This window comes from Clostridium sp. OM02-18AC (genome assembly GCF_003481825.1).
GTDB lineage: Bacteria > Bacillota > Clostridia > Lachnospirales > Lachnospiraceae > Brotaphodocola.
Genome location: NZ_QULW01000024.1, coordinates 1 through 57,671, shown reverse-complemented (window position 1 = coordinate 57,671; position 57,671 = coordinate 1). Strand labels below are relative to the sequence as shown.

At 47.8% G+C, this 57,671-nt stretch carries 56 protein-coding genes, 1 tRNA gene, 1 pseudogene and 1 other annotated feature (1 of these 59 running past the window's edge); of the genes and pseudogenes, 48 read left to right on the top strand and 10 right to left on the bottom strand.

The features are described from left to right. The 4 genes in view from DXB18_RS16895 to DXB18_RS14665 are tightly spaced (at most 16 nt apart) and all read left to right on the top strand, a layout consistent with a single transcriptional unit that may run on beyond the window. Positions 1-57, top strand: partial view of an AAA family ATPase gene (locus DXB18_RS16895; protein WP_347560903.1) — the 3' portion only. The gene continues 261 nt to the left of window position 1, outside the view; only the last 57 of its 318 coding nucleotides appear in the window; the start codon falls outside the window, past its left edge; its stop codon occupies positions 55-57. Then, the gene (locus DXB18_RS16890) at positions 54-563 is read left to right on the top strand and encodes a hypothetical protein (protein WP_347560902.1); all 510 of its coding nucleotides are present in this window, start codon (positions 54-56) and stop codon (positions 561-563) included. The genes DXB18_RS16895 and DXB18_RS16890 overlap by 4 nt, the downstream gene beginning before the upstream one ends. Before the next feature lie 8 nt (positions 564-571). After that, a complete protein-coding gene (locus tag DXB18_RS14670; protein ID WP_118708653.1) occupies positions 572-1,507 on the top strand; it encodes a DUF1848 domain-containing protein in 936 nt (311 codons plus the stop codon). 16 nt (positions 1,508-1,523) lie between these two features. After that, positions 1,524-2,108 (top strand): NUDIX hydrolase, encoded by a 585-nt coding sequence (locus tag DXB18_RS14665; RefSeq protein WP_118708651.1) that lies wholly within the window; start codon positions 1,524-1,526, stop codon positions 2,106-2,108. A gap of 135 nt (positions 2,109-2,243) precedes the next feature. On the opposite strand, the gene DXB18_RS14660 is transcribed toward DXB18_RS14665, so the two are convergent. Then, entirely contained in the window at positions 2,244-2,927 is a 684-nt protein-coding gene (locus DXB18_RS14660) for a FadR/GntR family transcriptional regulator (protein ID WP_118540892.1), read from the bottom strand. A gap of 262 nt (positions 2,928-3,189) precedes the next feature. Here DXB18_RS14660 and ilvD point away from each other — a divergent pair, with 262 nt between their 5' ends. Then, complete coding sequence (gene ilvD / locus DXB18_RS14655; protein ID WP_118708649.1) at positions 3,190-4,935, top strand: dihydroxy-acid dehydratase; 1,746 nt, start codon at positions 3,190-3,192, stop codon at positions 4,933-4,935. 55 nt (positions 4,936-4,990) lie between these two features. On the opposite strand, the gene DXB18_RS14650 is transcribed toward ilvD, so the two are convergent. Then, positions 4,991-5,476 (bottom strand): HD domain-containing protein, encoded by a 486-nt coding sequence (locus tag DXB18_RS14650; protein WP_118708647.1) that lies wholly within the window; start codon positions 5,474-5,476, stop codon positions 4,991-4,993. A gap of 188 nt (positions 5,477-5,664) precedes the next feature. Between DXB18_RS14650 and DXB18_RS14645 the strand changes: the two genes are divergently transcribed. Then, positions 5,665-7,236 carry an AAA family ATPase gene (locus DXB18_RS14645; protein WP_118540886.1) on the top strand — a complete coding sequence of 524 codons (1,572 nt, stop codon included), beginning with the start codon at positions 5,665-5,667 and terminating at the stop codon, positions 7,234-7,236. 73 nt (positions 7,237-7,309) lie between these two features. Here DXB18_RS14645 and DXB18_RS14640 read toward each other — a convergent pair whose 3' ends face one another. Further along, positions 7,310-9,055 (bottom strand): NFACT RNA binding domain-containing protein, encoded by a 1,746-nt coding sequence (locus DXB18_RS14640; protein ID WP_118708645.1) that lies wholly within the window; start codon positions 9,053-9,055, stop codon positions 7,310-7,312. 319 nt (positions 9,056-9,374) lie between these two features. Here DXB18_RS14640 and DXB18_RS14635 point away from each other — a divergent pair, with 319 nt between their 5' ends. From DXB18_RS14635 to DXB18_RS14580, 12 genes are all read left to right on the top strand, one after another. After that, positions 9,375-10,187 (top strand): AraC family transcriptional regulator, encoded by an 813-nt coding sequence (locus tag DXB18_RS14635; RefSeq protein WP_118708643.1) that lies wholly within the window; start codon positions 9,375-9,377, stop codon positions 10,185-10,187. Next, positions 10,139-11,032 (top strand): cation:dicarboxylase symporter family transporter, encoded by an 894-nt coding sequence (locus tag DXB18_RS14630; RefSeq protein WP_118708641.1) that lies wholly within the window; start codon positions 10,139-10,141, stop codon positions 11,030-11,032. Before DXB18_RS14635 ends, DXB18_RS14630 begins: the two co-directional genes overlap by 49 nt. Positions 11,033-11,104: 72 nt before the next feature. Next, entirely contained in the window at positions 11,105-11,410 is a 306-nt protein-coding gene (locus DXB18_RS14625) for a DUF4491 family protein (RefSeq protein WP_118540877.1), read from the top strand. 241 nt (positions 11,411-11,651) lie between these two features. Beyond that, a complete protein-coding gene (locus DXB18_RS14620) occupies positions 11,652-12,530 on the top strand; it encodes a YicC/YloC family endoribonuclease (protein ID WP_118708639.1) in 879 nt (292 codons plus the stop codon). 89 nt (positions 12,531-12,619) lie between these two features. Next, positions 12,620-13,243 carry a guanylate kinase gene (gmk, locus tag DXB18_RS14615; protein ID WP_118540873.1) on the top strand — a complete coding sequence of 208 codons (624 nt, stop codon included), beginning with the start codon at positions 12,620-12,622 and terminating at the stop codon, positions 13,241-13,243. A gap of 94 nt (positions 13,244-13,337) precedes the next feature. Further along, positions 13,338-13,649, top strand: coding sequence for a DNA-directed RNA polymerase subunit omega (gene rpoZ / locus DXB18_RS14610; protein WP_118540871.1), 312 nt, complete (start codon positions 13,338-13,340; stop codon positions 13,647-13,649). Positions 13,650-13,802: 153 nt separating this feature from the next. Continuing rightward, complete coding sequence (rimO, locus tag DXB18_RS14605) at positions 13,803-15,143, top strand: 30S ribosomal protein S12 methylthiotransferase RimO (RefSeq protein WP_118708637.1); 1,341 nt, start codon at positions 13,803-13,805, stop codon at positions 15,141-15,143. Further along, the gene (gene pgsA, locus DXB18_RS14600; protein ID WP_118708635.1) at positions 15,127-15,669 is read left to right on the top strand and encodes a CDP-diacylglycerol--glycerol-3-phosphate 3-phosphatidyltransferase; all 543 of its coding nucleotides are present in this window, start codon (positions 15,127-15,129) and stop codon (positions 15,667-15,669) included. The genes rimO and pgsA overlap by 17 nt, the downstream gene beginning before the upstream one ends. Next, the gene (locus tag DXB18_RS14595; RefSeq protein ID WP_118708633.1) at positions 15,670-16,917 is read left to right on the top strand and encodes a competence/damage-inducible protein A; all 1,248 of its coding nucleotides are present in this window, start codon (positions 15,670-15,672) and stop codon (positions 16,915-16,917) included. A gap of 101 nt (positions 16,918-17,018) precedes the next feature. Next, positions 17,019-17,342 (top strand): hypothetical protein, encoded by a 324-nt coding sequence (locus DXB18_RS14590; protein WP_182430603.1) that lies wholly within the window; start codon positions 17,019-17,021, stop codon positions 17,340-17,342. Further along, positions 17,339-18,352 (top strand): DUF2953 domain-containing protein, encoded by a 1,014-nt coding sequence (locus tag DXB18_RS14585; protein WP_118708631.1) that lies wholly within the window; start codon positions 17,339-17,341, stop codon positions 18,350-18,352. Before DXB18_RS14590 ends, DXB18_RS14585 begins: the two co-directional genes overlap by 4 nt. 36 nt (positions 18,353-18,388) lie before the next feature. Next, positions 18,389-18,835, top strand: a complete 447-nt coding sequence (locus DXB18_RS14580; RefSeq protein WP_118708629.1) for a GerW family sporulation protein — start codon at positions 18,389-18,391, stop codon at positions 18,833-18,835. A gap of 490 nt (positions 18,836-19,325) precedes the next feature. On the opposite strand, the gene rpmB is transcribed toward DXB18_RS14580, so the two are convergent. Next, positions 19,326-19,511: a 50S ribosomal protein L28 gene (gene rpmB / locus DXB18_RS14575; RefSeq protein WP_118533668.1), complete on the bottom strand. Its 186-nt coding sequence runs from the start codon at positions 19,509-19,511 to the stop codon at positions 19,326-19,328. Between the two features lie 292 nt (positions 19,512-19,803). Between rpmB and DXB18_RS14570 the strand changes: the two genes are divergently transcribed. The 16 genes and pseudogenes from DXB18_RS14570 to DXB18_RS14495 all read left to right on the top strand — a co-directional run bounded on the left by DXB18_RS14570 (position 19,804) and on the right by DXB18_RS14495 (position 38,671). Next, positions 19,804-20,160 carry an Asp23/Gls24 family envelope stress response protein gene (locus DXB18_RS14570; RefSeq protein ID WP_118540859.1) on the top strand — a complete coding sequence of 119 codons (357 nt, stop codon included), beginning with the start codon at positions 19,804-19,806 and terminating at the stop codon, positions 20,158-20,160. A 13-nt stretch (positions 20,161-20,173) separates the two neighbouring features. Then, positions 20,174-21,871 (top strand): DAK2 domain-containing protein, encoded by a 1,698-nt coding sequence (locus tag DXB18_RS14565; RefSeq protein ID WP_118540857.1) that lies wholly within the window; start codon positions 20,174-20,176, stop codon positions 21,869-21,871. Positions 21,872-22,002: 131 nt separating this feature from the next. Next, the gene (recG, locus tag DXB18_RS14560) at positions 22,003-24,075 is read left to right on the top strand and encodes an ATP-dependent DNA helicase RecG (protein WP_118708627.1); all 2,073 of its coding nucleotides are present in this window, start codon (positions 22,003-22,005) and stop codon (positions 24,073-24,075) included. Between the two features lie 108 nt (positions 24,076-24,183). Then, positions 24,184-24,446, top strand: a binding site (T-box leader). Positions 24,447-24,614: 168 nt separating this feature from the next. Next, positions 24,615-25,706 carry an ABC transporter substrate-binding protein gene (locus DXB18_RS14555; protein WP_118540853.1) on the top strand — a complete coding sequence of 364 codons (1,092 nt, stop codon included), beginning with the start codon at positions 24,615-24,617 and terminating at the stop codon, positions 25,704-25,706. 84 nt (positions 25,707-25,790) lie between these two features. Next, the gene (locus DXB18_RS14550; RefSeq protein ID WP_118708625.1) at positions 25,791-26,675 is read left to right on the top strand and encodes an ABC transporter permease; all 885 of its coding nucleotides are present in this window, start codon (positions 25,791-25,793) and stop codon (positions 26,673-26,675) included. After that, on the top strand, positions 26,668-27,441 hold the full coding sequence (locus DXB18_RS14545) for an ATP-binding cassette domain-containing protein (protein ID WP_118540849.1): 774 nt from the start codon (positions 26,668-26,670) through the stop codon (positions 27,439-27,441). The genes DXB18_RS14550 and DXB18_RS14545 overlap by 8 nt, the downstream gene beginning before the upstream one ends. A 238-nt stretch (positions 27,442-27,679) precedes the next feature. After that, a pseudogene (locus tag DXB18_RS14540) lies at positions 27,680-28,702 on the top strand (HAMP domain-containing sensor histidine kinase); the annotation flags it as partial. Next, positions 28,677-29,369, top strand: coding sequence for a response regulator transcription factor (locus DXB18_RS14535; RefSeq protein WP_118540845.1), 693 nt, complete (start codon positions 28,677-28,679; stop codon positions 29,367-29,369). The pseudogene DXB18_RS14540 and the gene DXB18_RS14535, both read left to right, overlap by 26 nt. A gap of 30 nt (positions 29,370-29,399) precedes the next feature. Continuing rightward, positions 29,400-30,332, top strand: coding sequence for a L,D-transpeptidase family protein (locus DXB18_RS14530; protein ID WP_118708623.1), 933 nt, complete (start codon positions 29,400-29,402; stop codon positions 30,330-30,332). A gap of 237 nt (positions 30,333-30,569) precedes the next feature. Continuing rightward, on the top strand, positions 30,570-32,261 hold the full coding sequence (locus DXB18_RS14525; RefSeq protein ID WP_118708621.1) for a DEAD/DEAH box helicase: 1,692 nt from the start codon (positions 30,570-30,572) through the stop codon (positions 32,259-32,261). A 179-nt stretch (positions 32,262-32,440) separates the two neighbouring features. After that, complete coding sequence (proC, locus tag DXB18_RS14520) at positions 32,441-33,238, top strand: pyrroline-5-carboxylate reductase (RefSeq protein WP_118708619.1); 798 nt, start codon at positions 32,441-32,443, stop codon at positions 33,236-33,238. 164 nt (positions 33,239-33,402) lie between these two features. Continuing rightward, positions 33,403-33,996, top strand: coding sequence for an NUDIX hydrolase (locus tag DXB18_RS14515; protein ID WP_243103523.1), 594 nt, complete (start codon positions 33,403-33,405; stop codon positions 33,994-33,996). A gap of 289 nt (positions 33,997-34,285) precedes the next feature. Then, positions 34,286-34,657 carry a hypothetical protein gene (locus DXB18_RS14510; protein WP_147355252.1) on the top strand — a complete coding sequence of 124 codons (372 nt, stop codon included), beginning with the start codon at positions 34,286-34,288 and terminating at the stop codon, positions 34,655-34,657. Between the two features lie 215 nt (positions 34,658-34,872). Further along, a complete protein-coding gene (xerA, locus tag DXB18_RS14505; protein ID WP_118708613.1) occupies positions 34,873-35,724 on the top strand; it encodes a site-specific tyrosine recombinase/integron integrase in 852 nt (283 codons plus the stop codon). Between the two features lie 113 nt (positions 35,725-35,837). After that, entirely contained in the window at positions 35,838-37,889 is a 2,052-nt protein-coding gene (locus tag DXB18_RS14500) for a DNA topoisomerase (protein WP_118708611.1), read from the top strand. 110 nt (positions 37,890-37,999) lie between these two features. Continuing rightward, positions 38,000-38,671, top strand: a complete 672-nt coding sequence (locus DXB18_RS14495; protein ID WP_118708609.1) for a UDP-N-acetylglucosamine pyrophosphorylase — start codon at positions 38,000-38,002, stop codon at positions 38,669-38,671. A gap of 81 nt (positions 38,672-38,752) precedes the next feature. Here DXB18_RS14495 and upp read toward each other — a convergent pair whose 3' ends face one another. From upp to DXB18_RS14470, 4 genes are all read right to left on the bottom strand, one after another. Then, positions 38,753-39,382 carry a uracil phosphoribosyltransferase gene (gene upp, locus DXB18_RS14490; RefSeq protein WP_118540825.1) on the bottom strand — a complete coding sequence of 210 codons (630 nt, stop codon included), beginning with the start codon at positions 39,380-39,382 and terminating at the stop codon, positions 38,753-38,755. A 23-nt stretch (positions 39,383-39,405) separates the two neighbouring features. Continuing rightward, positions 39,406-40,275 carry a hypothetical protein gene (locus DXB18_RS14485; RefSeq protein ID WP_118708607.1) on the bottom strand — a complete coding sequence of 290 codons (870 nt, stop codon included), beginning with the start codon at positions 40,273-40,275 and terminating at the stop codon, positions 39,406-39,408. 275 nt (positions 40,276-40,550) lie between these two features. After that, positions 40,551-40,633 (bottom strand) — tRNA-Leu (locus DXB18_RS14475). Positions 40,634-40,750: 117 nt separating this feature from the next. Then, the gene (locus DXB18_RS14470; protein WP_118540819.1) at positions 40,751-41,947 is read right to left on the bottom strand and encodes an LL-diaminopimelate aminotransferase; all 1,197 of its coding nucleotides are present in this window, start codon (positions 41,945-41,947) and stop codon (positions 40,751-40,753) included. A gap of 319 nt (positions 41,948-42,266) precedes the next feature. Between DXB18_RS14470 and DXB18_RS14465 the strand changes: the two genes are divergently transcribed. Together DXB18_RS14465 and polA are read left to right on the top strand one after the other, a co-directional pair. Continuing rightward, complete coding sequence (locus DXB18_RS14465; protein ID WP_118708603.1) at positions 42,267-42,608, top strand: zf-HC2 domain-containing protein; 342 nt, start codon at positions 42,267-42,269, stop codon at positions 42,606-42,608. 31 nt (positions 42,609-42,639) lie between these two features. Next, complete coding sequence (polA, locus tag DXB18_RS14460) at positions 42,640-45,288, top strand: DNA polymerase I (RefSeq protein WP_118708601.1); 2,649 nt, start codon at positions 42,640-42,642, stop codon at positions 45,286-45,288. Here the strand turns inward: polA and DXB18_RS14455 are convergent. Then, positions 45,255-46,145, bottom strand: coding sequence for a LysR family transcriptional regulator (locus tag DXB18_RS14455; protein WP_182430602.1), 891 nt, complete (start codon positions 46,143-46,145; stop codon positions 45,255-45,257). The genes polA and DXB18_RS14455 overlap by 34 nt on opposite strands. Before the next feature lie 175 nt (positions 46,146-46,320). Between DXB18_RS14455 and DXB18_RS14450 the strand changes: the two genes are divergently transcribed. The 8 genes from DXB18_RS14450 to DXB18_RS14415 all read left to right on the top strand — a co-directional run bounded on the left by DXB18_RS14450 (position 46,321) and on the right by DXB18_RS14415 (position 52,781). After that, positions 46,321-46,902, top strand: a complete 582-nt coding sequence (locus tag DXB18_RS14450; RefSeq protein ID WP_118708597.1) for a chromate transporter — start codon at positions 46,321-46,323, stop codon at positions 46,900-46,902. Positions 46,903-46,914: 12 nt separating this feature from the next. Further along, complete coding sequence (locus DXB18_RS14445; protein ID WP_118540809.1) at positions 46,915-47,487, top strand: chromate transporter; 573 nt, start codon at positions 46,915-46,917, stop codon at positions 47,485-47,487. 225 nt (positions 47,488-47,712) lie between these two features. Further along, complete coding sequence (locus DXB18_RS14440) at positions 47,713-48,177, top strand: SseB family protein (RefSeq protein WP_118540807.1); 465 nt, start codon at positions 47,713-47,715, stop codon at positions 48,175-48,177. Between the two features lies 1 nt (position 48,178). Beyond that, complete coding sequence (gene coaE / locus DXB18_RS14435; RefSeq protein ID WP_118708595.1) at positions 48,179-48,802, top strand: dephospho-CoA kinase; 624 nt, start codon at positions 48,179-48,181, stop codon at positions 48,800-48,802. Positions 48,803-48,814: 12 nt separating this feature from the next. Beyond that, on the top strand, positions 48,815-49,612 hold the full coding sequence (locus DXB18_RS14430; RefSeq protein ID WP_118708593.1) for an MBL fold metallo-hydrolase: 798 nt from the start codon (positions 48,815-48,817) through the stop codon (positions 49,610-49,612). A 36-nt stretch (positions 49,613-49,648) separates the two neighbouring features. After that, positions 49,649-49,921 (top strand): ACT domain-containing protein, encoded by a 273-nt coding sequence (locus tag DXB18_RS14425; RefSeq protein ID WP_118708591.1) that lies wholly within the window; start codon positions 49,649-49,651, stop codon positions 49,919-49,921. A gap of 77 nt (positions 49,922-49,998) precedes the next feature. Then, a complete protein-coding gene (locus DXB18_RS14420; RefSeq protein ID WP_118540799.1) occupies positions 49,999-51,363 on the top strand; it encodes a PFL family protein in 1,365 nt (454 codons plus the stop codon). Between the two features lie 83 nt (positions 51,364-51,446). Continuing rightward, entirely contained in the window at positions 51,447-52,781 is a 1,335-nt protein-coding gene (locus tag DXB18_RS14415; RefSeq protein ID WP_118708589.1) for an SAM-dependent methyltransferase, read from the top strand. 65 nt (positions 52,782-52,846) lie between these two features. On the opposite strand, the gene DXB18_RS14410 is transcribed toward DXB18_RS14415, so the two are convergent. Beyond that, a complete protein-coding gene (locus DXB18_RS14410) occupies positions 52,847-54,211 on the bottom strand; it encodes a nucleotidyltransferase family protein (RefSeq protein ID WP_118708587.1) in 1,365 nt (454 codons plus the stop codon). Between the two features lie 239 nt (positions 54,212-54,450). Between DXB18_RS14410 and pta the strand changes: the two genes are divergently transcribed. The 4 genes from pta (at position 54,451) to rpmF (ending at position 57,478) form a co-directional block, all read left to right on the top strand. After that, the gene (pta, locus tag DXB18_RS14405; protein ID WP_118540793.1) at positions 54,451-55,446 is read left to right on the top strand and encodes a phosphate acetyltransferase; all 996 of its coding nucleotides are present in this window, start codon (positions 54,451-54,453) and stop codon (positions 55,444-55,446) included. A gap of 33 nt (positions 55,447-55,479) precedes the next feature. Further along, positions 55,480-56,679 (top strand): acetate kinase, encoded by a 1,200-nt coding sequence (locus DXB18_RS14400; RefSeq protein WP_118708585.1) that lies wholly within the window; start codon positions 55,480-55,482, stop codon positions 56,677-56,679. Between the two features lie 85 nt (positions 56,680-56,764). Next, complete coding sequence (locus DXB18_RS14395) at positions 56,765-57,292, top strand: DUF177 domain-containing protein (RefSeq protein ID WP_118708583.1); 528 nt, start codon at positions 56,765-56,767, stop codon at positions 57,290-57,292. Positions 57,293-57,295: 3 nt separating this feature from the next. Next, positions 57,296-57,478, top strand: a complete 183-nt coding sequence (gene rpmF / locus DXB18_RS14390; RefSeq protein WP_118540788.1) for a 50S ribosomal protein L32 — start codon at positions 57,296-57,298, stop codon at positions 57,476-57,478. The last annotated feature ends 193 nt before the right edge of the window (positions 57,479-57,671 follow it).

Sequence of the window (57,671 nt, the reverse complement as noted above, 5' to 3'; positions counted from 1 at the left end):
AAGCTTTGGTACGATGGATATTTGCTCGGAAATGAGCAGGTTTATAGATCGAAATGATTGCAGGAAGTTCTGTGGAGGTTCAGACTGGAACGTTCCAGAATGATGCGGTGAACTTTGCCAATAAAGATGATGTGCTGACTTATCTGATTCATCTGGGATATCTGGCTTATGATACGAATACGGAGAGAGCTTTTGTACCAAATGAAGAAATACGCCAGGAACTGATTCGGGCAACGAAGCGGAAAACGTGGAATGAATTTTTAGATTTTCAAAGAGAATCGAGTATGCTGTTGGATGCAACATTGGACATGGATGCAGAAACTGTGGCAGCACAGATCGAAAAAATCCACATGGAATATGCTTCAGTGATCCAGTATCACAATGAAAATTCGCTGAGTAGTGTACTTACGATTGCATATCTGAGTGCGATGCAGCAGATTCGGGACAAACGTTATCCGGATTCTATTAAGGCTTATACGGGTGAAATCCTTTTTGTGGCGGTCAACTATGACAGGAAAACAAAAACGCATCAGTGCCTGATTGAAAAATATGAGAAATTGTGAGGCATCTTATGATTATACAAACTGGAATGAGAACAGACATTCCGGCATTTTACAGCGAATGGTTTCTCAACCGGTTAAACGCTGGATATGTTCTGGTACGAAACCCATACAACGAGAACCAGGTGACAAGATACAGCCTGTCGCCGGATGTGGTCGATCTGATCGCGTTCTGCACAAAGAATCCGGCGCCGATGCTGCCGCACATGGATGCATTAAAACCATATGGGCAATACTGGTTTGTAACGATCACGGCTTATGGAACTGACATCGAACCGCATGTACCGTGCAAAGAGGCCGTGATGGAAGATTTCAAACGACTGTCAGAATGCGTGAGCGTGGACAGCATCGGCTGGCGGTACGATCCTGTTTTTCTCGATGAGGAACACACGGTGGCATGGCATATCTCTGAATTCGAAAAGATGGCAAGGACACTGGCTGGTTACACAAAAACCTGTGTAATCAGCTTCCTTGATCTTTACCGGAAAGTAGAGCGGAATTTCCCGGAAGCCAGGAATGTCCCCCAAAAAGACCGGATCGCGATCGGAAAAGAACTGATCCGGATTGCGGCGCAGTACGGAATGACGGTCAGACCCTGTGCTGAGGGAACGGAACTGACAACGTATGGGGCTGACTGTTCGGGCTGTATGACGATCCAGACCTTTGAGACGGCGTTGCATGCCAGTCTGGATGTGCCGAAGAAATATCAGAACCTGAAAAACCGGAACTGCGGATGCATGCTCACCGCGGATATTGGAGCTTATGATACCTGTGCACATCTGTGCCGTTACTGTTATGCCAATTCCAATCTGGCACTGGTACGGGAAAACAGGAAAAAACATGATCCGAACTCCCCGTTTCTGATCGGACATGCGATGCCGGGAGATGTGATTCATGAGGCAGAACAAAGAAGCTGGATTGACCGGCAGTTGAAACTGGAATGGTAGAGGAGGGGTTTGAAGAATGGATCGAAAGGAATTGATTAGCAAAATAAAGAAATATCAACCCTTCAATGAGCAGGAAGAGATGGATAAGGCGCTCATATTGAATTGGATTGAAACACAGGAAAATGCATTCTCAAGGGAAAACACGGTGGCGCACATGACGGCTTCGGCTTGGGTGGTGAACAAAGAACGGAGTAAGGTCCTGATGATATACCACAATATTTACAACTCCTGGTCCTGGTTGGGCGGGCATGCAGATGGCGAGACAGATCTGCTTGCCGTTGCAGTCCGGGAAGTGAAGGAAGAAGCCGGAATCACGAATGTCCGCCCTGTGTCCGATGAAATCTTTTCCCTGGAGTCCCTTACGGTAGACGGACACGTAAAAAAGGGACGTTATGTATCCAGCCATCTGCACCTGAATGTAACCTATCTGCTGGAAGCAGATTCTGAAGAAGCTGTTTCGGTAAAGGCGGATGAGAACAGTGGTGTGGCATGGTTTACACCAGGAGAAGCTCTGAAAAAATCCACAGAGCCCTGGTTTGTAGAGCATGTATATGGGAAGCTTGTGAAAAAACTGAAGAACGAAGAAAAATATCAGAAATAAAGTCAGCCCAATCCTTTTTATGAACAAAAGGGTTGGGCTGTCTGCTATGCTTCCGGCTTCAACGAATCCGTTTGCGTAAAGCCAGGCACGGAGACTTTTCCGCATCAAACGATTTATCTGCAGGGCAGAAGATTTTTATGAAGAAAGATTCTGGATTGCCTTCCGGTTATAGACCAGATGCAGATACATGGCATCCTGTGCACGGAGCGGATCGTGGGCAGAAATCGCATCGGCGATTTCCCGGTGGGTTTCTATGGTTTCCGTATAGAGAGAATTTTCGGTTGTTTTTACAAAAAGAGGGATGGAACTGTTGATTACGGGAATGAGTCTTGGCACAACTAAATTTTTGCTGCTGAGTGCGATGGCAGTGTGAAACTCGATATCCTTTTGCGTGTGGTCCTTCTGTGCTGTCAACAGGTCCTCCACCTCATCGCACAGCCGGTTGATCTTTGTAATGTCAGTGTCATCTGCATGCGCGGCTGCCATGGCTGCAATGGAAGGTTCTAAGAGAAAGCGGACTTCCAACAGGTCGTGGATCAGCTTCTTTTTGTCTCCGATAAAGAGAAAACCAAGCGGATCCTCTACCATTCCGGGAGAAGTTGCAATGTAGGTACCGGATCCCTGGCGAATCGTAACAATATTTCGGGAGGCAAGCAGTTTCATGGCTTCACGGATGGAACTTCGCCCTGCATTCAGACGGTTAGAAAGAACCGTCTCATTAGGAAGTTTATCTCCAGGCTGTAGGTTTTCCTCCAGAATCAGTGAAATGATATCTTCAGATATTTTTTGCGGAAGATTTTTTTCTTCGAGATTCGTCATATGATTACTCCATTTCTGATCTTTTCGTTGCTGCGATTTCTAATCTTATTTATGATATCTTTTTTTTAATTCCATGTCAAAATGTTATTGTGCACGAAAACAAGAACGAAACTTTGGATATAATTACGGATTGCATAATTGAAGTTCAGCGTATATGATAAAAACATCAGATGATTTTGAAAGAGATAAGAACAAAATGAGTATTATGGAATCAATATAAATAAATAGGTCTGATGTATTTTGAATAAACGGGAGGAACAATATGAAACTAATCAGTCAGGAAATGAGAAAGCTTGCACCGGAATTGGACCCGCTTCGGATTGGGACAGGATGGAAAAAAGAAGATCTCGGCAAAGTTCAGATCATGGTTGAAAGCACCTACGGAGACAGTCACCCGGGCAGCGGACATTTAAACCAGCTTGTGGAGGAGGTGCGAAAAGGGATTGCAGAGGAAGGTGGATTTGGAGCCCGCTATTATTGTACGGATATCTGCGATGGAGAAAGCCAGGGTACGGATGGCATCAATTACAGTCTTGCCAGCCGTGAAATGATCGCAAATATGATTGAGATTCATGCCAATGCCACGCCGTTTGACGGGGCGGTATATCTTTCCAGCTGTGACAAGGGTGTACCTGGAAATCTGATCGGACTTGCCAGAGTGAATATTCCGTCCGTATTTGTGCCGGGCGGAACCATGAGTGCTGGTCCGGATATGCTGACCCTGGAGCAGCTTGGCATGTACAGCGCAAAATACGAACGTGGTGAAATCGATGAAGCAACGCTCGACTGGGCAAAATGCAATGCCTGTCCGAGCTGCGGAGCCTGCTCCTTTATCGGGACCGCTTCTTCCATGCAGATCATGGCAGAGGCATTGGGGCTAGCGCTTCCGGGCACTGCACTTATGCCTTCCACCAGTCCGGATCTGCTTTCTTTCGCAAGAGAAGCAGGACGCCAGGCTGTAAGACTTGCGAAGATGGAGCATATGCGCCCGTCGGATCTTGTGACCATGGACAGTTTTGAAAATGCGATCCTTGTGCATGCCGCGATTTCCGGAAGTACCAACTGCCTACTCCATATTCCTGCCATTGCGCACGAACTTGGTTTTGAAATTACGGGAGAAACCTTTGACCGGCTGCACCGAAATGCGAGATATCTTCTGGATATCCGTCCGGCAGGACACTGGCCGGCAGAATGCTTTTACTATGCAGGCGGAGTTCCGGCTATTATGGAAGAAATCAAAGAACATCTGCATCTGGATGCAAGGACCGTTACTGGAAAGACACTGGGAGAGAATCTGGAAGAACTGAAACACAATGGTTTTTACGAGACGTGTGCGAAGTGGCTTCAGAAATTTAACGAGCGCTATCATACAGAACTGAAAAAAGAAGATATCATCCGTCCGTATGAGCATGCGATCGGAACCGACGGAAGCATTGCCGTACTTCGCGGCAATCTTGCACCGGAAGGCGCAGTCATCAAGCATACGGCATGTCCGAAAGAAATGTTTCGTTCGGTACTTCGTGCAAGACCGTTTGACAGTGAAGAAGAATGCCTGGATGCGGTATTGAAGCACAAAGTGCAAAAAGGAGATGCGGTGTTTATTCGTTATGAGGGACCAAAAGGAAGCGGAATGCCGGAGATGTTTTATACATCGGAGGCAATCAGCAGTGATCCGGAGCTTGGCAGGAGCATTGCCCTGATCACGGACGGTCGTTTTTCCGGCGCATCGACCGGACCGGTGATCGGACATTGCAGTCCGGAGGCTGTAGATGGAGGTCCTATCGCGTTGGTAGAAGAGGGAGATCTGATCGAAATTGATGTGATGGAACGGAAGCTGAACATCATCGGTGTTGCAGGAGAACGAAAATCGATGGAAGAAATCGATGCAATCCTTGCAAAACGCCGGGCAAACTGGAAACCGAGAGAACGGAAATACAAAAAGGGTGTTTTGCGTCTGTTCAGCGAGCATGCGGCAAGCCCGATGAAAGGTGCTTATCTGGAATATTGACGTACGAAAGCCCCATCTTTTGAGAAATGAAAAAGATGGGGCTTTGACTTTGCGATCAGCGAAGCAGTTTGTGGAAAGCCGGGCGCAGGGTTTCTTTCATAGCGCACCATTTGTCTGCCAGGCAGACCAGCCAGGCTTCCCTGCATCCTGGGGGAATGGGAGTAAGCGGAAACATGTGGCGTGCAATCATGTTTTCCTCCCGCTTATTGAGCTTGTAGTCACGAAGCGCATTTCGCAGCGCTGTGTTCGGATGATGAAAGCCGTGGAGACGGTGCGATGCATCGTTTTCGTGCCAGTCGTACAAAAAATAATCATGCAGCAGAGCGCCCTTTACGAGGGAAACTTCATCCAGCGGAATGTGCCATTTTTCCATGAGGAAGAGGCTGACATACGCAACGTGAATGCTGTGCTGGTAGATGGTCGTGCAGCCATGCTGCATGGCTTCTTTTTCTTCATAAAATCTTCCCTCGTGCGCAAGCTCCCGGATGGTGTCAGCCAGCAGCTTTTGCCGTCTTGGGGACAAAGAATTTCCTGTTTTCATGTGGTGCGGATCACCTCGTAAATTGATTTTGGCAACTGTTTCTGGTATATCCGTAAACAGTTACATGTTTCTTCGTTTTGTATTATACTGATTTTTATAAAAAATGCAATGAGGGGCAGATTGGCATTTCGGAAAAATAGAAAATGAAGTATAATGGAGATAATGAAGCAGAAATCAGGAGGACGCAGATGGGAAATTATTTGAATCCAGACAGCAGCAAATTTGAAGAAGCTGTGAATTCGGATATTTACGTTGATAAGACAGGGTTACTGGCTTACACCAATTCTGTTTTGCATACGATGCAGAAATATATTTGCATCAGCCGTCCGCGACGTTTTGGAAAATCCACTGCGGCAAATATGCTGACGGCATACTATAGCCGTGGATGCGACGCGGAGAAACTGTTTTCACAATTTGAGATTGCAAAAGATCCTGGATTCAAAAAACATCTGAATCAGTACAATACGATTTCGGTTAACATGCAGGAAATTTTAAGCAGAAGCCACAGCATTCATGAACTGACCGAGCGCTTCAGTAAGCTGGTTATCCGTGATCTGAAGCAGGAATACCCGGATGTGGACTATTTTGACGATACAGACATGATCGAATGCATGCAGGATGTGTATTCCCAGAAAAAACAGGCTTTTATCGTGATTCTGGATGAATGGGACTGTATTTTCCGGGAGTACAAGGAAGATAAAAAAGCACAGGAAAAGTATCTCGATTTCTTAAGAGATTTCTTAAAAGATAAAGCTTATATTCATCTTGCGTATATGACAGGAATCCTTCCGATCAAGAAGTACGGAACGCATTCGGCGTTAAATATGTTTGATGAATTTTCCATGATCAATCCGGGACCGTTGGCAAAGTATGTTGGCTTTACAGAAGATGAAGTGAAAAAGCTTTGCAAACAGTTTCAGATGGACATGGCAGAAATAAAATGCTGGTATGATGGCTATTCTTTTGAAAAAAACATTTCGATTTACAGTCCACGCTCTGTTGTAAGTGCTATGCGCTTTCGAAAAATAGGAAATTACTGGAATCAGACGGAAACGTTCGAAGCACTGAGAATCTATATTGACATGAACTTCGAAGGATTGAAGGATGATGTGTTAAGCATGATCGCTGGAAATGCGGTTCCCGTCAATATAGGAAATTTCTCGAATGATATGTCAACTTTTCATTCGGAGGACGATGTCCTGACACTTTTGATTCATTTGGGATATGTTTCTTATGATTATGACAGCAGGACAGTCAAAATTCCAAATGAAGAGGTGCGGGCAGAGTATGTGAACAGTGTATCCGCGTCGGCATGGGGTGAAGTATCCAAGTCGTTAAAAAATTCGGCAGATACGCTGGAAGCCATCTGGCAAAAGAGACCAAAGCAGGTGGCAGAGGCAATCAGTCAGGCTCATTTTGAGACATCACATATTCAGTACAATGATGAAAATGCACTGAGTTACACGATTTCACTTGCCCTGTATGCGGCGAGAAATTTTTATGTCACTTACAGAGAGTTTGCAGGTGGAAAAGGGTTTGCAGATCTTGTGTTTGTGCCAAGAAAAAAATTTCCGGAAAAACCGGCAATGGTGGTGGAATTGAAGTGGGATAAAGATGCGGCTGGTGCGATCGCCCAGATCAAAAAGAAAGAATATTGCAGGAGTTTAGAAGAATACAGAGGAAATGTACTGCTGGTTGGTATCAATTACAGCAGAAAAACAAAAGTTCATGAATGTATCATTGAGGAATGCGAAATGTAATCAAGAAAAGCCGTCCGAGGGTTCGAAACCTGGACGGCTTTTTGCGTAGCAATCATCTTTTATGCAACTGTTTTTATCCGGTCACTTCTGGCAGCACCAGCTTCGGCTCTGCCATCAGGGAGTAATTGGTATGATAAATGACAAATCCAGGAGCGCCTCCGGCGGCTTTTTTCACGTGTTTTCGTTGGATATAGTCGATCTCGACCTTATCGTTGTCCCGGCCTTTGGAGTACCAGGCAGCCAGTGCAGCAGCTTCTTCAAAGGTGCGGTCCGGCAGCTCTTTTCCTTCGGTGCGGACCACAACATGGGATCCCGGAATGCCTTTGGCGTGAAACCACCAGTCGTTGCCGTTTGCAATCTTGAAGGTAACTTCCTCATTCTGGTAGTTGTTTTTTCCAACATAAATATCGAAGCCGTCGGTGGAGCGGTAGTGGTACGGGCGGCTGGTGATCTTCGGCTTTTTCGCTCCGTACGGGCGCTTTTTCACAAAGCCAAATTCCATCAGCTCTTCCTTGATCTGCACCAGATCGTCTTCTTTCAATGCGATATCCAGAGCCGTGCTGATGGATTCCAGGTGATCGATTTCCTGTTTTGTTTCCAAAGTCAGGTCGCTTAACGCTTCGTAAGTACGTTTTAATTTATTGTACTTGGCGAAGAATTTCTGGGAGTTCTCCTGGGCGGAAAGCTGCGGGTCCAACGGAATTTTGACTTCCTCATTGGTGTAATAATTCAGGCATTTCAGTTCTTTTTCCCCGCCTTTTAACTCGTATCCGTAGGTGTTTAACAGTTCGCCGTATACCTTATATTTGTCACGCTTTTCCGTATCCTTTAACTGCTTTTCCTGCAGGTCATATTTCTTGTAGTTCCGCTCTAAGGCAGTCTGGACGATCTTACGGAGATCGACCGATTTCTGGCGGATGCGGGTAACGGCGTTTTTCTCGGAATAGTAGCAGTCTAACAGATGGCTGATCGAGTCAAACTTCTTTTCCTGGTAATCGCCGGATTCATAGCAGGTCAGCGGGACAGAGGCAAATTCGACCGGTTCCTCGCCGCGGTAGATGATGTTCGGTGTGAAAGTTCCGGTTTTGACATCGTCCATCAGCAGTGTGAACATGTGGTACAAATGGGTCAGTTCTGCCGGAGTCAGTTCGTTAGCAGAGCGGTCACCGTCCACAGAAGCCATGTGGCAGATCTCCGTGCCGATGATCGGGCTGATGCCGGTGAGCTTCTGGTACAAGGCTTTCTGCACCGGAGCCGGGGTGGAACCGATCACACGGACAAAGTTCTCCTCCGAAATGGTAAGCGGGTCTTCCTTGTCTGTGGTGTGCGGGATGAAATACATCCGGCCTGGCAGTACCTCGCGCACAGAGCTGACCTGTGCAGAAACGTGTTTGATACTGTCTAAGATCGTGCCGTCTTCCTTGCAGAAGATGATATTGCTGTGCTTGCCCATCAGTTCCACGATGAGGCGTTTTCGCTGAAGGTCGCCAAGCTCATCTAAGTGCTCAATCTTCAATTCGATGATACGCTCCAGTCCCGGCTGGGAGACCTCAACGATGCGGCCGGTTCCGATGTGCTTGCGCAGCAGCATGCAGAAGTTCGGTGCGGTCAGGGGACTTGGTTTGTTCGTCTCTGTAAAATAGACCAGCGGCAGACTTGCGCTGGCGGAAATGGAGAGACGCAGGGTTTCCTTATTATTTTTTACCGTGAACAAAAGCTCATCTTTTTCCGGCTGGGCGATCTTGTTGATCTTGCCGCCCTCCAGTTTGTTGCGGATATCATGAACCAGGTTCGCGATTACGATTCCATCAAATGCCATATTAAATATAAAACTCCTTTCCATATAAAATGGAACTTGCCCCGTGCCGAAAACAGGGGCAGTTACGATTCTTCCAATTATACAGGAAGAAAACGAAATTTACAAGTTAGCGTTCAAAGACAGAGATTTTCAATTCAGAACCCCAAATTTCTGGGCACGCATGCGGGAACACCAGCTTTACAAGAACGTGGAAGTGGGGTGAAAAATTACAAATTGAGGTATTTCAGGCAGCATGATATAATCGAAAAAATGAAAGAAAAGATCCGAAAAATATAAAAATCTGGATTTATGATATATTTGTGAGTATGGAGGAAGGATAATGGAAAAATACGATTTCAAATATGAAACGAATGGGCAGACACGTATACAGCTCAGCGTAATAAAAGGCAGTTCTTATCGTTATCTGTGGCATGAAGAATTGGAACTTATGGCGGTTCTTTCCGGTGAACTGGAATATTTTGCCAGTCAGAAATCATACCATTTAAAGGCTGGTGACATGCTCTTTTTTCCTTCCAATTGCGGACATTCTATCATTTCCAGGGAAGCGGAAAACCGGACGCTCAGTCTGAAACTTCATCCCAGAGTGCTTACGGAGTGGGGCGTTTACGGTACATCAGAAACGCAGGCTATTTATATACCGGCAGAAACATCAGACTGCCTTATGAGGTACCGGGAGTGGATCGTGGACATCTATGAATGTTTCAAAAAACAAACTCCTGTCCGGTATAAAATGGCAGAATCCCTGGCGTGCCTTTTATTTGTTGATCTTTTGGAGCGACACGGACGGCTGGAAACAGAAAAAGCAGCAGATGTGGGAGGCGGAAACAGGAATCAGTATATGCCCCAGATCGATGCCTATATCCGGGAACATCTGACGGAAAACATTTCGTTGACCCAGCTGGCTGCACATGTGGGATATAACAAAACATATCTCAGCGGACAGTTTCGGCAATGGTTCGGCTTCCGGCTGTCTGATTATGTGAAACAAATGCGGCTTCAAAAAGCAATTCCGCTTCTGGAAGAACAGAAAAAGACCATTCTTGAGATTGCACTTGCGTTCTGGGAAACAGCAGTGATGCTGCCATGTCAGAAATCAATTTTGGAGATCATATCGTTGGAATGTTTACCGTAAGCGACTTTCCGGATCTTCTCTCCAGAAGTCATGTGCTCCCGCTGATCATCTTTGCGGTATTTCCTGGAAGTACGGTTTCCGCAATGGGGGATGAGGGAAAGCCAATTGCGGAAGGTCTTACTAAGATTGCATCCGTATTTTACAAAATGATCGGCATTCTGATGAAAGCAGCTCCGATTGGTTTGGCTGCGTATTTTGCAGATTTAACCGGTACCTATGGATCTTCTCTTATGGGAACCTATTTCCATGCGATCATCATGTATTACCCGACGTTGTTTTTGTATATGCTGGTGTTCTTTACGCTGTATACGTTTTTTGCAGGTGGAACGAAGGGGGGAAAAGCGTATTTTAAAAACATTCTGACTCCGGCTTTAACTGCACTGGGAACCAGAAGTTCTGCAGCAGCGATTCCGGGGCAGATGGAGGCATGCGACCGGATCGGAGTTCCGCGGGAAGTCAGCTCGGTTGTGATCCCGATGGGGGCAACCTGCCATATGGATGGTTCCTGCATGAGCAGTATTTTCAAAATTACGGTAATGTGCTATGTGTTTAACCGTCCACTGAATGGAATTTCAGATATTGCATTTGCATTTTTTGTGGCAGTATGCAGTTCCGTAGCCATGTCTTCCGTACCGGGAGGCGGAGCCATTGCGGAAACCATGATCATTTCCCTGTTTGGATTTCTGGTAGAAGGGTTACCGATCTGTATCATGCTGTCACAGCTGTGCGATGCGGCAACCACACTGGTAAACTCCAGTGGAGATACAGCAGCTTCCATGGTGGTTACCAGACTGCTGTACGGAAAAGACTGGTTGGAACAAAATTTATCTGGAAAACAGGAATGATGTATGGTATTCTAAATAGGATTTTTGTTTTAGTAAGATGAATCAATTACTAGGAAGAAAGAGGAAGTCAGCATGCATATCGGAGGATTGCTCGTTGGAATTTTTACATTTCTGATCATTGGAGCGTTTCACGGAGTTGTCGTGAAGACGGAATATTATTTCAGTAAGCGGGTATGGCCGGTTTTTCTGATACTTGGAATCTTTTTTCTGGTACTTTCCCTGCGGATTGCAAATACAGCAGCAGGAAGTATTGTGGCAGTACTTGGCGTGACGTTTCTCTGGAGTATTAAGGAGCTTTTCGAGCAGGAGGAGCGGGTGAAGAAAGGATGGTTCCCGGCAAATCCGAAACGGAAACAGAAAGATACCGATGCGTTTTGAGAGATTCCGGTATCAGTATCATAGGAAAAAGGTTTTTGAACCTGGCAGCATAACAGGAAAAAAGAAAAATGTCTTCTGACCAGATATGGAACAGATATCTGGCTTGAAGGCATTTTTTGATGTTCCATGCGGTCAAAAGGATGTCAAAACGAATTTCCGAATTTGAAATGCGAAGCCGTTGACTTGTTTTTCCATTTGAATTATAATGTAAGTTATCTATGGCAAAGGAGCAGACCACATCATGATAAAAAGCATGACCGGATTTGGTCGCTGCGAGATCGTTACCGCGGAATATAAAATCTCCGTAGAGATCAAGGCAGTCAACCACCGTTATCTTGACTTAAGCATCAAGCTGCCGAAAAAGTTCAACTATTTTGAGGCAGGCATCCGCAATCTGCTGAAGACTTACATTCAGCGTGGAAAAGTGGATGTATTTATCAACTACGAAGACTACACAGAAGAGAAAATGTGCTTAAAGTACAACAGTTCCCTTGCTGCGGAATATATGAACTGCTTCAAACAGATGGAAGAGCAGTTTGGCATCAAAAACGACATCACCGTGTCCGGACTTGCCAGCATGCCGGAGGTTCTGGTTATGGATCAGGTTGCGGAAGATGAGGACAAGATCTGGCAGGAACTTTCCGAGGCTGTGGAGGAGGCTGCAAAGAAATTTGTAGATTCCCGTGTTCAGGAAGGCGAAAAGTTAAAGACGGACCTGCTTGGCAAACTTGACTACATGGGCAGCCTTGTTGCTTTTATCGAGGAGCGTTCTCCGGTTATTTTAACAGAGTACCGCCAGAAACTGGAAGACAAGGTGAAGGAGCTTCTTGGCAGCACCCAGCTAGACGAGGGGCGCATTGCAACAGAGGTTACCATCTACGCGGACAAGATCTGTGTCGATGAGGAGATGGTCCGTCTTCACAGCCACATTGATGCGACCAGAAAGGAACTGGAAGCAGGCGGAAGCGTGGGAAGAAAACTGGACTTTATCGCCCAGGAGATGAACCGTGAGGCCAATACCACACTTTCCAAATCGAGTGATCTGGAAATCTGTGACAAGGCAATCGCCTTAAAGACAGAGATTGAAAAAGTCAGAGAGCAGATTCAGAATATTGAATGATATCAGGACCAAAAGGATTGTGAGAGCATGCAGTGTGAAACAATCTGGTATCATCCATCATGGAATAAGATAAGAATCGAGGATTGAGTATGAGCCGTAAGGGAATTTTAGCGGTTGTTTCCGGCTTTTCGGGAGCAGGAAAAGGAACTTTGATGAAAGCACTGCTTTCAGGGTATGCAGACCAGTATGCTTTATCCATTTCCGCGACCACACGCGGACCGCGTGAGGGCGAAGTGGACGGCAGAGAGTATTTCTTCAAGACAAAAGAGCAGTTTGAGCAGATGATCGCAGAAGACGCGCTGATCGAACATGCCTGCTATGTGGGAAACTACTACGGAACCCCGAAGAGCTATGTCATGGAGCAGCTGGAAGCCGGTAAAAATGTTATTTTGGAGATTGAAATCCAGGGTGCGCTTGCAGTCAAAGAGAAATTCCCGGACACTCTGCTTTTGTTTGTGACTCCGCCAAGCGCTGCGGAACTGGAGCACAGACTGCGCGGTCGCGGAACTGAGACCGAAGAGGTGATTAAAAACCGCTTAAAACGTGCCGTGGAAGAAGCTGAGTACATGGACCGTTACGATTACATTCTGGTAAATGACGATCTGGAAACTTGCGTAAAGGAAATGCATGAGCTGATCCAGGCGCAGCGTCACAAAACCTCCCAGAACCAGGAGTTCATCGCAGAAATGAAAGAGGATTTAAAGCAGTTTTAATCAGTGAAAACTGTTTTTATCATAGAGTTTTACCGTTTCTATCCGGTAAAAATTTTAAAAGAAAACAAGATATCCCCCAGAAAGGAGTTTTATTATGTTACATCCATCTTATACAGATTTGATCAATGCAGTAAACAGCGAGGTTGAGCCGGGCGAGCAGCCAGTGGTACAGAGCCGTTATTCTATCGTGCTGGCAACTTCCAAGCGTGCAAGACAGATCATCGGAGGCGCTGAGCCGCTGATCGCAAAATCCGCAGGCAAGAAGCCGCTTTCCATCGCTGTGCAGGAGCTTTACGAGGGTAAGGTAAAGATCCTTGGTGAGAACGACGAGGATGAAGATGAGGTAAAAGCAGTAGAAGCTGCACCGGCAGAGGCAGTAGAAGCTGCAGAAAGTACCGAAGAGTAAGAATTTTGTCTGGAGACATTTTTCTCCGGAAAGCAGAAACAATGGCAGAAAACGGAAAACGAATTTTGCCGCGTAATACACAAAAAGAAAGGAGAAAGCCGTCTCATCGCACATGGAGATGGCTTTTTCCATAAAAACAGGAGTTATGAATTTATGAAAATATTATGTGTTTCCCTTGGCTGTGACAAAAACCTGGTCGATACCGAGATGATGCTCGGTCTTTTAAACCGGGATGGCCATACCTTCACGGACGATGAAAACGAGGCAGATATCATTGTGGTCAATACCTGCTGCTTCATCAATGATGCGAAGGAAGAGAGTGTCAATACCATTCTGGAGATGGCAGAGCTGAAAAAGACTGGAAAGTGCAAGGCACTGATCGTGACGGGATGCATGGCGCAGCGTTACAAACAGGAAATTCTCGATGAGATCCCGGAGGTGGATGGCATCCTTGGTACTTCTACTTACGATGAAATTTCAAACGTATTAAAGCAGGCACTTGGCGGAGAAGAGCATATAAGCTGTTTCCACGATTTAAACGCACTTCCGGAGGTTGAGACCGAGCGTGTCATTACGACTGGCGGATATTATGCGTTCTTAAAGATCGCAGAGGGCTGCGACAAGCACTGCACTTACTGCATCATCCCGAGCCTGCGCGGCAATTATCGCAGTGTGCCGATGGAACGTCTGTTAAAAGAGGCAAACCAGCTGGCTGACCAGGGCGTACGGGAACTGATCCTGGTGGCTCAGGAGACAACTCTTTACGGTGTTGATCTTTATGGAAAGAAAATGCTTCCGGAATTGCTTCACAAGCTGGCAGAGATTCCGGGCATCTACTGGATCCGCATTCAGTACTGCTATCCGGAGGAAATCACCGATGAGCTGATCGAGGCGATCCGCACCGAAGAAAAGGTCTGCCATTACCTGGATGTCCCGATCCAGCATGCGAGCGACCGCATCTTAAAGCGCATGGGACGCCGCACCAACCAGGCACAGCTTCGCGAGATCATTGGAAAGCTTCGCGCGGCAGTTCCGGATATCGCACTCCGCACCACGATGATCGCTGGTTTCCCGGGTGAGACCCAGGAAGACCATGAAGAGGTTATGCGATTTGTCGATGAGATGGAGTTTGAGCGTCTGGGTGTATTTACCTATTCTGCGGAAGAGGATACTCCGGCAGCTACCTTCCCGGACCAGATCCCGGAGGAAGTGAAAGAGGAGCGCCGTGACGAGATCATGGAACTGCAGCAGGAGATCGCTTTTGAAAAGTCTGAGTCTATGGTTGGACGTGTCCTGGATGTCATGATCGAGGGCAAGGTGGCCGATGAAGCTGCTTATGTGGGAAGAACCTACATGGATGCCCCGAATGTAGATGGATATATCTTTGTTAACAGTGGTGAACTTTTCATGTCCGGCGATTTTGTCCGGGTGAAGGTAACCGGTTCCAACGATTACGATCTGATCGGGGAGGTATACGATGAATCTGCCGAATAAACTGACGGTCATGCGGGTGATCATGATCCCGTTTTTTGTGATCAGCCTTCTTGCCTTTCATGGGGAAGTGCGTTTGCTCCGCAATCTTGCAGCGGCGATTTTTATCGTTGCGAGTCTGACCGATATGCTGGACGGAAAAATTGCCCGCAAGTACAATCTTGTTACGAACTTTGGAAAATTTATGGATCCGTTAGCGGATAAGCTGCTGGTCTGCTCTGCACTGATCTGTCTCATTGAACTGGGACAGCTTCCGGCGTGGATGGTCATCATCATCGTCAGCCGTGAATTTATCATCAGCGGGTTCCGCCTGATCGCGGCAGAGCAGGGCATTGTGATCGCTGCCAGCTACTGGGGCAAGTTTAAGACCACATTCCAGATGATCGCAGTCATTTTGATGATCGTGAATCTTCCGGTCCTGTATTTCTTAACGGTGATCTGCACCTGGGCTGCACTGGTGCTGACTGTCGTGTCGCTGGTTGATTATATTGCAAAGAATCATAAAGTGCTTACAGAGGGGGCAATCTAAATGGTAGTGGAACTGATTTCAGTCGGTACAGAGCTTTTACTTGGAAACATTGTAAATACCAATACCCAGTTTCTGGCAGAAAAATGTGCGCTTCTTGGCCTGACCATGTACCATCAGGTGACGGTGGGAGATAACCATGACCGTCTGGCGGAGGTGATCCGGACTGCGTTAAAGCGCTCGGATGTCATCATCCTGACCGGAGGCCTTGGACCAACGGAAGATGACCTGACTAAAGAGGTCTGCGCGGAGGTTATGGGATTTCCATTAGTGGAGGATCCGCACACCAGAGAGCGGATCGAGGAGTATTTCAAAAATAATATTTATAAGGTGATTTCAGAAAACAACTGGAAACAGGCGATCATTCCGGCCGGATGCATCGTCCTGGACAATGACAATGGAACGGCTCCCGGTCTGATCCTGGAGAAATACGGCAAGTCTGCGATCCTGCTTCCGGGACCGCCGAATGAGCTGTATCCGCTGTTTATGAATCAGGTTTATCCGTATTTACAGAAGCTTCAGCCGGAGGTGATCCGTTCCCAGATGGTAAAAATCTGCGGAGTCGGTGAGAGTCAGGTAGAAGATAAACTGCTGGATCTGATCGATAAGCAGAAGAATCCGACCATTGCAACCTATGCAAAGACTGGGGAGGTCCACATCCGCGTTACCGCAAAGGCAGTAAATGAGGAAGATGCCAAGAAATTGGTAAAACCGGTTGTAAAAGAAATCAAAAACCGTTTTGGTGACTGCGTTTACTCAACCAAGGAAGAAGAGACGCTGGAGCAGGCAGTAGTAAAGTTACTGAAAAAGTATGAACTGACCGTGACGACAGCAGAATCCTGCACCGGTGGACTGCTTGCAGGCCGCATCATCAATGTGCCGGGCGCATCTGAGGTGTATAACGAAGGCTTTATCACTTACTCAAACAAAGCAAAACGCAAATATCTGGATGTCAGCAAGAGCACGCTCAAAAAATATGGTGCAGTCAGCGAACAGACAGCACGGGAGATGGCAACCGGTGGTGTGTTTGCAACCGATTCCGATGCCTGTGTAGCCGTGACTGGTCTGGCAGGTCCGGATGGCGGAACCGAGGAAAAACCGGTTGGTCTGGTTTACATTGCGACCTACATGAAAGACAAAGTCAGCGTCGAGAAATACCAGTTTAAGGGCAACCGGGAGAAAATCCGGGAACAGGCGGTTGTAAAAGGACTGGATCTGTTACGCCGTTCCATTCTGGATAATTACCGGTAATATGTTAGCGCCGGACAGGAAATGACAGCCTGTTTCTTCGGAACACAGATGTGCAAACAAATCGTGCGGACGCGGAAACAGCGCAGTGCAGGAGGGATGCTATGCAGTGGTACGATCATTTATATGTGGGGAAGAAGGCACGCCGGCATCGCTATGCGATCATCCAGGGAATCCGGGAGGAAAAGCTGCAACCGGAGGTTTATGTGATTACATCCCCGCAAAATGGAGAAAATCTCTGTGATATCTATCCTTCTGCGATACTTCTTACCCCGGCAGAAAAGAAAAAAGAGCGCAAGATCCTGGGCATTGCCGTTACATACTGGGAAGCGCTGGAGGTAGTCCGCAGGATGGTAGATGATCTGTATCAGAAAACAGGAGAGGTATCGGCGGCATCCTTTGCCCGCTTTACAGGAAATGATGTATGATAGCGATTGTACTGGGAATCTTAAAACTGATCGGCATTCTGATTCTGATCGTACTGGGTCTGGTCCTGGCAGTCATTTTCAGCGTGCTGTTTGTGCCGGTCCGGTACCGGGCAGAGGGAAGCTGTCATGAATCCCTGAAGGGGAAGGCTTCCATAAGCTGGTTTCTTCACCTTATTTCGTTGACGGCTTCCTATGACGGAGACCTGCATGTGGATTTTCGGATCCTTTGGTTTCATCCGGGCCGGGAAAAGCCAGAGAAAGAAACAGCGGGAGAAATGCTGGAAGAAAACTCCCCACAAGTTCCAGAAGAAAATTCAGAAAAAACTCTGGAAGAGAACGTGGCTTCTGCGAATACGAATCCGGAAGAACAAAAAAAGGATTCCGGGCAGGAATTGAAAGAACGGGTAGAGGCTGCGGAAGTGACGAAAACAGAACCGGATTTGCCGGATGTCCCAAAAGAAAACGAAACAGCATATTCTACGGAGAATGCTGGGAAAACAACGGAGCCCGAACAGAAAACAAAAGAGCATAAGTCGCGTCTGTCCATTCTGATGGAACGATTCCGCCGCTTCTGGATTAGCTGGAAAAAACGAATTTGCAGCATCCCCAGGAAGCTGCAAAGATTTGTGAAAAAGTTGAAACAAGGCAAACAACAGTGGGATGCCATCTGGAACTTTCTTCAGGACGAAGAAAATAAAGCGGCGTTTTGCCTGGCAAAGAAACAGATCTTTGGAATCATCCGGCATGTTTTGCCGCGGAAGATGGCAGGAAAACTTCGGTTCGGCTTCGGGGATCCGTATAGGACCGGACAGGTCCTTACCTGGATCAGTCCGTTTTACCCTCTGTATGGCCGGACAGTTCAGGTGACACCGGATTTTCTGGAAACCTGTCTGGAGGGAGAATTGAAACTGAAAGGACGTATCCGGCTTGCGACGCTTTTGTTTTTTGTATTCCGGATGCTTCAGAATAAAAATATCCGTTTATGGATTAAAAAATGGCGGGAGGCGTAAAGAAACAGCGCGCATTCCAAAAAGGAGGACAATACGATGGCAGAGAATCAATTTGTTTCAACAGTAGAAGCCCTGTTTAAGGGAATGGATCAGTTTGTGACAACCAAGACGGTGGTGGGAGATGCTGTAAAAGTAGATGATGCCATTATTCTGCCGTTAGTCGATGTGACCTGCGGTATGGCAGCGGGTTCTTTTGCGGATAACGCAAAGCACAATGGCGGAGGAGGCATGAGTGCCAAGATGAGCCCCAGCGCTGTCCTTGTGATCCAGAACGGTGTGACCAAGCTGGTCAACATCAAACAGCAGGATGCGGTGACCAAGGTTCTGGATATGGTTCCGGATTTTGTGAATAAATTTGTCGGTGGAAAACAGGAAACACCGGAGGTGTCAGAAAAGACGATGGAGACTGCCAATGAGATGGCAGCTGCACAGGAAACTTCTGCCAAAGAGGAAGAAAATAAAAATGAAGTTCAGGCGGAGTAAAAATCAGGAGAGAACAACCCTGCTGTCTGAAAATGTCTGTCGGAATTTCGTGTAAAAGACAATATGATAAGCCCTGGTTCATACCTTATGGAATCTGGCATATACTGATAAGGAAGAGCGGTTACTGTCTGCAAGGCATAGTTGCTGTTTGCATAATGCGTGTACAGCAGCCATATTTGCTGTGCAGACGGCAGCTATATCTTATCAGGAGGCCGCCATGAGGCGTGTTCTGGGGCTTATGCTTTTTTGTTTTGGAATCGGAATGACGCTTCTTTTGTTCATTCCGGAGACACTGTCGACGCTGATTTTTATTATCGGGTGTCTGACTTTGGGATATTATCTGTTCTGTTGCTAGATTGCAAAGGAAAACTACAAAAAGAACCGTTTTCGGAAGATGTATGTACAGAAGAGGGTGAAAAGAAAAAGCTGACAGAATGAACAACGAAAAAGAGGACATGTCAAACGACATGTCCTCAGCATTCAGTTCCAATTATGCTCTTTCAACTAAGCCAGAACGTAAGCAAGAAGTACATACATACATCTTCTTAGCTCCTCCATTAACTTTAACCTTAACGGATTTAACGTTTGCTTTCCAGATCGCATTGGATCTTCTATGGGAGTGGCTCACGTTATTTCCGAAGTGAGCAGCCTTTTCACAGATTGCACATTTAGCCATGATTGCACCTCCTTAACCGGTACTTGGTCCCGTAAGGAACCACAACATAAAGTATGATAGCAGAAAGTCATGGTTTTGGCAAGTGAAATTTTACATTTTTTTGAGAAAATATTTTTTATTTGTTCGATTTCCTGTTTTCGAGAAAACTCGTCATGGACAGCGGGAAAGATATATGGTATGATTAATTAGTTAAATCATGCCCTTTTTTATCCGGGCATTCAGAAAAATCATGTTGCCGGGCACGTATGTGTGAACAGCAACCATAAATTCAGATAGATATGGAGGGGTTTCTATGAAAGGACGCATCAACAACAAACTGGGCGAGATTCAGATTAGCTCCGATGTGATCGCCATGTATGCAGGCATGACGGCGGTAGAGTGTTTTGGTATTGTTGGTATGGCAGCTGTCAGCATGAAAGACGGTCTGGTTAAGTTGTTAAAGCGTGAGAGTCTGACTCACGGAATTACCGTAGAGGTGAAGGACAACCATATTTCCATCGATTTCCATGTGATCGTGGCTTATGGTGTCAGCATCTGCGCAGTATCTGACAATCTGATCGCAAGCGTAAAATACAAAGTAGAAGAATTCACCGGCATGGAAGTTGACAAGATCAACATTTATGTAGAAGGTGTACGAGTTATCGATTAAGGAGGACCTGACGGTGAGTGTAAAGGTAATTGACGCCCGTCTGATGCAGAAGGCATTTTTAGCCGGAGCAAAGGGATTAGAAGCAAAAAAAGAGTGGATCAACGAGTTAAACGTATTTCCGGTACCGGACGGTGACACCGGAACCAACATGACCATGACGATCATGTCCGCTGCAAGGGAAGTGGCAGCTGTACAGGAGCCGACCATGGATTCCCTGGCAAAAGCGATTTCCTCCGGTTCCCTGCGCGGTGCGAGAGGAAACTCTGGTGTAATCTTATCCCAGCTGTTCCGTGGATTTACCAAAGAGATCAAAGGAAAAGATGTAGTCGATGTAAAAACACTGGCCCAGGCATTTGTCCATGCAACAGAGACGGCCTATAAGGCAGTTATGAAGCCGAAAGAGGGTACCATCCTTACGGTGGCCAAGGGCATGGCAGATAAGGCTGTGGAAGTAGCAGAAGAGACAGAAGATGTTCTGGAATTTGGCGAGAAAGTCATCGAGCATGGTGACTATGTACTGAGCCAGACTCCGGAGATGCTTCCGGTCTTGAAGCAGGCTGGTGTGGTAGATTCCGGCGGACAGGGTCTGATGCAAGTATTGAAGGGCGCATTTGATGGTCTGAGCGGCAAAGAGGTCGATATCACCGTTCCGGGCGCAAAGGCAGCTGTGAACGTGCAGACAGAAGCGAAAGGCGCAGCAGCAACCGATATCGATACCGCACACATTAAGTATGGCTATTGTACGGAGTTTATCATCAATCTGGAAAAACATTACGACGAAAATAGCGAGCATGAGTTCAAGGCATATCTGGAATCCATTGGCGACTCCATCGTAGTCGTTTCTGACGATGATATCGTAAAGGTTCACGTTCACACGAACGATCCGGGTCTTGCAATCCAGAAAGCACTGACCTTTGGTTCCCTTTCCCGCATGAAGATCGACAACATGCGCGAAGAGCACCAGGAGCGTGTCATTCAGGATGCTGAGCGCAAGGCAGCAGAGCAGAAAGCGGAGGAAGAGCAGAAAGAGACTGCAAAAGCTGAGCCGAGAAAACCGTATGGTTTCATTGCCGTATCCGTAGGCGAGGGTCTGGGCGAGATCTTTAAGGGCATTGGTGCAGATTACCTGATCGAGGGCGGTCAGACCATGAACCCGAGCACCGAGGACATGGTGAATGCCATCGAGCATGTAAATGCTGACACGGTTTATATTCTGCCGAATAACAAGAATATCATTCTGGCTGCAGAACAGGCAAAATATCTGGTTGCGGACAAGCAGATCATTGTGGTTCCGTCCAAGACGGTTCCGCAGGGAATCACGGCCCTCATCAACTTCATCCCGGACCAGACTCCGGAAGAAAATCTGGAGACCATGGTAGAGGAGATGGGGCGTGTGAAGACCGGTCAGATCACCTACGCCGTACGCAATACCGTGATCGATGACATGGAGATCCACGAGGGTGATATCATGGGAATCGGTGATCATGGCATGCTGGCAGTTGGTACCGATCTGGAGAAGACTACCGAGGATACTTTAAAGGCGATGCTGGATGAGGATTCTGAGCTGGTTACCGTTTACTATGGAAGTGATGTCACTGCAGAGGACGCAGAGGCTCTGATCGAAAAACTTCAGGCAAGCTGCCCGGATGTGGAGATTGAGCTTCAGGAGGGCGGTCAGCCGATCTATTATTATCTGATTTCCGTTGAGTAGTCAGAACAGGAACAACGCACAGCCGGAAGGAAAATCTAGGGTGTAAAGCGAATCTATAAGGGGAGTTGTCTTTGCGGATAACTCTCCTTTTATTTCAGAAATTAGGATCACAGAATGAGGAGAAGTGAACCATGAATCAGCAGCCGATTACAAGTCTGAAAGGAATCGGAGAAAAAACAGCAAAATTATTTTCCAAACTGGGTGTGGAAACAGTAGAAGAACTTTTGCATGACTATCCGCGTGCCTATGATGCCTATGAAGAGCCGGTTCCGATCGGAAACCTCCGGGAAAAAGGCGTGTTTGCGGTATCTGGGCAGCTGATGAAAACACCATCCGTGCGCCGCTTTAAAAATATTCAGGTCATCATTACGGATGTGCGGGATATGACGGGAACCCTGCAGCTGACCTGGTATAACATGGCGTATCTGCACAATGTCCTGCAGATGGGGCAGATTCTGGTATTTCGTGGCCGTGTGGTCAAAAAAAACGGGCGGCTGACCATGGAACAGCCGGAAGTATTCACACCGGAGCAGTACCGGGGCGTCATGCATTCCATGCAGCCGGTGTATGGACAGACAAAAGGGCTGGGCAATAAGGCAATCACCCGTGCGGTGCAGCAGGCTCTTTTGCAGCGGCAGATGGAGCGTGAGTATCTTCCGGAAGAACTTCGCAGCCGCTATGAACTGGCGGAATATAATTATGCCATTGAGCATATTCATTTTCCGGCAGATAAAAAAGAATTGCTGTTTGCCAGAAAGCGCCTGGTGTTTGATGAGTTTTTGTTCTTCCTGCTTTCGGTGCGCCGGTTAAAGGAAAAACGTCAGGATCTAAAGAGCCGCTATATCATCTCAAGATCGTCTGAGGTTGACCGGCTTTTGGCATCCCTGCCTTATGAACTGACCGGCGCCCAGAAAAAAGTGCTGGAGGAAGTGCGGAAGGATCTGGAGAGCGGTCTGGTCATGAACCGGCTGGTGCAGGGCGATGTGGGATCCGGCAAGACCATTGTGGCGGTGCTGGCATTATTAGAGACTGCCATGAACGGATGCCAGGGAGCCATGATGGTACCGACTGAGGTACTGGCAAAGCAGCATTACGAATCAATCACGGAACTGTTTGAAACGTATGGCATTGAGAAACAGGTGGTTCTGGTTACCGGGTCCATGACGGCAAAGGAAAAACGTCTGGCCTACGAGAAAATAGCGTCTCATGAGGCGGATATCATCGTGGGAACCCATGCACTGATCCAGGAGAAAGTTCATTACGACCGTCTTGCCCTGGTCATTACCGACGAGCAGCACCGGTTTGGTGTGGGCCAGCGGGAAGCTTTGGGAAACAAGGGAAATGAAACGGACCCGGAGCTGACACCTCATGTGCTGGTCATGAGTGCGACTCCGATTCCACGGACACTTGCCATCATTCTTTATGGAGATCTGGACATTTCCATCATCGATGAGATGCCTGCGGAGCGTCTGCCCATTAAAAACTGTGTGGTAGATACCGGTTACCGTGACAAAGCTTATAAGTTTATTGCCCGCGAGGTGGCAGCCGGACGCCAGGCGTATGTGATCTGTCCGATGGTAGAGGAGAGCGAACTGATCGAGGCGGAAAATGTACTAGATTACACAAAAATTTTGCGGGAAAAGCTTCCGGCTGGCATTACCGTAGAGTATCTGCACGGCAAAATGAAAGGCAAAGAAAAGAATCAGATCATGGAGCGGTTTGCGTCCGGTGAGATTCAGGTGCTGGTTTCCACCACCGTTGTGGAGGTCGGTGTGAACGTGCCAAACGCAACGGTCATGATGATTGAAAATGCGGAACGTTTTGGACTGGCACAGCTTCACCAGCTGCGCGGACGCGTGGGCCGGGGTGCCCACCAGTCTTACTGTATCATGGTCAACTGCTCGGACCAGGACGGAACGCAGGAACGCCTGAATATTTTAAACCGCTCCAACGACGGCTTTTATATCGCTTCCGAGGATCTAAAACTGCGCGGTCCCGGCGATTTTTTTGGCGTGCGTCAGAGCGGTGACATGGAATTTAAAATTGCGGATATCTTTACGGATGCAAATTTATTAAAAACCGTATCCGAAGAAGTAAATCGTATCCTGAAACAGGATCCAAATCTGGAGAGCGAAGAATATCAGCCACTGAAAGAACGGTTGGATATTTATCTGAGTAAGAGCTACGACAAACTAAATCTATAGCGTAGCCAGTAGCGTAGACTGTTGCAGGCTGGTTCCCGTCGGACTGTATTGTCAGAAAAAAAGTAGTTGACAAATCCGAATTCGCGCATTATGATAAGTACCAACAAAGACAAACCGATGAGAAAGAGGAGTAAGCACTTCGCTGATATCACAGAGAGCTGCAGGTGGTGGGATTGCAGTATGGAAGGGATTGCTGAATGGACTTTCGAGGGCAGATCTGAAACCAGGGAAAACGAAAACATTCGTAAGACATGGGAGTAGGGACTGACGGAAACCGCAACCGTTACCTGGCGGCGTATATGTTAGTATACGGGTGAGTGGGTGCAAACCAATTTGAGTGGTACCGCGGATTAAGTGAATTCGTCTCAAATACAGAATGAAATCTGTATTTGGGACTTTTTTATTTTCCGGAAAGTGCGTCCTATGAAACTTTCAGGAAATACGATCCGGGAAAACACTTAGCAGGAACAGGCATCCGGCCTAAGGGTTGTCCTTGTAAAAAACAATGAAAAACCAGAACAGGCAAGGAGGATTTGATTATGAAAAAAAGTGTGAAAGTTATGGCAGCAGCAATGGCAGCAATGATGGCACTGGCAGGATGCGGCAGCAAGACCGCTGAGACAACTGCAGCAGATACCAAGGCAGCAGAAACCACGACACAGGCAGCAGAGGAAAGCAGTGCGGATGCAGCAGAGGCACCGGAAGTTGCAGAGGGTGAGTATACCGTAGGTATCGGACAGTTCGCAGAGCATGGTTCCCTGGATAACTGCCGCACCGGCTTTTTACAGGGCCTTGCAGATGAGGGAATCGTAGAGGGCAAGAACCTGACCGTCCTGTATGAAAACGCACAGGCAGACGGCGGAACCGCAAGCCAGATCATGAACAACTTTATTTCCAAGAAAGCCGATCTGATCTGTGCCATTGCAACCCCGATCGCGCAGAGTGCATACAGCGCAGCAAAAGATGCAGACATCCCGGTTATCTATACCGCAGTAACGGATCCGGTACTGGCAGAGCTTGCCAATGCAGATGGAACCCCGGTTGGTGAGATCACCGGTACCAGCGATAAACTTCCGGTAGAGAGCCAGTTAAAGATGATCCGCACCATGCTTCCGGATGCAAAGACCATCGGTATCATGTACAGCACCAGCGAGATCAATTCCGTTTCCGCAATTGAGGAATACAAGAAAGCAGCTCCGGAGTATGGCTTTGAGATCGTAGAGAGCGGCATTTCTTCCACGGCAGACATTCCGCTGGCAGCAGATGCACTGGTTGAGAAGGTTGACTGCATCAACAACTTAACCGATAACACCGTAGTCAGCTCCCTTCCGGTCATCCTGGATAAGGCTGCAAAGAAGAACATCCCGGTATTCGGAAGCGAGATCGAGCAGGTTAAGATTGGCTGTCTGGCAGCCGTCGGACTGGATTACGTCAGCCTTGGCGAGCAGACCGGCAAGATGGCAGCAAAGGTATTAAAGGGCGAGAAGAAAGCAAGCGAGATGAACTTTGAAGTCATTGAAGAGGCTGCTTTCTACGGCAACAACAAGGTGGCTGAAAACCTTGGCATCACCATTCCGGCAGAGCTTTCTGATAATGCGGCAGCACTGTTCGATGAAATCACAACAAACTAGGATGCAGAACATAACGGGGCAGACTCATCATCACACAAAGCAGGGCTGCCCCGTCCTGTGCGTTTAGAAATTCGGAGGAAACACATGTCTATCATCATTGGCGTCATTGAGGAGGGTCTGATCTACGCGATCATGGCACTCGGCTTATACATTACTTATAAAATCCTGGATTTTCCGGATCTGTCTGTGGACGGAACTTTCCCGATGGGAGCGGCTGTCACAGCGATGCTGATCCTAAAGGGCGTGCATCCGGTGCTTACACTTTTGATCAGCTTTGCGGCAGGACTCTTAGCCGGATGCATCACCGGCCTGATCCATGTAAAGCTGAAGGTGCGGGATCTTCTCTCAGGCATCATTATGATGACGGCACTGTATTCCATCAACTTAAGGATCGCGGGAAAGGCAAACCTGCCGATCTTCAGCAAGGAAACGATTTTTGAAAATGCATTTCTGGAAGCGGTTGTTCCGAAAGCCCTGGATCCGTATCTGGTCTGCATTATCCTGTTTGTGATCATTCTGGTCTGCAAGGTTTTACTGGATCTGTTTTTAAAAACCCGCGCCGGGTATCTGCTCCGGGCGGTCGGCGATAATGAGGTGCTGGTTACTTCTCTTGCGAAAGATAAGGGAATGGTCAAGATTCTTGGCCTGGCCCTTGCAAATGGCTTTGTTGCCCTGGCTGGTTGTGTATACTGCCAGCAGAAAGGCTTTTTTGAGGTCAGCACCGGTACCGGAACCATGGTCATCGGCCTGGCGAGTGTGATCATCGGTACGAAGCTGCTGAAGCGCTTCCGCAGCGTGCAAGCAACGACGGCAGTTATTTTCGGTTCTATCGTGTACAAAGCCTGCGTATCCCTGGCAATCGCCCTGGGCATGGCAGCGTCGGATTTAAAGTTGATCACGGCAGTTCTGTTTTTGATCATTCTGGTTGCGAGCAACCGGAAAGAAAGGAAGGTAAAGGCACATGCTTGAGTTAAGCCATATCCACAAATACTATAACGCGGGCACGGTCAACGAGATGTGCCTTTTCCATGATTTTTCCCTCTCCATCGAGGATGGACAGTTTGTGTCGGTGGTGGGTTCCAATGGATCCGGCAAGACTTCCATGCTGAACCTGATCTGCGGCAGCATCCCATTGGATGATGGTCAGATCAGGATCGGCGGTCAGGACATCACCAATATGCCGGAGTTTAAGCGGCAGAGACGGATCGGCCGTGTGTACCAGAACCCGGCAATGGGAACCTGCCCGTCCATGACGATCCTGGAAAATATGGCACTGGCTGACAACAAGGGAAAACCGTTTAACTTACGCCCTGGCACGAACCGCCAGCGCATTGAATTTTACCGGGAACAGCTCCACATGCTGGGACTTGGCCTGGAAGATAAGATGGATGTGAAGGTCGGAGTGCTTTCCGGCGGCCAGCGTCAGGCTATGGCACTTTTAATGTCCACCATGACACCGATCGAGTTTCTGATTTTGGATGAGCACACGGCAGCGCTGGATCCGAAAACCGCAGACATCATTATGGAACTGACAGACAAGGTCGTAAAAGAAAAGCATCTGACAACCATCATGGTCACCCACAACCTGCGCTATGCGGTTGAGTACGGCAACCGCCTGCTGATGATGCATCAGGGCCATGTGATCATCGACAAGGCAGGAGAAGAAAAGAAACAGATTCAGATCGATCACATTCTGGAGAAGTTTAACGAGATCAGCATTGAATGCGGAAACTAACTGGATGTGTTGTGGAAGCTGCAATGTTGCGGTCCATGCGTTGCGTAAACGATCATAAATAATTGTTGGAAAATTTAGAATAGTTTTATAAACGGAATACACCTCTTTATGGTATACTGATACCAGTAGAAAGAGGTGTATTTTTATGAAATTAAAAACGCGTCTTGCCATTGCATTTGTCACGTTCAGTGTACTGCCTATTTTGTTTGTGGGGCTGATGCTGTCTGTGGGACGTCTGTTCATGGTTTACCGGATGGATCAGTTTGGTCCGGAGGTCAAGAGTATGATCGCCCAGCTTATGATCACAGCGGTACTCATGCTGATGTTTATCTGCGGTTCCCTGACAATCTGGGTTTACCGTTCTGTCCTGCGTCCGTTAAGTAAATTGCAGGAAGCGACCCGGAAAATCCGGGACGGCAATCTGGACTTTACCCTGGATATCGAGGAAGATGATGAAATTGGCGAGCTTTGCCAGGATTTTGAGGAGATGCGCATCCGGTTAAAGGAGAGTGCCGAGCAGAAAATCCAGTATGACAATGAAAATAAAGAGCTGATCAGTAACATTTCCCATGATCTGAAGACGCCGATCACGGCGATCAAGGGGTACGTGGAAGGCATTTTAGATGGTGTGGCATCGTCACCGGAAAAGCTGGACAAATACATCCGGACCATCTACAACAAGGCCAATGATATGGACCGTTTGATCGATGAGCTGACCTTTTATTCCAAGATCGATACCAATAAGATCCCGTACACCTTTTCCCGGATCAATGTAAATGGCTATTTTCGTGACTGCGCGGAAGAAGTCGGGCTGGATATGGAATCCCGGGGGATTGAGCTGGGATATTTCAACTATGTAAATGAAGACGTAGAGGTGATCGCGGATGCGGAGCAGATGAAGCGCGTCATCAATAACATCATCAGCAATTCGGTGAAATATTTAGATAAACCAAAGGGAATCATCAATATCCGCATCAAGGATGTGGGTGATTTTATCCAGGTTGAAATCGAAGATAATGGTAAGGGGATTGCGGCAAAGGATCTGCCGTATATTTTCGACCGGTTTTACCGCACGGATTCATCCCGGAATTCGTCCAAGGGTGGAAGCGGGATCGGACTTTCCATTGTCAAAAAGATCATTGAAGATCATGGCGGCCGCATCTGGGCGACCAGCAAAGAAGGAATCGGCACAGAGATGCATTTTGTGCTGAGAAAATATCAGGAGGTAATACAGAATGAGCAGCAGAATTCTGATCATTGAAGATGAAACCAGCATCGCAGAACTTGAGAAGGACTATCTGGAGTTAAGCGGATTTGAAGTAGAACTGGAGGAGCAGGGAGATGTAGGACTGGAGCGTGCCTTAAACGAAGATTTTGATCTTCTGATCCTGGATCTGATGCTTCCGGGCATGGACGGATTTGAAATCTGCAGACGGTTCCGCCAGGTGAAAAATACGCCGATCATCATGATCTCCGCAAAAAAAGACGACATCGACAAGATCCGTGGACTTGGACTTGGAGCCGATGATTACATGACCAAGCCATTTAGCCCGAGTGAGATGGTAGCGCGTGTAAAGGCGCATCTGGCCCGCTATGAGCGCCTGATCGGAAGTGGCAACCCGGGAAATGAGATCATTGAGATCCGTGGATTAAAGATCGATAAGACCGCCCGCAGAGTCTGGGTGAACGGAGAAGAGAAAAACTTTACTACAAAGGAATTTGATCTTTTAACCTTCCTTGCGCAGAATCCAAATCATGTATATACGAAGGAAGAGCTGTTCCGGGAAATCTGGGATATGGATTCCATCGGTGACATTGCTACGGTGACCGTGCACATTAAGAAGATCCGCGAGAAGATTGAGTTCAATACCGCAAAGCCGCAGTACATTGAGACGATCTGGGGCGTCGGGTATCGGTTTAAAGTATAAGGCACATAAAGTACAGATGGAGGAAGAAACATGGGAATCCATGCAGGAATTTATATGGCTGCAGCCCTTTTGTCTGCGCCGGTTTTAACGGCAGGAAGTGGAGCAAACGCAGCAACAGGCACTATGCAGACTTCGGAAATGGCAGAACAGACTGATCATGAAGCAACGAAATCCGTGCAGGTAAGTTTTGACGCACCGGGCGGAAAAGAAAGCGGGGAGGCAGGAAATCAGATGGAAAATGAGACAGGTAGAAAAGCAGTGACCGTAGAAGCTTCTGTTTCTGTGGGTGCGCAGGCAGCAGCTTCTGTCATGGCAGGAACAGCGGATGTATCCCGCTTCGTACTCCCGGAAGAAGCCCGGGTACTGGTCGTCGTGGAAGGAACCGGTGCTTCCAATTGCGATGTCTACGCATTTGAGCGGAGCAGCACAGCTGCGAACTGGGAAAAACGGGTGGAGACCACCGGTCATCTTGGCATGAACGGAATGAGCAATCACCGCCAGTCCGGCGATAAAACCACGCCGATCGGTGTGTTCAAAATGAACACGCCGTTTGGCCAGGCAAAGACGGAAGCAGGCTTTCCGTCCGACTACATTCAGGTGGACCCCTCCTATGTATGGGAAGATGATTCCAACCGTCTGGTAAAAGGAAGTACGAGAGAGGGCGAACAGGTCGGAACCTCCGGTTATGCCGGATATTATGATTATGTCATTGACGCAGGCTTTAATCCAAATGGAATCAAAAACCAGGGTTCCGCTTTGTTTTTACATTGCTCCGGAGAATTTAAGGATTCCACCTCCGGCTGTGTGGCCATTGACCGGGAGCAGATGAAGCAGATCATGCAGCTTTATGGAAAGTACGGCAGTGGGGCATCGTTCATTGCACAGGCACCGAAAGGAACGTTTGGGCAGATTTATAATACATACGGAGTGAATCAGGGACTTTCGCCGGACGGAAACTTCTAGATTAGACTTCCAGATTGCACGCGAAAAGAAAATTGACATTCCAATTTCCGTATGTTAGAATACAAAATTGTGCTGAAGAAGATTCAGAAACCATCCTGAATCTTCTTTTTTTATGGAAATCGTATGCAAAAATCTGTCGGAGGCAGGTGGTTGCATGCCTGAGAACGCAGGATTCTCCCACAGGAATTGACCTGCGTGTTCCCCTGAAAACAGATTAGAATAGAATGAGGAAAATGAATGGAAACAGTAAAATTTGAAGAGTTACAGTTAGACGACCGCATCCTGCGTGCAGTGACCGATATGGGATTTGAGGAGACTTCCCCGATTCAGGCAAAAGCCATCCCGGTAGAGATGGAAGGCCACGATATCATCGGACAGGCACAGACAGGAACCGGTAAGACAGCTGCGTTTGGTATTCCGCTTCTGCAGAAGATCGACCCGAAAAAGAAAAAACTGCAGGCGATCGCCCTTTGCCCGACCCGTGAGCTTGCCATCCAGGTGGCAGATGAGATCCGTAATCTTGCAAAATACATGCATGGAATCAAGATTCTTCCAATTTATGGAGGACAGGATATCGTGCGTCAGATCCGCGGTTTAAAGGACGGTACCCAGATCATCATCGGTACTCCGGGCCGTGTGATGGACCATATGCGCCGCAAGACCGTGAAATTTGACCAGGTACATACCGTTGTTCTGGATGAGGCAGATGAGATGCTGAACATGGGCTTCTTAGAGGACATGGAGACCATCTTAAGCCAGCTTCCGGAGGAGCGCCAGACGGTCATGTTTTCCGCTACCATGCCGGCAGCCATCCAGAAGATCGCGGAGAATTTCCAGAAGGATCCGCAGATCGTCAAGGTGGTAAAGAAGGAGCTTACCGTGCCGAAGGTAACCCAGTATTATTATGAAGTAAAACCGAAGACCAAAGTTGAGGTTATGTGCCGTCTGCTCGATATGTACGCTCCGAAGCTTTCCGTAGCATTCTGCAATACGAAGAAGCAGGTCGATGAGCTGGTGACTGAGCTGCAGGGACGTGGTTATTTTGCAGAGGGACTGCATGGAGACTTAAAGCAGGTACAGCGTGACCGTGTTATGAACAGTTTCCGCAACGGACGCACCGAGATCCTGGTTGCAACCGATGTGGCTGCCCGCGGTATCGATGTCGATGATGTTGAGGCGGTATTCAACTACGATATCCCGCAGGATGACGAGTACTATGTACATCGTATCGGACGTACCGGACGTGCAGGCCGTGAGGGTATCGCGTTTAACTTTGTGGTAGGCCGCGAGGTGTATAAGCTGCGCGATATCCAGCGTTACTGCAAGACCAAGATCATTCCGCAGGCAATCCCGTCTCTGGATGATATCACCGAGATCAAGGCAGAAAAGATCCTGGATCAGGCAAAGGAAGTCCTGACCGATATGGATTTAAGCCGTATTTCCCATATTCTGGAGAAAAAGCTGCTGGAGGAGGATTACACCTCGTTAGAGCTGGCTGCAGCACTGCTGCGTATGAACATGGGCGAAGAAAATGAGGATATCATTTTCGATAACCGTCCGGCAAGATCCTTAGATGATCTGGATTCCAGACGTGACCGCGGTGACCGTGGAAACGGACGCGGCAGAAGAGATGGTAAGGGCAAAGATGGAAGAAACAGCCGTGGCGGCAGAGGAAAGAATCAGGATGCCGATATGGCCCGTCTGTTTATCAACATTGGTAAGGATCAGAAAGTAAAACCGGGCGACATTCTGGGTGCCATTGCAGGCGAATCCGGTATTTCCGGACGTCTGGTAGGCAGCATCGATATGTATGATAAGTACACCTTTGTGGAAGTTCCGCAGGACTGCGCAGAGGAAGTGTTGGAGTGCATGAAGAATGCCCGCATCAAAGGAAAATCCATTCACATGGAACCGGCAAACGGCAGATAAAATTTCTGATATGGAATATAGAAACCGGATATTGGCAAAGGCGCGTATGGAAAGTACGCGCCTTTTGTGGTAAAATATAACGAGCGCAAGAGAGCCAGGAACGTGCTTGCACGGTCATGGCGAACGGCGAGGCAAGCGAGTGACGCAAGTCACGAGAACGACAGACAGGAGGAACGGACATGAAGCAGTTTGGATTTATCGGTATGGGCAACATGGGATACGCAATCTTAAAGGGACTTTTAAAGACAGTAGAGCCGGATCAACTTATCTTTTCCGTGCGGAACAAAGAGCATATGGAGCGTGTGTCTGCAGAAACGGGAGTTTCTTATGCAAAGGATAACGTAAGCTGCGCGAAAGAAAGTACCTGTCTGATCCTGGCGGTAAAACCGCAGCAGTTCGATCCTGTGATCGGCGAAATCCGCGATGTAGTCACTGAAAACCAGATCATCATTTCGATCGCACCGGGCATTTCTATTGCAAATCTCCAGGAGCGGTTTGGAAAAGCCTGCCGGATCGTTCGTGCCATGCCGAATACTCCGGCGTTGGTCGGGGAAGGCATGACGGGAGTCTGCTATGATAAAGCATTGTTTTCTGAAAAAGAGCAGCAGATGATTGAGACCCTGTTTACCTCTTTTGGGCGCATGACGGTTGTGGATGAAAAACTGATGGATGCTGTAGTCTGCGCCAGTGGCAGTTCTCCGGCTTATGTATACATGTTCATCGAGGCGCTGGCAGACAGTGCCGTAAAGTATGGGATCCCGCGTGCTGACGCATATAAGCTGGTGGCGCAGACGGTGCTTGGCAGTGCAAAAATGGTTTTGGAGACCGGAGAACATCCGGGACTTTTGAAAGACAAGGTATGCTCACCGGGCGGAACGACCATTGCGGGTGTGGCAGCGCTGGAAGAATATGGTCTTCGAAATGCCCTGATGAAGGCAACGGATGCCTGCTATGCAAAGTGCAAGGGAATCCAGTAACCTGGAAGATCGGTGCAGATCGTGACACGGAACATAGAAAGATGACAGGAACCTGCTGAAAAATGGCATGGAAATGCTGAAAACAAAACTAGAAAAGAAAACAGGAAACAGAATCAGAAAAGACAATCAGATAACGAGAAGGAACGGAGGAAATCAGTATGAGCATGGATGAAAATAAGAGTCAGAATGCAGGACAGTCAAAAAATCAGGGAAAGATCGAATCAGTTATCCGTAAAGACCGCCAGCTGAAATATACCGGAACGATCTTAAAGATTTATGAGGATACGGTGATCGCGAACGGGCATGAAGCCCATTGGGATTTTATTCATCATGACGGAGCTGCTGCGGTAGTCGCAGTGGCAGATGACGGACAGCTTCTTATGGTTCGTCAGTACCGCAATGCGCTGGATCGGGAAACGCTGGAGATTCCGGCGGGCAAGCTGGATGCTCCGGATGAGCCAAAGATAGAGTGTGCTTACCGGGAACTGGAAGAAGAAACCGGATACCGCTGCGAAAACCTGGAATATCTGATGAGTTTGAATACAACGGTTGCGTTTTGCGATGAAGCAATCGATGTATTTGTAGCGCGAAACCTGATCCCGTCGAAACAGCATCTGGATGAGGATGAGGTGATCAATGTGGAACGCTGGAGTGTGGAAGATCTGCAGGAGCTTATTTATACAGGCAAGATGACGGATGCCAAAACTGTGGCAGCCATTATGGCGTATGCAGCAAAATATGGGAAGCAGGGAAAATAAGAATATTTGTAGCTGGGCACGCATGTGTGAACAGTAACGAATATTTTGTTCCCGTCTATGCATAGGTATAGAAAAAACAACGCAGCCCGGATGTTTCGAAGCAGATGGGCTGCATAGAAAAATGGTGGTGCCGCGGATGCGGACAGATCGTTCTGGAATGATGTTTGCAGCGGCTGTGTTTTTTGGATGGCTGTTTGCTGTACTGTCATGCAATGGATTCTTTTATAAAAATATCATCAATTATGAGATACTATACAGGGGAATTACCGATTACTGGAGGCATGCGTCTATGCGCAACAGGACAGACCGGATTGTTCTGCTCCTGCTGCGTTTTCTGGAGATGACCGCTGTGTTTGCTGTTACCCGATGCCGTCATCGCAAAGCAGGAAGTCTGCTGCTTGCCGCGTTGTTCAGTTTTGCCGGTGGAATGAATTTTGTCATTTTCATCTGGAGCTGCGGATTGGCAGGAGGAATTTTGTTTCTGGTTTCCGGGTTTCCGCAGAATCTGGCATATCTGTTCTGCCTGTTTTTCCTTTTGTTCAGCGGATGGTCAGACCGGCCGGTAAAAAAAGACCGCCTGATCAGTATGACCGTGTTTTTGCTGGCTGTTGGAATCTGGATGGAACTTTATGTGAATCCTCTGCTGGTAAAATATCTGTAGGAGCCAGATGCCATTCCATTTGCAAATTGTTCAAAAAAAATACAAAGATTCGTTTACAACATGTTGAGATGAAAAAAATGCGTTCTCCAACATGTTGTATTTTTATGTTAATCTCATGAAAACAGGCAAAAATGTTGAAAATATGTGTTTGATTTTATAGGAAAATGCGGATATAATGATATTCATCATTTGGGGGAAATTGGGGTTTTAAGAACATGACGACAGAAATTGAGGCTTTTATCCATTATCTTGAGGATGTAAAACAGTCATCCAGAAATACGGTAGTATCTTACCAGAGAGACTTAAGACAGCTTAGGGAATATCTGGAACGGCAGGGAATCGAAGAACCATCCAGGGTGACGAAAACCAGCCTGAATTCCTATATTTCATACTTGCAGCGCAAGGGAAAGGCCACCACGACGATCTCCCGCATCCTTGCATCGACCAAGGCATTTTTCCATTATGAACTCATGGAAGGAAATATTCGCAGAGATCCGGCAGAACTCTTAAAGACACCCAAAATTGAAAAAAAAATTCCGGTGATCCTTTCGGTAGAAGAGGTAAACCGTTTGCTGGAGCAGCCGGAGGGATCGGGCGCAAAAGAAGTACGTGACAAGGCGATGCTGGAGCTTCTTTATGCAACGGGGATCCGGGTTTCTGAACTGATCGGCTTAAAACTCCAGGATGTGAATCTGTCTGTTGGATTCCTCACCTGCCGGGATGAGGAGAAGGAACGTGTGATTCCCTTTGACAGAAAGGTAAATCAGTATCTGCAGGCTTATCTTGACCGGGCAAGACCGGAACTTTTAAAGGGAAATGAGTCTTCCTGGCTTTTTACAAACTGTAGCGGAAAACAGATGTCCAGACAGGGATTTTGGAAAATTATAAAATATTATGGCGATAAGGCCGGTATTCAGGCAGATATCACCCCCCATACGCTGCGCCATTCTTTTGCTGCGCATTTGATCAACAGCGGGGCAGATATCCAGGCGGTGCAGATCATGCTGGGGCATGCTGATCTGGCAACTACACTGGCTTATCAGAATTATATTCAGAAACAGCATTAAGCAATAATCAGTTACGGGCGCCGCGGATTGCGTGCGCCTGTTCTTGTTGCATTGCATATCGAGGAAGCGCCAGTGGCGCGTCTGCTGATTACATAGAAAGGAATCCTGATTTTATGGGAAAATCATTATACATCGCGGAAAAACCAAGTGTAGCCCAGCAGTTTGCGGATGCACTCAAGATTTCTGCGCGACGGTCGGACGGTTATATTGAGTCCGATACTGCGATTGTAACCTGGTGTGTGGGACATCTGGTTACAATGAGCTATCCGGAGGCTTATGACCCGGCGCTGAAACGGTGGAGTCTGCAGACACTGCCATTTTTGCCAAAGGAGTTTAAATATCAGGTGATCGATGGTGTGTCCAAACAGTTTTCAATCGTCAGCCGTCTGTTAAACCGGCCGGATGTGGATACCATTTATATCTGTACGGACTCTGGACGGGAAGGAGAGTACATTTACCGCCTGGTGGATCAGATGGCCGGTGTAAAGGGAAAAACCCGCAAACGCGTCTGGATCGATTCCCAGACAGAAGAGGAAATCCTGCGCGGCATTCGTGAGGCAAAGGATTGGAGCGAGTATGACAATCTGGCGGCTTCGGCGTATCTCCGTGCAAAGGAAGATTATCTGATGGGAATTAATTTTTCCCGCCTGCTGACGTTAAAGTATGGTCCGTCGATCTCTTCCTTTTTAAAGGCAGACCGGACGGTGCTTTCCGTCGGGCGTGTTATGACCTGTGTGCTTGGTATGGTGGTGCGCCGGGAACGGGAAATCCGGGACTTTGTCAAGACTCCATTTTACCGGGTGATCGGGACATTTTTGTCCCAGGATATGAAGTTTGATGCAGAGTGGAGAAGCGTGGATGGTTCCCGCTATTTTCAGTCTCCAAAGCTTTATAAGGAAAACGGATTCAAAAAGAGAGAGGATGCGGAATGCCTGATCGGTCAGTTGAAAGCAAACGATCCTCTTGTTGGCGTGTTAAGTAAAGTAGAGCGGAAGAAGGAGACCAAGAATCCGCCGCTTCTTTATAACCTGGCAGAGCTTCAGAACGACTGCTCCAAAATGTTTAAGATCAGTCCGGATGAGACGTTAAAGGTTGTGCAGGAGCTGTATGAGAAAAAACTGGTGACTTATCCGAGAACCGATGCCCGTGTCCTTTCTACCGCAGTGGCAAAGGAAATCACGAAAAACATCGGAGGACTGCGCAATTTTGAACCGGTAAAAGCCTTTGCCCAGGAAATTCTGGATCAGGGTTCTTATCAGGGAATTGCAAAGACACGTTATGTCAATGATAAACAGATCACAGACCATTATGCGATCGTGCCGACCGGACAGGGGTTTGGCGCTATGCGCAGCCTGTCTCCGTTGTCTCTGAAAATTTATGAAGTCATTGCGCGAAGATTTTTAAGTGTGTTTTATCCGGCGGCTGTTTACCAGAAATACGCGCTGGAGCTGACCTGCGGACAGGAACACTTTTTTACCAGCTTCCGGGTACTTACGGAACCAGGGTATTTGAAAGTGGCTGAGGTGGCAAAGCGGAAGAAGGCAGACGATACCTCTATATCGTCTGGTCAGAGTCCGGAAGGGGAAGGCGATGACAAAGAGGAATCCGAAACCAACAAAAAAGATCTGGAGAATCCGGCATTCATTGCTATGCTGGCATCCTTAAAGAAGGGGATGACACTCCCGGTAGAAGGATTTGCCATCAAGGAGGGAGAAACATCCCCGCCCAAGCGTTATTCTTCCGGATCCATGATTCTGGCGATGGAAAATGCAGGTCAGCTCATCGAAGATGAAGACCTCCGGGCGCAGATTAAGGGAAGCGGTATCGGCACCAGTGCGACCCGTGCGGAAATCCTGAAGAAACTGGTCAATATCAAATATCTGACTCTGAATGGGAAAACCCAGATCATTACCCCTACGCTTCTTGGCGAGCTGGTTTTTGATGTGGTAAGTGCATCCATTCGCCAGTTGTTAAATCCGGAACTGACGGCTAGCTGGGAAAAAGGTCTGACTTATGTGGCAGAAGGCTCGATTACGCCGGATGAATATATGGAAAAACTGGAACGCTTTGTGGCTGGCCGGACATACGGCGTGCTGCGTTTAAATAACCAGTATCAGCTGCGGGAATACTTTGAAGCAGCCGGGCAGAATTACAAAAAGAAGTAAAAAACGGAATTTTCCGTTCAGAAAATTTCTGTCTGCATGCAGGAACAAACAATCATCTTCCCTTACGGGGACAGGTGAAGATATATTAATAAAGAAAAGAGGAAATGATCATGAAAAAAGAAGAAATGAAGATCCGCGATCTGTATAGCCTGGAGAACACAATGGCAAGCGAATTGCTGGAACAGTTCACGTATCCATGGGAAGCTCTGGCGCATATTGGTGATTTTGTAGAACGTCTGGGCGCAACGCTGCCGAAAGAAGAGTATGCAAATCCGGCAGAGGGAATCTGGATCCACAAATCCGCTCACATTGCACCGACTGCAGGAATCATCGCTCCGACTATCATCGGACCGGAGGCAGAAGTACGTCACTGTGCATTTATCCGCGGTAAAGTTATTGTTGGTAAGGGTGCAGTCGTAGGAAACTCTACCGAGCTGAAAAATGTCATCCTGTTTGACGGTGTACAGGTACCGCATTACAATTACGTAGGGGATTCTATTTTAGGATATAAGGCGCATATGGGTGCCGGCTCCATTACCTCCAATGTCCGCTCTGACAAAGCTCTGGTGAAAGTACATGCCGAGGACGGTGACATCGAGACCGGTTTGAAGAAATTTGGTGCAATGATCGGTGACCATGTTGAGATCGGCTGCGGTTCCGTTCTGAATCCTGGAACCGTGATCGGAAAGAACAGCAGCGTTTACCCGCTTTCCAGCGTACGTACTGCAGTTGACGCAGATTCCATCTACAAACAGCAGGGTGAAGTTGCGAAAAGACAGTAAATAACAATATAAGTATATGACAAGGACCGTGTGAGTTGCCGAAAGGCAACTCACACGGCCCTATTAAAGTGAATCAAATGGTTATTTGGTTCCGAAAATCCGGTCTCCGGCATCGCCGAGACCCGGGCAGATGTACGCGTTTTCATTTAAGCAGCGGTCTAAGTGTCCAACATAGATCTGAATATCCGGATGCGCTTCATGCAGGCGTTTTAATCCTTCCGGAGCTGCAATGACCGCCATGAATTTGATGTGTTTTCCTCCGTGCTGTTTGATGAAATCGACAGCAGCAACAGCGGAACCGCCGGTTGCCAGCATCGGGTCAGTGACAACGATCGTTCTCTGGTCGATCGGGGTTGGAAGCTTGCAGTAATATTCGTGAGGCTCGTGGGTTTCCTCGTCGCGGTAAAGACCGATGTGTCCGACTTTCGCGCTTGGAACCAGTGCCAGAATGCCGTTTACCATACCGAGACCGGCGCGGAGAATCGGGACAATTGCCAGTTTCTTTCCGGCAATCATAGGAGTCATGCAGGTTTCAATCGGTGTTTCGACTTCGACCTCTTCAGTAGGAAGATCGCGCAAGGCTTCGTAGCCCATGAGCATGGCAATTTCCTCAATAAGGGCGCGGAATTCGTTGGTTCCGGTGTTTTTATTCCGCAGAATTGAAATTTTGTGCTGGATCAGCGGGTGGGTAAAGATGGTTACGTTTTCCATAAGATAAAATCCTCGTCTTTCTTTTATTTATTTTCCGGGGTGTAAACCGCCAGAATATAATCTCCGATTGCATGGGCAACTGGAAGGGAGACATAGACAGAACCTTCAAACTCGTAACTGAAACATTCCGGGAATGTGCCGCTGTATGGGAAATCTGCATGCTGGAACAGATCGGTATAATAGGCCTGATCCATGGATGCAAGGAATTCTTTTGCGGCAGCTGCTATTTCAGCGTCTGCTTCCGGAAACGTACAGTCATCGGACAGAACGTAGGCAGCCAGAGTAGACGGATCGACCAGCTTGGACAGACCGATATCGGCGCCGGAAGACAGATTTACGGTATTGGTGTAGAATACGGCGGTTGGGTGCATACTGTCCGGACCTGCGCAGTCGCCTTCATAGCGGACCGTGATCCGGTTTTTGGTTGCGGAGAGAATTTTGCAGGTGATCGTTACGGTATCTTTGGTTTCATCGATTTCATAGGCTTTCAGGATGGAAAGCGCATTTTCTTTTAAGTGTGCGTTGATCTCTGCGTTTACCGAGGAGTCAGAAATGACCGGATATTGAATGGAGACATTTCCGTTCTGGTAGGTTTCTGTTTTGACTGACAGGGAAGAAGCTGTGGCCGAACCACCAGCCGAAGTTCCCTGGGACTGACCGGCGGCATGTTCGATTGCCGGTTCAATGGTGATTTCCTGTGCTGTTTGATTTTCACTGCTGTTCTCTTCGGAAGCAGTGGTGGCTGCAGGAGCAGTCTGTACGGTGGATTCTGCCGCCTGACTGCCTGACAGATCGATTTTATCGTGTTTCTTTTTACACCCGGTAGCCAGGCAAGCAGTGGCAAGAGCCAGAAGGGTGATGGTCATGGTGTATTTTAATTTCTTTGGTATCATAAGTCCTCCATTTTAGAAATGGATTCGCAGTCGTTGTGCGAGTCCTGTTTTTGTTTTATAGCAGAATGTACAGCAGACCGGACATTCTTCCATTCATTATAACGCAAAGTGGAGCGGAAATACAGGAGAAAAAAAGAAATAAGAATATTGTAAGAAGACGACAGGAAAATCAGCAGAAGAATTGCTGGCAGGTCTGGATATAAAAAGAAATAAAAAAGAAAGAGCCATGAACAACTGAAAATCAACTGTTCAAAGCTCTTTGCCCCTGCCAAGGATGCCGGCAGCCGGACTCGAACCGGCACGAGGTCGCCCCCGTCAGATTTTGAGTCTGATGCGTCTGCCATTCCGCCACGCCGGCTTACTTACGCAAAAAATATTGTAGCATAAGTGCCGGAGCTTTGCAAGGGATTTTTAAAAATTTGTTGTTATTGGATATACAATTTAAATAAATAGCAATGGTTTCGCAGCTTTCCGATTAAAATAAATGTTCGAAACGTTTCATGGCTTCGATGGTGTTTTCATGATTGTTGAATGAAGTGAGGCGGAAGTAATGTTTGCCGTTTTCGCCAAAGCCTGCACCCGGGGTTCCGACTACCTGTGCATTTTCCAATAAGTAGTCAAAGAACTGCCAGGATTCCATACCATCCGGGCATTCAAACCAGATGTATGGGGAATGGATACCGCCAAAGAAACGGATATTTTTACGCTTTAAGGTATCTGCGATAATGAGTGCATTTTCCTGGTAATAGGCGATGTTTTCGCGGCACTGTGCCATGCCTTCTTCCGTGAAGACGGCAGCGGCGCCTTTCTGGATGATATAGGAGGTACCGTTAAATTTTGTGGACTGTCTGCGGTTCCACATAGCATGCAGGGACATCTCTTTTCCATTGGAAGCCGGGAAGACCAGTTCTCTCGGGACTACGGTGTAGCCGCAGCGGGTTCCGGTAAAGCCTGCAGTCTTGGACAGGGAGCAGAACTCAATCGCGCATTTTTTTGCACCTTCGATCGCATAGATGCTGCGTGGCAGCTCTGGGTCGGAGATGAATGCCTCGTATGCAGAGTCAAAGAGGATGACAGCGTTGTTAGCCAGGGCATAATCTACCCATTTCTTTAACTGTTCCTTATTGTATACAGCGCCGGTTGGGTTATTCGGGGAGCAGAGGTAGATGATATCTGCATGGACAGCCGGATCTGGCATTGGGAGAAAGTTGTTTTCTGCATTGCCGGATAAATAGGTAACTTTTTTTCCGTTCATGATGTTGGAATCCACGTAAACCGGGTAGACCGGATCCGGAATCAGAATCACGTTGTCGTTGTCAAACAATTCGGAAATGTTTCCGGTATCACTCTTGGCACCATCGGAAATGAAGATGTCAGCGGCATCGACAGAAACACCGTTACGGGCATAGTAAGCAGAAATCGCATCGCGCAGAAATTCGTAGCCCTGCTCCGGACCATAGCCTTTAAAGGTTTTGGCGGAAGCCATGGCATCGACTCCTTCATGAAGCCCTTTGATGGCAAGACTTCCAAGCGGAAGCGTAACATCGCCGATACCAAGGCGGATGATCTTTTTGTCTGGATGTGCTGCCTCGTAAGCAGCGACACGGTGAGCGATTTCCGCGAAGAGATAGCTTTCTTTTAAGTCCTGATAATGTTCATTTAATTTAGGCATGTGGGAACCTTCCTTTCGTATGACCGGCTGTATGTGGGGCATGCTCCTGCACGGCAATACGAAATTAGCAGCGGCAAACCGGTCTTCATAATGAAAGTAATTTTAACAAAGAATAAAAATCAAGTCAATCGGACGGAAAATAAATAGAGGAAGAAATTGAAAAATTAAGCGGAGTATTGTATGATGGTATGTATTCACAGGAACGAAAGTGAAGAAAATATGGTGGAATGCGGAAACAATGCATGAATAGTATGGACTGGCGAAAACGTGCAGAACACCCAAAGGAAGAACAACAAAAACGATGGCAGGAGGTGACAGAATGTATTCATGCAGGGAAGCAGAAAAAATGGTCATGCCTTATATCAACCATCAGCTCGACGAGACGCAGCTGGAGCAGTTTTTGAAGCATGTAAAAAGCTGTCCGGCCTGCCGGGAAGAACTGGAAATCTATTATACGGTTTCCGTAGGCTTAAAGCAGCTGGATGAGGGAACCGGGGTTTACGACATTCCGGGTCTGCTGGAAGAAAGCATGGAGAATGCCTGGCTTACAGTACGTACCGCGCGCTTGAGAAAGGTGATCTGTTATGCGGCGAATACGCTGAATGCAGCTTCTGTCCTGGTCATTTTACTGATGCAGCTTCGAATCTGGATTCAGCACTGAATTCGTTCTATATAAGGGAAAGGAAAAATCCATGGGAAAACTGGTTTTAATAGACGGGCACAGCATTTTAAACCGTGCGTTTTATGGTGTGCCGGAGCTGACAAATTCTGAGGGACTTCATACCAATGCGGTGTATGGGTTCCTCAATATTATGTTTAAGATACTGGAAGAGGAAAAAGCGGACCATCTCGCAGTGGCTTTTGACTTAAAAGAGCCGACCTTCCGCCACAAGATGTATGCAGATTACAAGGGCACCAGAAAGCCGATGCCGGAGGAATTAAGAGAACAGGTTCCGCTGATGAAAGAGGTACTGACGGCAATGGGAGTTCCGATTCTGACCATGGCCGGTTATGAGGCCGACGATATCCTGGGAACTGTGGCAAAGCGCTGCCAGGCAGAAGGTGAGGAGGTTTCCGTGGTATCGGGAGACCGTGATCTCTTACAGCTGGCCGATGCGCACATCAAGATCCGGATTCCGAAGACCAGCCGCGGTACCACGGAGATTCATGACTATTATCCGGAAGATGTAAAACGGGAGTATCAGGTAACCCCGATTGAATTTATCGATGTCAAAGCGCTTATGGGTGATACTTCCGACAATATCCCGGGTGTACCTTCAATCGGAGAAAAGACCGCCACGAATCTGATCGTGGCATATGGAAGCATTGAGAATGCGTACGCGCATTTGGAAGAAGTAAAGCCGCCGCGTGCAAAAAAAGCACTGGAAGAGCATTTTGACATGGCGGTTATGAGCAAAAAACTGGCAGAGATCTGCATCACCTGCCCAATTGCCTTTGATTATGAGGATGCAAAACTGGAAAATCTGTATACGCCGGAAGCATACCAGTATATGAAGCGTCTGGAGTTTAAGTCTATTCTGGCGCGGTTCGATGTGCAGGAGATGGAAGGCAATTCGGTCGAAGAGCATTTCTGGAGTATAGAGGATCTATCCGGGGCAGAGCAGATTTTTGAAAAAGCTTTGACTGCAAAACAGGTGGGATGCCAGCTGATCCTTTCCGAAAGCGGAGTAGCAGGTCTTGCCATCTGCACGGGTGAGGAGGAGATCTATACCATTCCGGCAGCTGGCTTTTTAACCGGGAATTATCTGTGTGATCATGTGGAAACATTGATCGTAAACCGGGATCCGTCTTTGGAACCGGTAGCTGTGCTGGATTTAAAATCCCAGCTTCCGTATCTGAATCTGGATTATGGCAGTGCGGTTGTGGACATGGGTGTGGCAGGCTACTTATTAAATCCGTTAAAAGATACGTATGAGTACGATGATCTTGCGAGAGATTACCTTGGCATGACGGTGCCGTCCAGGGCAGACCTGCTTGGAAAGAAAACACTGGCAGCAGCGCTTGGGGAAGAACTGCCGGAGGCAGTGATCTGTGGCTGCTATATGGCTTATGTGGCATACAAAGCGTCCGGTGTTTTGCGGGACCGTCTGGAACAGGAGGGCATGTTAAAACTCTACCGGGAGATGGAGATGCCGCTGATCTACAGTCTGTATCATATGGAACAGGCCGGAGTCCGCGTGGACAAGGAACAGCTAAAGCAATACGGCGAGCAGCTGGAAGGGAAAATTGCCACGCTGGAGCAGGAAGTATATGAACTGGCCGGGGAGAAATTTAATATCAATTCCCCAAAACAGCTCGGGGAAATTCTTTTTGAGCGCATGCAGCTGCCGCATGGCAAGAAGACAAAAACCGGATATTCCACAGCGGCAGATGTGCTGGAAAAGCTGGCACCGGATTACCCGGTGGTACAGAAAATCCTGGAATACCGTCAGCTCACCAAGCTGAATTCGACTTATGCGCAGGGGCTGGCTGGTTTTATCCGGGAAGACGGCCGGATCCACGGGAAGTTTAATCAGACAATCACTGCAACGGGACGCATCAGCAGCACCGAGCCGAACCTTCAGAACATCCCGGTCCGTATGGAACTTGGACGTGCCATCCGCAAAGTATTTGTGCCGGAAGATGGATATGTGTTCGTGGATGCCGATTATTCCCAGATCGAACTTCGCATTCTGGCGCACATGTCGGGCGATGAACGTCTGATCAACGCCTACCGCGATGCCCAGGACATCCATGCCATCACGGCTTCCGAAGTATTCCATACACCGCTTGCTGAGGTAACGCCGCTTCAGCGCCGCAACGCGAAAGCAGTAAACTTTGGCATTGTATATGGAATCAGTGCATTCGGATTGAGCGAAGATTTAAGCATCAGCCGGAAAGAGGCGCTGGAATATATCAACAAGTATTTTGAGACGTATCCGGGCGTGAAAACATTTCTGGATGACCAGGTCAAACTTGGCAAAGAACAGGGATATGTCACCACCATGTATGGAAGAAAACGACCAATCCCGGAACTGAAATCCGGCAATTTCATGCAGCGTTCCTTTGGGGAGCGTGTTGCCATGAATTCCCCCATCCAGGGAACTGCCGCGGATATCATGAAACTGGCGATGATCGCGGTAGACCGGGAACTTCGGGAGAAGCATCTGCGTTCCCGCATTGTCCTGCAGGTCCACGATGAGCTTCTGGTAGAAGCCCATCAGGAAGAAGTGGAGCAGGTGGTACAGATTTTGACGGATAAAATGAAACATGCGGCGGACCTGAAGGTTCCCCTTGAGGTAGAAGCTCATGAAGGAAATAACTGGCTGGATGCAAAATAACGGGCAGTCTGGATCAGATGGCGGATACCGGCATTCTGCGGCTGACTGGTATTCCAGATCAGGTAAGTCTGAATCTGGGGCAGATCCGAAACCGGAATTTTTACAATGTCAGAATCCTCTTTTAAAACATGGTCGAATAAAAAAGAGCCTGCCGTTTTAAGACTAATTAGCTGGCGGATTGCTGCCAGCTGGTTTGTGTGGAGCAGTACATCGGGCGTTATTTGTTTTTTGGAAAACATTTTGTATAAAAACGTCGTGAGAAAAGAATCTTCTGCCAGCAGTGCAAGCGGAATTCCGGTGGTATCTGCCAGGGTTAGCGACGCCCGGTCCCTTAACGGATGGGTGGAAGAAAGATAAAGACAGATATGGACCGGAAGCAGTGGGCAGCTTCCATAAACAGAGGAAGGCGGCGAATCGGATGCAATGATCGCAGCATCGAGCATGCCATCCAAAACCATGGATTTGTTGGTTACAGAACCATTTTCAACCATCTGAATCCGGGCATCCGGGTACGCCTGATGGAACGATTGAACTAAAGCAGGAAAAAGCAGGATGGAAAGCATGGGGGAAACTCCGAGCCGGATATCCTGCTTTTTTGTACCCATTGCCATCATTTTTTCAGAAAAAAGGTCGGCGTGTTCCATCAGTGCAGCAGCTTCTTTTCGAAAAATTTCCCCTTCTTCGGTCAGAATCAGACCGCGGCTCTGGCGATGAAACAAGGTGATGCCGAATTCCTGCTCCAGGGATTTCATGGCAGCCGTGAGGCTGGGCTGGGAAACATGGAGTTTGCCGGCAGCCCGGGATATATTGCTGTATTCACATATGGTTAAAAAGTATTTCAGCTGAAGAAGTTTCATGGCAATTCTCCTTTTGATCATAACAAAAGTATAGTATACCGCGGTGGTGATTGCAAGATATGGGAAGATGAGATATAGAAAAAAACTATATCATGCAAAGATAAGGGTATTGGATTTTTTGGTACGCCTTGCTTACAATAAAGGCAGCAAACGAAAAGAAAAAGGGGGATGCGTAATGAGTGAAAAGAAAAAAGACAAGAGAATGCTCTGGACACTGTTTAAAACGTGTTTTCTGATCAGTGCCTGTACCTTTGGCGGCGGCATGGTCATTATCTCCATGCTCCAGAAAAAATTTGTGGAAGAACTGCATTGGATCAGCGAAGAAGAGGCAATGGACATGGTTGCGATCGCACAGTCCAGTCCGGGTGTTATGGCAGTCAATACTTCTATTATTATCGGGTATCATGTAGCAGGACTTACCGGCGCCATTTTGACTGTTTTTGGAACGGTACTGCCTCCAATGGTGATTCTGACCATTTTGTCAGCCTGCTATGTTCAGTTCCGCAGCAATTATCTGGTTGCACTGATCTTAAAAGGAATGCAGGCAGGCGTTGTCGCTGTTATGATGAATGTTTCCATCAGCATGCTGAAAAATGTGGTAAAGGATAAAAAAGTGACATCCTGGATCATGCTGATCGGCGCAGCCATTGCAGCTGTCTGGTTCAAGGTGGATATCATTCTGATCATTCTGGTATGCGGAGTTGCCGGAGGACTGCTTTCCTGGTGGGAATACCGGAATGTGCCAAAAGAGGCATAAAGGAGGGGCGATATGTTATATTATAAACTGTTTGAAACATTTTTTCTGATTGGCTTGTTTAGTTTTGGAGGCGGCTATGCCTCCATGGAACTGATCCGCAGCCGTGTGGTTACCATGCAGCACTGGCTGACTGATACAGAATTTACCGATATCATTTCGATTGCCGAGATGACACCGGGACCGCTTGGAATCAACATTGCCTCGTTTGTGGGAACAAGAACGGCCGGGATTCCCGGAACCCTGATCGCGACACTTTCTTACGTTTTCCCTGCCATGGTGATTGTAATTCTGCTTGCGATCCTTTACGATAAATACCGCAGCTTAAGATATGTAAAAGGGGTTTTAAAAGGATTGCATCCGGCAGTAGCAGCTATGGTACTTGCGGCAGCTATTCGTCTTGCCGTCAATGCCTGGCTTGGCGGAGTACAGGCGCTGACCCGTGAGAATACCAACGTAGTTGCGGTCATTCTTTCCTTGATTTTTCTGTGCCTGCTGCAAAAGAAAAAACTTGGACCAATCCAGACAATTTTAGGCAGTGGAGTTGTCGGAGCAGTTATTTATGGATTACTGGGATCGGCTGTGTAAACAGCCGGTCTTTTTTCTTTGCGGGAAAAATGTTATGGAACACTCCCAAAAAGTATGCTATAATGTGACGAGCGCAAGAGAGCCAGAAACGGGGTTGTATGTCGCTGGGCACGCTTGCGTGGACAGCAACATACTGGCACGTTTATGGCGAACGGCGAGGAAATGAGAGACGAAGTCTCGAGGACGAGCGCAAGAGAGCCATTATAATTAAGAGAGGTTTTTTATATGAATAATACAAATCAGAATTCTGAAAATGTCAAGAATCCAAAGCTGGTAGCAGCACTCCAGGAAGTCTTAAAACACGACGATTTCCTGACCCGCAGCCATATGGCTGCAGCCTTAATGGAAGCACATCTGCTTTCTCCAATCCAGAAGCAGACGATCCTGACGGAGAAAAAAGGTCCGTCTACCTGGATCCGTTTTGAGGAGATCACGAATACACAGGGAGATAAATACTATCTTGCATTTACCGATATGGATGAATATTCCAAGTGGAATGAGGATGGCAGCCATGATCAGGCACTGATCATGACCATGGAAGATTTCGGAAATATCCTGATCCGCCAGGTGAATGATCTGAAGGGTTTTGTCATCAACCCGTATGGCGAAAATATCAGTATTTCCAAACAGCTTCTGTTATCCCTTCTGCAGCAGCATGAAACCAAAATGAGAGAGAAGATGGGCAACTAATATGATGGTACTTGGCCTCACCGGCGGAGTAGGAGCCGGAAAAAGCCGGATCCTTGAGCTGTTTTCCGAAGATTACGGCGCGCAGGTGATCCAGGCAGATCTTGTGGCGCGGGAACTGGAAGAACCCGGTCAACCCGGACTTACCGGACTGGTAAGTCTGTTTGGAAAAGAAATCTTAAATCCGGATGGGACGCTGGATAGGAAACGCTTTGCGGACCGGATCTTCGGAAATCCAGAAGCCTTAAAGCGGGTGAATGCCCTGATCCATCCGCTGACTTGGAACGAGATCCGGTGTCGGATCCGGGAAAGTCATGCAGATCTGGTAGTGGTTGAGGCAGCATTGTTCGATGAACGCAGCCGCAACATCTGCCAGTATCTTGTATACGTAGACACGGAGGACGAAGTCCGTATCCGGCGTCTGATGGAAAACCGCGGTTATTCCCGGAAAAAATGCCTGGATATCATGAAAAACCAGGCAGACCGGAGCCGCTTTGGAAAACTGGCAGATTTCGTGATCGACAACAGTGGGCCAATCGATGATGCCAGAAAACAGATCCGTCAGATGTTTGACCAGATCAAACAACAGGGAAAACAGATGCCGCCGGATGCCGCGGCAGAAAGATAAGGAAACATACCAATGAGATTAGTAAGTATTGCCAGCGGCAGCAGCGGAAACTGCATTTATGTGGGTTCTGAGAACACGCATATCCTGGTTGACGCAGGAATCAGCAACAAGCGTATTGAGCAGGGCTTAAATGAGATTGGCCTTAAGGGCTCCGAACTGAACGGCGTTGTGATCACGCATGAGCATTCCGACCACATTAAGGGACTTGGGGTGCTTGCACGGAAACATCATGTGCCGATCTATGGAACAGAAGAAACACTCAGAGAGGTAGCTGCCAATACCAAATTAGGGGAATATCCGAAGGAACTTCTGCATCCGGTCCTGCCAGATGCAGATTTTGAGATCGGTGACCTGACACTGGAACCGTTTTCCATCCACCACGATGCGGCAAATCCGGTAGCTTACCGGGTGAGCCATGAGAAAAAAAACGTGGCGGTGGCAACCGATATCGGCCATTTTGACCAGTATACCATCGACCATTTAAAGGATCTGGATGCGCTTCTTTTAGAAGCCAACCACGATGTGAACATGCTGGAAACAGGGCCTTATCCATACTATTTAAAGCGCCGTATTTTGGGGGATCATGGGCACCTGTCCAATGAGAATGCTGGAAGGCTTTTGAACTATATTCTAAATGATAAATTAAAACATATTTTGCTTGGTCATTTAAGCAAGGAAAATAATTATGAGGCGCTCGCCTATGAGACGGTGCGCTTTGAAATTGATCAGGGGGATACTCCATACAAGGCGAAGGATTTTCCAATCGAGGTTGCAAAACGCGATGAAATGTCGCAGATTATCAATCTGTAGATCATAAATACTTTTATACAAACGGAGGATAGCCACATGAGCAAGGTAATTATCACAGTTGTAGGAAAAGACACCGTAGGAATCATTGCAAGAGTATGTACGTATCTGGCAGAAAAACAGGTCAATATCCTGGATATTTCCCAGACGATCGTACAGGATTATTTTAACATGATGATGATCGCAGATATGGAGCATGCAACAGGCTCTTTTGACGAGATTGCTTCAGAACTGGAAAAAGTCGGTGAGGAGATCGGCGTAGCCATCAAGTGCCAGCGCGAAGAAATCTTTACCAAGATGCACCGTATTTAATGAAATGCGGACAGTACCGGATGGATGCCAACAGAGCATCCCGGTGATTCCAAGACGGAAGAAAAGAGGATACAGCCATGCTGAATATGTTTGAAGTAATCGAAACCAACAATATGATCGAGCATGAGAAACTGGATGTTCGGACCATTACCATGGGAATCAGCCTGTTAGACTGCTGTGACGATGATCTGCAGGCCCTGAATGAGAAAATCTACAAGAAAATTACCACCTACGCGAAAAATCTGGTTTCTACCGGAGAAGAGATTGCGCGGGATTTCGGTGTACCGATCGTAAATAAGCGCATCTCGGTAACACCGATCGCTCTGGTTGGCGGCTGCGCCTGCAAAAAGCCGGAGGATTTTGTGACCATTGCAAAAACACTGGATAAAGCGGCAAAAGAAGTTGGCGTCAACTTTATCGGCGGCTACTCTGCACTGGTTTCCAAAGGTATGACCCCGGCTGAGGAAAACCTGATCCGCTCCATTCCGCAGGCACTGGCGCAGACAGAGCGCGTGTGCAGCTCCATTAATGTCGGCTCGACCAAGACCGGTTTAAACATGGATGCAGTGCGCCTGATGGGCGAGATCGTGAAAGAAACGGCCGAGGCAACCAGGGAAGATGACTCCCTGGGCTGCGCAAAGCTGGTCGTATTCTGCAATGCGCCAGACGATAACCCGTTCATGGCTGGCGCATTCCACGGTGTGACCGAGGCTGATGCGATCATCAACGTCGGCGTCAGCGGTCCTGGTGTTGTAAAAGTAGCACTGGAAAAGGCACGTGGCGAGAACTTTGAAGTGCTCTGTGAGACCATCAAAAAGACGGCATTTAAGATTACCCGTGTCGGACAGCTGGTTGCACAGGAAGCTTCCAAGCGTCTTGGTGTTCCGTTTGGCATCATCGACCTTTCCCTGGCTCCGACCCCGGCGGTTGGTGACAGCGTTGCGGAAATCCTGGAGGAAATCGGTCTGGAGCGTGTAGGCGCACCGGGAACCACAGCAGCACTGGCGATGTTAAACGACCAGGTGAAAAAGGGCGGTGTCATGGCATCCTCCTATGTGGGCGGCTTAAGCGGCGCATTTATCCCGGTCAGTGAGGACCAGGGCATGATCGATGCCGTATCCTTAGGTGCTTTAACGATTGAAAAGCTGGAGGCGATGACCTGTGTCTGCTCCGTAGGTCTTGACATGATCGCGATTCCGGGTGATACCCCGGCAACGACCATTGCAGGAATTATTGCAGATGAAGCAGCCATCGGCATGATCAACCAGAAGACTACTGCAGTCCGCCTGATCCCGGTCATCGGAAAGACCGTGGGCGATACGGTAGAGTTTGGCGGTCTTTTGGGCTATGCTCCGGTTATGCCGGTAAACAAATATTCCTGCGAGAAATTTGTAACCCGCGGCGGCCGTATCCCGGCTCCGATCCACAGCTTTAAGAACTAATAACAGAACCTGTCTATAACTGCAGGTGATTGACCTTGTGTGTGAGCAGCATTGGCTGCAGAAACACGGAATGATTTTAAATTATGGCAAAAGAAACGTTAACGTCCATGCTGGACTATTTTATCAATGAGCGGCTGAACCAGCTTGTCTTAAGCAATCCGGCCGAAAAAGATCATCTGCAGAAAGTAAAAGTGCGCCCTATGCTCATCAAGGGCGCACTGGTCTTTCAGGCAGAAGAATTTACAAAAACCCAGGCATTTCACAAAAATCTGGGTGCACAAGAACTGAAAAGCTATTTAGGCGACATGCTTTCCGGCACCTTTAAACAGGCGGAAGTTTTGTCGGAACTGGGAAGCGCCACGGTACTGGTCAGCAAAAAGGGCACCATGACTGTGAAAACCAGAAAAAATCCTCCGGTAAAGATGCAGGCAGGAGAAACAAAGCTGCAGGCAGAAAAGGCGGCGCTGCAGTCCAGAGAACGGAAGATACAGGCTGGAGAGGCGAACGGCAAGCCGGAAGCAGGGAAGGCCAAACCGGAAAATGCCAAGACCAAGCCGTCAGCTGCGAGCCTTCCGCCCGAACTGCTTGAAAAACTGCAGCACAACCGCCAGAAACGGTATGTGATCCCGGAGGGACATCCGGTGCCGTTTCTAGTCGATCTTGGTGTGCAGACGCAGGATGGAAAGATCGTAAAAAGCCGTTACGACAAATTCCGCCAGATCAACCGGTTCCTGGAGTTTATCGAGGATATCCTGCCAAAGCTGGATAAGACCAGGGAAAATGTCATCATCGATTTTGGATGCGGAAAGTCGTATCTGACCTTTGCTATGTATTACTATCTGCATGAGATGAAAGGCTATCCGATCCGCATCATCGGTCTGGATTTGAAAAAAGATGTCATCAGCCACTGCGGGAAGCTGGCCGAGCATTATGGGTATGACAATCTGAAGTTTTACCATGGCGACATTGCTTCCTATGAAGGAGTGGACCATGTTGATATGGTTGTGACCCTGCATGCGTGTGACACTGCGACTGATTATGCACTGGAGAAGGCCGTGCGCTGGGGCGCAAAGGTGATCCTGTCGGTGCCGTGTTGCCAGCACGAACTGAATAAGCAGATGAAAAACGATCTGATGGAGCCGGTGCTGCATTATGGGCTCATTAAAGAGCGGATGGCTGCACTCTATACCGATGCGCTCCGTGCCGAGCTGTTGGAGCAGCAGGGCTACCGTACCCAGATCCTGGAATTTATCGATATGGAGCACACGCCGAAGAATATCCTTCTGCGGGCTGTGTATGAGGGAAAACCAAAGCACAACGAAAAGGAAATTCAGCAGATCCTGGAGTTTCTGCATATCGAACCGACGTTGTATCAAATTCTTGGCAAGGATAAGAACGAAAAGGCTGATGAAAGCTAAAAATAAACGATAACAATAAAGAGAAAAATCCGCTGCGGTTATGGGACTGCGACGGATTTTTCATTTTACACGATAATCACCGATTTTGTGTATTCGTTGCGGATCTGACGCCCTTTACCAGCCAGTATTGCCTGATAGAGATGAGATGCAAAAAAGTCCGTTTCTAAAATGGCCAGGGCATCCGGTGTGAGAAGCTTTCCTGCATTGGCAGTTTTGGTGATCAGCGGAATCTGGCTCTTTTCACGCAGGTGGGACAGAAGCAAAGCAGAGGACTTTTGGAACCCCAGAATGCGGGCATACGGTGCATAATCCAGCGCACGTGCATGCGAAACCTGTTCACTGGTAATGCCAAGGAGCAGATGCAGCAGCGCCCGGCTGATACGGGTGTAGGTGTAGCCTTTGGTTTTTAAGTGGTCGATTCGTTCTGTATAGGAACGAAACTGCAACACCTGCTTTGTGAGACGCGAAGCCAGCTCCGGGGACAGATCGGAAAATGTGCTGAACCCTTTTTGCTCCTGCGTCAGGGAAAGAAGACGGAAATTCAAAAGCGTTGTCAGATCGTCCGGAAAGACCGGGGCGTCCAGTGCGCCTTCGGAAATGAGGGCAGAGAGGGCGGCAGCAGGGATCTGGGAACGGAGCTTCTCTGTGATGGCGTCTGAATCAAAGTCGTTGTTCTGGATCAGACTTCGGATGGCAGAGGCAGATGCGAAAAAATGCGTGTCTGCCGGCGTTGCATCATTTTGTCTTGCTTTGGATATAGGAATCCGGTGAGAAGCAGAACCAGATGTGGAACTTTCTGGTGCGCTGCGGCGTGGTTCATCCTGCTCCAATTGTACGTCATGATATCCGGCTCCCTGTCTTTGTATGGTGACTGGTGTGACCAAACTGTTTCGTTTTTTCAACGCCTTTAAATACTCGATCGCGAGGATATTATTGGGGGAGGAAAGAAGCGCGGCAAGCTCCGGGTCTTTGGTGTATTCGGTTGTGGCAAGACTGCGGGCTGTGGGGTAGGTTTCTCCTTTTTTTAGATGCTCTTTGAAAAGCATTTTCCATGCCTCCGGCTCCTCAACCAGAATTTCCGCAGCATTCTGCAGCTTGTTTAAATTGCCGGATTCGCTTCCAAAACAAAGCAGATCGACGCCAAGTTTCTCTAACAGTGCCACGCCGCAGGAGGAAAAATCCTCCGCGCTGGAGGTGGCAAACAGGACCGGCAGTTCCACGACTAAGTCTGCGCCGCCGCATAAAGCCATGCGGGTACGGGTATATTTATCAAAGATGGCAGGTTCTCCCCGCTGGACAAAATCTCCGCTCATGGCAACGACCACGTAGTCTGCACCGGTCAGGCGGCGAAGCTCCTGAATCTGGTAATGGTGACCGTTGTGGAATGGGTTATATTCGGCAATGATGCCTGCGACTTTGACTGGAAACATGACTTCAGGATCCTTTCTGTTTTTGGAGAAATTTTTCTACCGGTTAATACAAGCAATCATATCATAAGGCACTCTGATCTGCAACGGATGCAGATTCAGGTTTTTGAGAAGGACTTTGGAAAAATCCCCTTTCATTGTTTTACAAAAAGTGCAAAAAAATACAAAATACAGCTTGTCTTTTGCTTTTTAATCCGTATATAATAAGACTATATGCATTAAATCATGAAAGGGGTATTATTATGGGATTTATTGATGTAATCAAAGCCAAAGCAAAGGCAGATAAAAAAACAATTGTACTGCCTGAGTCCATGGACCGCAGAACCTGGGTCGCTGCAGAGAAGATTCTGAAAGAGGGTCTTGCAAACCTTGTTATCATCGGTACTCCGGAGGATATCGGCGCTCACAGCGAGGGACTGGATGTATCCGGTGCTACGATCATCAATCCGCAGACTTACGAGAAGACACAGGAGTATATCGACCTGTTCGTTGAGCTGAGAAAGTCCAAAGGCATGACTCCTGAGAAAGCAAAAGAGACCATCTTAAGCGATTACGCTTACTATGGCTGCCTTATGATCAAGAATGGCGATGCTGACGGTATGGTTTCCGGTGCCTGCCACTCTACCGCAAACACCCTTCGTCCGTGCCTGCAGGTGATCAAGACCAAACCGGGCACCAAGCTGGTATCCGCATTCTTCTTAATGGAAGTTCCGGACTGTGATCTTGGCAGCAATGGTACTTTCGTATTTGCAGACTGTGGTCTGAACCAGAATCCGAATCCGGAAGAGTTAGCAGCAATCGCAGTATCTTCTGCAGAGAGCTTCAAGATGCTGACCGGCGAAGAGCCGAAGGTTGCTATGCTGTCCCATTCTTCCAAGGGTTCCGCAAAGCATGCGGATGTTGACAAAGTTGTAGAGGCTACCAAGCTGGCTAAGGAGATGGCTCCGGAGCTTGCACTGGACGGCGAGCTTCAGCTTGATGCAGCAATCGTTCCGGAAGTTGGCGCTTCCAAAGCTCCAGACAGCAAGGTTGCAGGTCATGCAAACGTTCTGGTATTCCCGGATCTGGATGCAGGAAACATTGGTTACAAGCTGGTTCAGAGACTTGGCAAGGCAGAGGCTTATGGCCCGATGTGCCAGGGTATTGCAAAGCCGGTTAACGATCTGTCCAGAGGCTGCTCTGCTGACGATATCGTAGGTGTTGTTGCAATCACCGCAGTACAGTGCCAGAACCAGTAATTTAAGTTAAGTATTATAGGAGAATATCACATTATGAAGATTTTAGTTATCAACTGCGGAAGCTCTTCCTTAAAGTACCAGCTGATCGACATGACCGATGAGAGTGTAATCGCAAAAGGTCTGTGCGAGAGAATCGGTATCGAGGGCTCCAAGCTTACCCATCAGCCGGCTGGCAAGGACAAATATGTCGTAGAGAGAGACATGCCGACCCACACCGTTGCAATCGAGATGGTTATGGAAGCTCTTCAGGATGCCGAGCACGGCGTAATCAAGAGCACCGATGAGATCGCAGCAATCGGTCACCGCGTACTGCACGCTGGTACCAAGTACAGCGAGTCCATCGTTGTAAACGATGACGTTAAGAAAGTAATCCGTGAGTGCTTTGATCTTGGACCGCTGCATAACCCGGCTAACTTAATGGGTATCGAGGCAGCTGAGGCAGCTATGCCGGGCAAGCCAAACGTAGCAGTATGGGATACCGGATTTGGTATGGCTATGCCGGAGAAGGCTTATCTGTACGCAATCCCGCACGAGTACTATGAGAAATACAGCATCCGTCGTTACGGTTTCCACGGCACCAGCCATATGTTCGTATCTGGCGAGGCTATCAAGTTCGGCGGACTGGATCCGAAAAATGCAAAGGTTATCGTTTGCCACTTAGGAAACGGCGCAAGCGTATCTGCTTCCATCGGCGGCAAATGCGTAGATACCAGTATGGGTCTTACTCCTCTTGAGGGTCTGATCATGGGTACCAGAAGTGGTGACATCGATCCGGCTGTTGTACAGTTCATCTGCAACAAAGAGGGCAAGGACGTCAACGAGGTATTAAACATCCTCAACAAGAAGTCTGGTGTACTTGGCATGAGCGGCGGCATCTCCAGCGACTTCCGTGATATCGAGAAGGCAAAGGAAGAGGGCAACCACTTAGCAGCAGTAGCTCTGGATGCATTCGTTTACCGTGTAGCAAAATACATCGGTGCTTACACCGCAGCAATGAACGGCGTAGATGCAATCGCATTCACCGCAGGTGTTGGCGAGAACGATAAGGCAGGCAGAAAGGCTATCTGCGAGTACTTAGGCTACCTTGGCGTGAAGATCGATGACCAGGCTAACGATGTAAGAGGAAAGAACGCTGTTATTTCCGCAGCAGATTCCAAAGTCAAAGTAATGCTGATCCCGACCAACGAAGAGCTTGCAATCGCAAGAGAGACCAAGAGACTGGTAGAGGCATAATTTGGTTTTTGAAAAAATTAAAATATTTGTTGACAAAGCCGGCGCACCTGTGTATAATTACACAGGTGCGTATTAGGAGACTAATATGCTTATTAATTTGACAGAGCTGTTTTCCGTAGACGGAAAAGAGAAAGACTATACGTGCGATATCGATATAAACCAGCTTTGCACCAGCAAGGATGCATACGACATCGTATCCCGCAGTCCGGTCCAGCTGCATATCCGCAATCTTGGTGATAAGAAGCTTCTTCTCACCGGCAACGCGCAGGTAACCCTGCAGATGCCATGTGACAGATGCTTGGAGCCGGTCGACATTCTTTTTGAACTGGAATTCGACGAAGAACTGGATATGGAGAAGACCGAAAGCGAGCGTACAGAAGATCTCGATGAACAGCCCTATGTAAGCGGCTATAATCTGGATGTAGACCGGTTGCTCAGTAACGAACTATTGCTTAATCTGCCTATGAAGGTATTATGCAGGGAAGACTGCAAAGGAATTTGCAATAGATGTGGTGCGAACCTTAATCACATGGAATGTTCCTGTGACCGGAGTTCGCCTGACCCAAGAATGTCAGTAATCCAGGATTTATTTCAAAAGTTTAAGGAGGTGTAAACCATGTCTATCTGCCCAAAGAATAAATCTTCCAAAGCAAGACGTGACAAACGTAGAGCTAACTGGAAAATGAGCGCTATGAATTTAGTAAAGTGCAGCAAGTGCGGCGCTCTGATGATGCCTCACAGAGTCTGCAAGGCTTGTGGTTCTTACAACAAGAAAGAGATCGTTTCTGTAGAGAACTAATTAGAAATGGCTTAGAATCAAGGATTGAACAGTTTTGTTCAGTCCTTTTTTCATTTTTTAGGTTAACAAGCGGGAATCCTTGGTTATTCAATTGCCGAGATGAAAGCGTCTGAAACGCAAGCAAAATCGAAAGCTTGTTCGATTTTGCTTGCGTTTCCTTCTGTATGATAGTATACTATGTGTATGAAAGAAA

Excerpts from the sequence above, each read along its gene's own strand:
- DXB18_RS16890 (WP_347560902.1), top strand. The coding sequence starts at position 54 with ATGATTGCAGGAAGTTCTGTGGAGGTTCAGACTGGAACGTTCCAGAAT.
- DXB18_RS14670 (WP_118708653.1), top strand. The coding sequence starts at position 572 with ATGATTATACAAACTGGAATGAGAACAGACATTCCGGCATTTTACAGC.
- DXB18_RS14665 (WP_118708651.1), top strand. The coding sequence starts at position 1,524 with ATGGATCGAAAGGAATTGATTAGCAAAATAAAGAAATATCAACCCTTC.
- DXB18_RS14660 (WP_118540892.1), bottom strand. The coding sequence starts at position 2,927 with ATGACGAATCTCGAAGAAAAAAATCTTCCGCAAAAAATATCTGAAGAT.
- ilvD (WP_118708649.1), top strand. The coding sequence starts at position 3,190 with ATGAAACTAATCAGTCAGGAAATGAGAAAGCTTGCACCGGAATTGGAC.
- DXB18_RS14650 (WP_118708647.1), bottom strand. The coding sequence starts at position 5,476 with ATGAAAACAGGAAATTCTTTGTCCCCAAGACGGCAAAAGCTGCTGGCT.
- DXB18_RS14645 (WP_118540886.1), top strand. The coding sequence starts at position 5,665 with ATGGGAAATTATTTGAATCCAGACAGCAGCAAATTTGAAGAAGCTGTG.
- DXB18_RS14640 (WP_118708645.1), bottom strand. The coding sequence starts at position 9,055 with ATGGCATTTGATGGAATCGTAATCGCGAACCTGGTTCATGATATCCGC.
- DXB18_RS14635 (WP_118708643.1), top strand. The coding sequence starts at position 9,375 with ATGGAAAAATACGATTTCAAATATGAAACGAATGGGCAGACACGTATA.
- DXB18_RS14630 (WP_118708641.1), top strand. The coding sequence starts at position 10,139 with ATGTCAGAAATCAATTTTGGAGATCATATCGTTGGAATGTTTACCGTA.
- DXB18_RS14625 (WP_118540877.1), top strand. The coding sequence starts at position 11,105 with ATGCATATCGGAGGATTGCTCGTTGGAATTTTTACATTTCTGATCATT.
- DXB18_RS14620 (WP_118708639.1), top strand. The coding sequence starts at position 11,652 with ATGATAAAAAGCATGACCGGATTTGGTCGCTGCGAGATCGTTACCGCG.
- gmk (WP_118540873.1), top strand. The coding sequence starts at position 12,620 with ATGAGCCGTAAGGGAATTTTAGCGGTTGTTTCCGGCTTTTCGGGAGCA.
- rpoZ (WP_118540871.1), top strand. The coding sequence starts at position 13,338 with ATGTTACATCCATCTTATACAGATTTGATCAATGCAGTAAACAGCGAG.
- rimO (WP_118708637.1), top strand. The coding sequence starts at position 13,803 with ATGAAAATATTATGTGTTTCCCTTGGCTGTGACAAAAACCTGGTCGAT.
- pgsA (WP_118708635.1), top strand. The coding sequence starts at position 15,127 with ATGAATCTGCCGAATAAACTGACGGTCATGCGGGTGATCATGATCCCG.
- DXB18_RS14595 (WP_118708633.1), top strand. The coding sequence starts at position 15,670 with ATGGTAGTGGAACTGATTTCAGTCGGTACAGAGCTTTTACTTGGAAAC.
- DXB18_RS14590 (WP_182430603.1), top strand. The coding sequence starts at position 17,019 with ATGCAGTGGTACGATCATTTATATGTGGGGAAGAAGGCACGCCGGCAT.
- DXB18_RS14585 (WP_118708631.1), top strand. The coding sequence starts at position 17,339 with ATGATAGCGATTGTACTGGGAATCTTAAAACTGATCGGCATTCTGATT.
- DXB18_RS14580 (WP_118708629.1), top strand. The coding sequence starts at position 18,389 with ATGGCAGAGAATCAATTTGTTTCAACAGTAGAAGCCCTGTTTAAGGGA.
- rpmB (WP_118533668.1), bottom strand. The coding sequence starts at position 19,511 with ATGGCTAAATGTGCAATCTGTGAAAAGGCTGCTCACTTCGGAAATAAC.
- DXB18_RS14570 (WP_118540859.1), top strand. The coding sequence starts at position 19,804 with ATGAAAGGACGCATCAACAACAAACTGGGCGAGATTCAGATTAGCTCC.
- recG (WP_118708627.1), top strand. The coding sequence starts at position 22,003 with ATGAATCAGCAGCCGATTACAAGTCTGAAAGGAATCGGAGAAAAAACA.
- DXB18_RS14555 (WP_118540853.1), top strand. The coding sequence starts at position 24,615 with ATGAAAAAAAGTGTGAAAGTTATGGCAGCAGCAATGGCAGCAATGATG.
- DXB18_RS14550 (WP_118708625.1), top strand. The coding sequence starts at position 25,791 with ATGTCTATCATCATTGGCGTCATTGAGGAGGGTCTGATCTACGCGATC.
- DXB18_RS14545 (WP_118540849.1), top strand. The coding sequence starts at position 26,668 with ATGCTTGAGTTAAGCCATATCCACAAATACTATAACGCGGGCACGGTC.
- DXB18_RS14535 (WP_118540845.1), top strand. The coding sequence starts at position 28,677 with ATGAGCAGCAGAATTCTGATCATTGAAGATGAAACCAGCATCGCAGAA.
- DXB18_RS14530 (WP_118708623.1), top strand. The coding sequence starts at position 29,400 with ATGGGAATCCATGCAGGAATTTATATGGCTGCAGCCCTTTTGTCTGCG.
- DXB18_RS14525 (WP_118708621.1), top strand. The coding sequence starts at position 30,570 with ATGGAAACAGTAAAATTTGAAGAGTTACAGTTAGACGACCGCATCCTG.
- proC (WP_118708619.1), top strand. The coding sequence starts at position 32,441 with ATGAAGCAGTTTGGATTTATCGGTATGGGCAACATGGGATACGCAATC.
- DXB18_RS14515 (WP_243103523.1), top strand. The coding sequence starts at position 33,403 with ATGGATGAAAATAAGAGTCAGAATGCAGGACAGTCAAAAAATCAGGGA.
- DXB18_RS14510 (WP_147355252.1), top strand. The coding sequence starts at position 34,286 with ATGCGCAACAGGACAGACCGGATTGTTCTGCTCCTGCTGCGTTTTCTG.
- xerA (WP_118708613.1), top strand. The coding sequence starts at position 34,873 with ATGACGACAGAAATTGAGGCTTTTATCCATTATCTTGAGGATGTAAAA.
- DXB18_RS14500 (WP_118708611.1), top strand. The coding sequence starts at position 35,838 with ATGGGAAAATCATTATACATCGCGGAAAAACCAAGTGTAGCCCAGCAG.
- DXB18_RS14495 (WP_118708609.1), top strand. The coding sequence starts at position 38,000 with ATGAAAAAAGAAGAAATGAAGATCCGCGATCTGTATAGCCTGGAGAAC.
- upp (WP_118540825.1), bottom strand. The coding sequence starts at position 39,382 with ATGGAAAACGTAACCATCTTTACCCACCCGCTGATCCAGCACAAAATT.
- DXB18_RS14485 (WP_118708607.1), bottom strand. The coding sequence starts at position 40,275 with ATGATACCAAAGAAATTAAAATACACCATGACCATCACCCTTCTGGCT.
- DXB18_RS14470 (WP_118540819.1), bottom strand. The coding sequence starts at position 41,947 with ATGCCTAAATTAAATGAACATTATCAGGACTTAAAAGAAAGCTATCTC.
- DXB18_RS14465 (WP_118708603.1), top strand. The coding sequence starts at position 42,267 with ATGTATTCATGCAGGGAAGCAGAAAAAATGGTCATGCCTTATATCAAC.
- polA (WP_118708601.1), top strand. The coding sequence starts at position 42,640 with ATGGGAAAACTGGTTTTAATAGACGGGCACAGCATTTTAAACCGTGCG.
- DXB18_RS14455 (WP_182430602.1), bottom strand. The coding sequence starts at position 46,145 with ATGAAACTTCTTCAGCTGAAATACTTTTTAACCATATGTGAATACAGC.
- DXB18_RS14450 (WP_118708597.1), top strand. The coding sequence starts at position 46,321 with ATGAGTGAAAAGAAAAAAGACAAGAGAATGCTCTGGACACTGTTTAAA.
- DXB18_RS14445 (WP_118540809.1), top strand. The coding sequence starts at position 46,915 with ATGTTATATTATAAACTGTTTGAAACATTTTTTCTGATTGGCTTGTTT.
- DXB18_RS14440 (WP_118540807.1), top strand. The coding sequence starts at position 47,713 with ATGAATAATACAAATCAGAATTCTGAAAATGTCAAGAATCCAAAGCTG.
- coaE (WP_118708595.1), top strand. The coding sequence starts at position 48,179 with ATGATGGTACTTGGCCTCACCGGCGGAGTAGGAGCCGGAAAAAGCCGG.
- DXB18_RS14430 (WP_118708593.1), top strand. The coding sequence starts at position 48,815 with ATGAGATTAGTAAGTATTGCCAGCGGCAGCAGCGGAAACTGCATTTAT.
- DXB18_RS14425 (WP_118708591.1), top strand. The coding sequence starts at position 49,649 with ATGAGCAAGGTAATTATCACAGTTGTAGGAAAAGACACCGTAGGAATC.
- DXB18_RS14420 (WP_118540799.1), top strand. The coding sequence starts at position 49,999 with ATGCTGAATATGTTTGAAGTAATCGAAACCAACAATATGATCGAGCAT.
- DXB18_RS14415 (WP_118708589.1), top strand. The coding sequence starts at position 51,447 with ATGGCAAAAGAAACGTTAACGTCCATGCTGGACTATTTTATCAATGAG.
- DXB18_RS14410 (WP_118708587.1), bottom strand. The coding sequence starts at position 54,211 with ATGTTTCCAGTCAAAGTCGCAGGCATCATTGCCGAATATAACCCATTC.
- pta (WP_118540793.1), top strand. The coding sequence starts at position 54,451 with ATGGGATTTATTGATGTAATCAAAGCCAAAGCAAAGGCAGATAAAAAA.
- DXB18_RS14400 (WP_118708585.1), top strand. The coding sequence starts at position 55,480 with ATGAAGATTTTAGTTATCAACTGCGGAAGCTCTTCCTTAAAGTACCAG.
- DXB18_RS14395 (WP_118708583.1), top strand. The coding sequence starts at position 56,765 with ATGCTTATTAATTTGACAGAGCTGTTTTCCGTAGACGGAAAAGAGAAA.
- rpmF (WP_118540788.1), top strand. The coding sequence starts at position 57,296 with ATGTCTATCTGCCCAAAGAATAAATCTTCCAAAGCAAGACGTGACAAA.